This window comes from Streptomyces sp. NPDC001980 (assembly GCF_040296885.1).
Lineage (GTDB): Bacteria > Actinomycetota > Actinomycetes > Streptomycetales > Streptomycetaceae > Streptomyces.
This window is the reverse complement of sequence record NZ_JBEOYD010000003.1, coordinates 393,734-448,467: the sequence shown is the minus strand read 5'-3', so window position 1 is coordinate 448,467 and position 54,734 is coordinate 393,734. Positions and strand designations below refer to the sequence as shown.

58 protein-coding genes and 1 pseudogene (2 of these 59 running past the window's edge) are annotated in these 54,734 nt (G+C 70.9%); 28 read left to right on the top strand and 31 right to left on the bottom strand.

Going from position 1 to position 54,734, the window contains the following annotated elements:
* A protein-coding gene (locus ABT137_RS06795) for a S53 family peptidase (RefSeq protein ID WP_351703552.1) crosses the window boundary here: on the bottom strand, positions 1–608 show its 5' portion. The gene continues 766 nt to the left of window position 1, outside the view; the window shows 608 of its 1,374 coding nt (coding positions 1–608); it begins with the start codon at positions 606–608; the stop codon falls past the left edge of the window.
* Positions 609–903: 295 nt separating this feature from the next.
* Complete coding sequence (locus tag ABT137_RS06790) at positions 904–1,506, bottom strand: TetR/AcrR family transcriptional regulator (protein WP_351703549.1); 603 nt, start codon at positions 1,504–1,506, stop codon at positions 904–906.
* Positions 1,507–1,608: 102 nt separating this feature from the next.
* Here ABT137_RS06790 and ABT137_RS06785 point away from each other — a divergent pair, with 102 nt between their 5' ends.
* Complete coding sequence (locus ABT137_RS06785; RefSeq protein ID WP_502984480.1) at positions 1,609–2,523, top strand: oxidoreductase; 915 nt, start codon at positions 1,609–1,611, stop codon at positions 2,521–2,523.
* A 123-nt stretch (positions 2,524–2,646) separates the two neighbouring features.
* A complete protein-coding gene (locus ABT137_RS06780) occupies positions 2,647–3,414 on the top strand; it encodes an SDR family oxidoreductase (RefSeq protein WP_351703543.1) in 768 nt (255 codons plus the stop codon).
* A gap of 54 nt (positions 3,415–3,468) precedes the next feature.
* Here ABT137_RS06780 and ABT137_RS06775 read toward each other — a convergent pair whose 3' ends face one another.
* The 3 genes and pseudogenes from ABT137_RS06775 to ABT137_RS06765 form a co-directional block, all read right to left on the bottom strand.
* Complete coding sequence (locus ABT137_RS06775) at positions 3,469–3,873, bottom strand: Imm50 family immunity protein (protein WP_351703540.1); 405 nt, start codon at positions 3,871–3,873, stop codon at positions 3,469–3,471.
* Positions 3,863–4,360, bottom strand: coding sequence for an Imm50 family immunity protein (locus ABT137_RS06770; protein ID WP_351703537.1), 498 nt, complete (start codon positions 4,358–4,360; stop codon positions 3,863–3,865). The genes ABT137_RS06775 and ABT137_RS06770 overlap by 11 nt, the downstream gene beginning before the upstream one ends.
* A pseudogene (locus ABT137_RS06765) lies at positions 4,357–4,473 on the bottom strand (DUF397 domain-containing protein); the annotation flags it as partial. The pseudogene ABT137_RS06765 and the gene ABT137_RS06770, both read right to left, overlap by 4 nt.
* A gap of 329 nt (positions 4,474–4,802) precedes the next feature.
* On the opposite strand from ABT137_RS06765, the gene ABT137_RS06760 reads away from it, so the two are divergent.
* From ABT137_RS06760 to ABT137_RS06745, 4 genes are all read left to right on the top strand, one after another.
* Positions 4,803–5,429 (top strand): Uma2 family endonuclease, encoded by a 627-nt coding sequence (locus ABT137_RS06760; protein ID WP_351703534.1) that lies wholly within the window; start codon positions 4,803–4,805, stop codon positions 5,427–5,429.
* A gap of 44 nt (positions 5,430–5,473) precedes the next feature.
* Positions 5,474–6,247: a trypsin-like serine peptidase gene (locus ABT137_RS06755; protein WP_351703531.1), complete on the top strand. Its 774-nt coding sequence runs from the start codon at positions 5,474–5,476 to the stop codon at positions 6,245–6,247.
* Positions 6,248–6,333: 86 nt separating this feature from the next.
* Positions 6,334–7,353 (top strand): C40 family peptidase, encoded by a 1,020-nt coding sequence (locus ABT137_RS06750; RefSeq protein ID WP_351703528.1) that lies wholly within the window; start codon positions 6,334–6,336, stop codon positions 7,351–7,353.
* Positions 7,354–7,546: 193 nt separating this feature from the next.
* Positions 7,547–8,239: a phosphatase PAP2 family protein gene (locus ABT137_RS06745; RefSeq protein WP_351703525.1), complete on the top strand. Its 693-nt coding sequence runs from the start codon at positions 7,547–7,549 to the stop codon at positions 8,237–8,239.
* A gap of 202 nt (positions 8,240–8,441) precedes the next feature.
* On the opposite strand, the gene ABT137_RS06740 is transcribed toward ABT137_RS06745, so the two are convergent.
* On the bottom strand, positions 8,442–10,004 hold the full coding sequence (locus ABT137_RS06740) for an FAD-binding oxidoreductase (protein ID WP_351703522.1): 1,563 nt from the start codon (positions 10,002–10,004) through the stop codon (positions 8,442–8,444).
* A gap of 364 nt (positions 10,005–10,368) precedes the next feature.
* On the opposite strand from ABT137_RS06740, the gene pstS reads away from it, so the two are divergent.
* The 4 genes from pstS (at position 10,369) to pstB (ending at position 14,514) form a co-directional block, all read left to right on the top strand.
* Entirely contained in the window at positions 10,369–11,499 is a 1,131-nt protein-coding gene (pstS, locus tag ABT137_RS06735; protein ID WP_351703519.1) for a phosphate ABC transporter substrate-binding protein PstS, read from the top strand.
* Between the two features lie 144 nt (positions 11,500–11,643).
* Complete coding sequence (pstC, locus tag ABT137_RS06730; protein WP_351703516.1) at positions 11,644–12,654, top strand: phosphate ABC transporter permease subunit PstC; 1,011 nt, start codon at positions 11,644–11,646, stop codon at positions 12,652–12,654.
* Positions 12,651–13,697, top strand: a complete 1,047-nt coding sequence (pstA, locus tag ABT137_RS06725) for a phosphate ABC transporter permease PstA (protein WP_089101701.1) — start codon at positions 12,651–12,653, stop codon at positions 13,695–13,697. The genes pstC and pstA overlap by 4 nt, the downstream gene beginning before the upstream one ends.
* A 40-nt stretch (positions 13,698–13,737) precedes the next feature.
* Positions 13,738–14,514: a phosphate ABC transporter ATP-binding protein PstB gene (pstB, locus tag ABT137_RS06720; RefSeq protein WP_351703512.1), complete on the top strand. Its 777-nt coding sequence runs from the start codon at positions 13,738–13,740 to the stop codon at positions 14,512–14,514.
* Between the two features lie 418 nt (positions 14,515–14,932).
* Here the strand turns inward: pstB and ABT137_RS06715 are convergent, their stop codons facing one another.
* Together ABT137_RS06715 and ABT137_RS06710 are read right to left on the bottom strand one after the other, a co-directional pair.
* A complete protein-coding gene (locus ABT137_RS06715; protein WP_351703509.1) occupies positions 14,933–15,931 on the bottom strand; it encodes an inorganic phosphate transporter in 999 nt (332 codons plus the stop codon).
* 7 nt (positions 15,932–15,938) lie between these two features.
* Complete coding sequence (locus tag ABT137_RS06710; RefSeq protein ID WP_351703506.1) at positions 15,939–16,559, bottom strand: DUF47 domain-containing protein; 621 nt, start codon at positions 16,557–16,559, stop codon at positions 15,939–15,941.
* 197 nt (positions 16,560–16,756) lie between these two features.
* Between ABT137_RS06710 and ABT137_RS06705 the strand changes: the two genes are divergently transcribed.
* On the top strand, positions 16,757–17,095 hold the full coding sequence (locus ABT137_RS06705) for a metal-sensitive transcriptional regulator (protein WP_351703503.1): 339 nt from the start codon (positions 16,757–16,759) through the stop codon (positions 17,093–17,095).
* A gap of 37 nt (positions 17,096–17,132) precedes the next feature.
* Here the strand turns inward: ABT137_RS06705 and ABT137_RS06700 are convergent, their stop codons facing one another.
* The 9 genes from ABT137_RS06700 to ABT137_RS06660 form a co-directional block, all read right to left on the bottom strand.
* Complete coding sequence (locus ABT137_RS06700; protein WP_351703500.1) at positions 17,133–17,300, bottom strand: hypothetical protein; 168 nt, start codon at positions 17,298–17,300, stop codon at positions 17,133–17,135.
* A gap of 104 nt (positions 17,301–17,404) precedes the next feature.
* The gene (locus ABT137_RS06695; RefSeq protein ID WP_351703497.1) at positions 17,405–18,259 is read right to left on the bottom strand and encodes an SCO4651 family lipoprotein; all 855 of its coding nucleotides are present in this window, start codon (positions 18,257–18,259) and stop codon (positions 17,405–17,407) included.
* Positions 18,260–18,919: 660 nt separating this feature from the next.
* Positions 18,920–19,336 carry an NUDIX hydrolase gene (locus tag ABT137_RS06690; protein ID WP_351703494.1) on the bottom strand — a complete coding sequence of 139 codons (417 nt, stop codon included), beginning with the start codon at positions 19,334–19,336 and terminating at the stop codon, positions 18,920–18,922.
* Entirely contained in the window at positions 19,333–20,355 is a 1,023-nt protein-coding gene (locus ABT137_RS06685) for a CHAD domain-containing protein (RefSeq protein WP_351703491.1), read from the bottom strand. Before ABT137_RS06685 ends, ABT137_RS06690 begins: the two co-directional genes overlap by 4 nt.
* Complete coding sequence (locus ABT137_RS06680; protein WP_502984479.1) at positions 20,336–22,693, bottom strand: RNA degradosome polyphosphate kinase; 2,358 nt, start codon at positions 22,691–22,693, stop codon at positions 20,336–20,338. The genes ABT137_RS06685 and ABT137_RS06680 overlap by 20 nt, the downstream gene beginning before the upstream one ends.
* Positions 22,694–22,890: 197 nt before the next feature.
* Positions 22,891–23,688: an ABC-2 membrane transporter-related protein gene (locus ABT137_RS06675; protein WP_351703485.1), complete on the bottom strand. Its 798-nt coding sequence runs from the start codon at positions 23,686–23,688 to the stop codon at positions 22,891–22,893.
* On the bottom strand, positions 23,688–24,599 hold the full coding sequence (locus tag ABT137_RS06670) for an ABC-2 membrane transporter-related protein (protein ID WP_351703482.1): 912 nt from the start codon (positions 24,597–24,599) through the stop codon (positions 23,688–23,690). Before ABT137_RS06670 ends, ABT137_RS06675 begins: the two co-directional genes overlap by 1 nt.
* Positions 24,596–25,474, bottom strand: a complete 879-nt coding sequence (locus ABT137_RS06665) for an ABC transporter ATP-binding protein (protein ID WP_351703479.1) — start codon at positions 25,472–25,474, stop codon at positions 24,596–24,598. Before ABT137_RS06665 ends, ABT137_RS06670 begins: the two co-directional genes overlap by 4 nt.
* Positions 25,471–25,872: a GntR family transcriptional regulator gene (locus ABT137_RS06660; protein WP_351703635.1), complete on the bottom strand. Its 402-nt coding sequence runs from the start codon at positions 25,870–25,872 to the stop codon at positions 25,471–25,473. Before ABT137_RS06660 ends, ABT137_RS06665 begins: the two co-directional genes overlap by 4 nt.
* Positions 25,873–25,983: 111 nt before the next feature.
* On the opposite strand from ABT137_RS06660, the gene ABT137_RS06655 reads away from it, so the two are divergent.
* The 4 genes from ABT137_RS06655 to ABT137_RS06640 all read left to right on the top strand — a co-directional run bounded on the left by ABT137_RS06655 (position 25,984) and on the right by ABT137_RS06640 (position 29,840).
* Entirely contained in the window at positions 25,984–26,526 is a 543-nt protein-coding gene (locus tag ABT137_RS06655; protein ID WP_351703476.1) for an RNA polymerase sigma factor, read from the top strand.
* Complete coding sequence (locus tag ABT137_RS06650; protein WP_351703473.1) at positions 26,523–27,332, top strand: cupin domain-containing protein; 810 nt, start codon at positions 26,523–26,525, stop codon at positions 27,330–27,332. Before ABT137_RS06655 ends, ABT137_RS06650 begins: the two co-directional genes overlap by 4 nt.
* Positions 27,333–27,423: 91 nt before the next feature.
* A complete protein-coding gene (locus ABT137_RS06645; protein WP_351703470.1) occupies positions 27,424–28,296 on the top strand; it encodes an ABC transporter ATP-binding protein in 873 nt (290 codons plus the stop codon).
* Positions 28,293–29,840 carry an ABC transporter permease gene (locus ABT137_RS06640; RefSeq protein ID WP_351703467.1) on the top strand — a complete coding sequence of 516 codons (1,548 nt, stop codon included), beginning with the start codon at positions 28,293–28,295 and terminating at the stop codon, positions 29,838–29,840. Before ABT137_RS06645 ends, ABT137_RS06640 begins: the two co-directional genes overlap by 4 nt.
* Positions 29,841–29,898: 58 nt before the next feature.
* Here ABT137_RS06640 and mshD read toward each other — a convergent pair whose 3' ends face one another.
* A complete protein-coding gene (gene mshD, locus ABT137_RS06635) occupies positions 29,899–30,828 on the bottom strand; it encodes a mycothiol synthase (RefSeq protein WP_351703464.1) in 930 nt (309 codons plus the stop codon).
* A 169-nt stretch (positions 30,829–30,997) separates the two neighbouring features.
* Between mshD and ABT137_RS06630 the strand changes: the two genes are divergently transcribed.
* Complete coding sequence (locus ABT137_RS06630) at positions 30,998–32,794, top strand: bifunctional metallophosphatase/5'-nucleotidase (RefSeq protein ID WP_351703461.1); 1,797 nt, start codon at positions 30,998–31,000, stop codon at positions 32,792–32,794.
* 859 nt (positions 32,795–33,653) lie between these two features.
* On the top strand, positions 33,654–35,441 hold the full coding sequence (locus tag ABT137_RS06625; RefSeq protein WP_351703459.1) for an ABC transporter ATP-binding protein: 1,788 nt from the start codon (positions 33,654–33,656) through the stop codon (positions 35,439–35,441).
* Here ABT137_RS06625 and ABT137_RS06620 read toward each other — a convergent pair.
* The 9 genes from ABT137_RS06620 to ABT137_RS06580 form a co-directional block, all read right to left on the bottom strand.
* Positions 35,431–36,153 (bottom strand): response regulator transcription factor, encoded by a 723-nt coding sequence (locus ABT137_RS06620; RefSeq protein ID WP_351703456.1) that lies wholly within the window; start codon positions 36,151–36,153, stop codon positions 35,431–35,433. The genes ABT137_RS06625 and ABT137_RS06620 overlap by 11 nt on opposite strands.
* A 122-nt stretch (positions 36,154–36,275) precedes the next feature.
* The gene (locus ABT137_RS06615) at positions 36,276–36,881 is read right to left on the bottom strand and encodes a hypothetical protein (RefSeq protein WP_351703453.1); all 606 of its coding nucleotides are present in this window, start codon (positions 36,879–36,881) and stop codon (positions 36,276–36,278) included.
* A 75-nt stretch (positions 36,882–36,956) separates the two neighbouring features.
* A complete protein-coding gene (locus tag ABT137_RS06610) occupies positions 36,957–37,700 on the bottom strand; it encodes a PH domain-containing protein (RefSeq protein ID WP_351703450.1) in 744 nt (247 codons plus the stop codon).
* A 179-nt stretch (positions 37,701–37,879) separates the two neighbouring features.
* Positions 37,880–39,334, bottom strand: coding sequence for a HAMP domain-containing sensor histidine kinase (locus tag ABT137_RS06605; RefSeq protein ID WP_351703447.1), 1,455 nt, complete (start codon positions 39,332–39,334; stop codon positions 37,880–37,882).
* Complete coding sequence (locus ABT137_RS06600) at positions 39,331–40,065, bottom strand: response regulator transcription factor (protein ID WP_089101736.1); 735 nt, start codon at positions 40,063–40,065, stop codon at positions 39,331–39,333. Before ABT137_RS06600 ends, ABT137_RS06605 begins: the two co-directional genes overlap by 4 nt.
* Positions 40,066–40,170: 105 nt before the next feature.
* Positions 40,171–40,404, bottom strand: coding sequence for a hypothetical protein (locus ABT137_RS06595; protein WP_351703444.1), 234 nt, complete (start codon positions 40,402–40,404; stop codon positions 40,171–40,173).
* 31 nt (positions 40,405–40,435) lie between these two features.
* Positions 40,436–41,605 (bottom strand): S1C family serine protease, encoded by a 1,170-nt coding sequence (locus ABT137_RS06590; protein WP_351703441.1) that lies wholly within the window; start codon positions 41,603–41,605, stop codon positions 40,436–40,438.
* A 281-nt stretch (positions 41,606–41,886) separates the two neighbouring features.
* On the bottom strand, positions 41,887–42,909 hold the full coding sequence (locus ABT137_RS06585) for a LacI family DNA-binding transcriptional regulator (RefSeq protein ID WP_351703438.1): 1,023 nt from the start codon (positions 42,907–42,909) through the stop codon (positions 41,887–41,889).
* A 107-nt stretch (positions 42,910–43,016) separates the two neighbouring features.
* Complete coding sequence (locus tag ABT137_RS06580; protein WP_351703435.1) at positions 43,017–43,805, bottom strand: response regulator transcription factor; 789 nt, start codon at positions 43,803–43,805, stop codon at positions 43,017–43,019.
* A 179-nt stretch (positions 43,806–43,984) separates the two neighbouring features.
* On the opposite strand from ABT137_RS06580, the gene ABT137_RS06575 reads away from it, so the two are divergent.
* From ABT137_RS06575 to ABT137_RS06540, 8 genes are all read left to right on the top strand, one after another.
* On the top strand, positions 43,985–44,821 hold the full coding sequence (locus ABT137_RS06575; RefSeq protein ID WP_351703432.1) for an alpha/beta hydrolase family protein: 837 nt from the start codon (positions 43,985–43,987) through the stop codon (positions 44,819–44,821).
* A gap of 67 nt (positions 44,822–44,888) precedes the next feature.
* On the top strand, positions 44,889–45,143 hold the full coding sequence (locus ABT137_RS06570; protein WP_093501288.1) for a MoaD/ThiS family protein: 255 nt from the start codon (positions 44,889–44,891) through the stop codon (positions 45,141–45,143).
* Between the two features lie 9 nt (positions 45,144–45,152).
* Positions 45,153–46,280: a hypothetical protein gene (locus tag ABT137_RS06565; protein WP_351703429.1), complete on the top strand. Its 1,128-nt coding sequence runs from the start codon at positions 45,153–45,155 to the stop codon at positions 46,278–46,280.
* Between the two features lie 274 nt (positions 46,281–46,554).
* A complete protein-coding gene (locus ABT137_RS06560; protein WP_351703426.1) occupies positions 46,555–47,292 on the top strand; it encodes an LmeA family phospholipid-binding protein in 738 nt (245 codons plus the stop codon).
* A 201-nt stretch (positions 47,293–47,493) separates the two neighbouring features.
* Positions 47,494–47,574, top strand: coding sequence for an Ms5788A family Cys-rich leader peptide (locus ABT137_RS06555; RefSeq protein WP_350751515.1), 81 nt, complete (start codon positions 47,494–47,496; stop codon positions 47,572–47,574).
* 121 nt (positions 47,575–47,695) lie between these two features.
* A complete protein-coding gene (locus tag ABT137_RS06550; protein ID WP_351703423.1) occupies positions 47,696–48,535 on the top strand; it encodes a sulfurtransferase in 840 nt (279 codons plus the stop codon).
* 51 nt (positions 48,536–48,586) lie between these two features.
* Complete coding sequence (locus tag ABT137_RS06545) at positions 48,587–48,874, top strand: DUF1416 domain-containing protein (protein WP_093501297.1); 288 nt, start codon at positions 48,587–48,589, stop codon at positions 48,872–48,874.
* A 271-nt stretch (positions 48,875–49,145) separates the two neighbouring features.
* Positions 49,146–49,409: a DUF3099 domain-containing protein gene (locus tag ABT137_RS06540; RefSeq protein ID WP_351703420.1), complete on the top strand. Its 264-nt coding sequence runs from the start codon at positions 49,146–49,148 to the stop codon at positions 49,407–49,409.
* A gap of 26 nt (positions 49,410–49,435) precedes the next feature.
* Here the strand turns inward: ABT137_RS06540 and ABT137_RS06535 are convergent, their stop codons facing one another.
* Positions 49,436–49,798: a DsrE family protein gene (locus ABT137_RS06535; RefSeq protein ID WP_351703417.1), complete on the bottom strand. Its 363-nt coding sequence runs from the start codon at positions 49,796–49,798 to the stop codon at positions 49,436–49,438.
* 50 nt (positions 49,799–49,848) lie between these two features.
* Complete coding sequence (locus ABT137_RS06530) at positions 49,849–50,904, bottom strand: nuclear transport factor 2 family protein (protein ID WP_351703412.1); 1,056 nt, start codon at positions 50,902–50,904, stop codon at positions 49,849–49,851.
* Between the two features lie 162 nt (positions 50,905–51,066).
* On the opposite strand from ABT137_RS06530, the gene sigJ reads away from it, so the two are divergent.
* On the top strand, positions 51,067–52,107 hold the full coding sequence (gene sigJ / locus ABT137_RS06525) for an RNA polymerase sigma factor SigJ (RefSeq protein ID WP_351703409.1): 1,041 nt from the start codon (positions 51,067–51,069) through the stop codon (positions 52,105–52,107).
* On the opposite strand, the gene ABT137_RS06520 is transcribed toward sigJ, so the two are convergent.
* Entirely contained in the window at positions 52,097–52,885 is a 789-nt protein-coding gene (locus ABT137_RS06520) for a TIM barrel protein (protein ID WP_351703406.1), read from the bottom strand. The two genes, sigJ and ABT137_RS06520, sit on opposite strands and share 11 nt — an antisense overlap.
* 238 nt (positions 52,886–53,123) lie before the next feature.
* On the opposite strand from ABT137_RS06520, the gene ABT137_RS06515 reads away from it, so the two are divergent.
* Both ABT137_RS06515 and ABT137_RS06510 read left to right on the top strand, forming a co-directional pair.
* Complete coding sequence (locus ABT137_RS06515) at positions 53,124–54,146, top strand: LacI family DNA-binding transcriptional regulator (protein ID WP_351703404.1); 1,023 nt, start codon at positions 53,124–53,126, stop codon at positions 54,144–54,146.
* Between the two features lie 297 nt (positions 54,147–54,443).
* Positions 54,444–54,596 (top strand): hypothetical protein, encoded by a 153-nt coding sequence (locus ABT137_RS06510; protein WP_351703401.1) that lies wholly within the window; start codon positions 54,444–54,446, stop codon positions 54,594–54,596.
* A 44-nt stretch (positions 54,597–54,640) separates the two neighbouring features.
* On the opposite strand, the gene ABT137_RS06505 is transcribed toward ABT137_RS06510, so the two are convergent.
* On the bottom strand, positions 54,641–54,734 hold the end of the coding sequence (locus tag ABT137_RS06505; protein ID WP_351703398.1) for a DUF7848 domain-containing protein. Its footprint extends 140 nt past the window's final position; 94 of the gene's 234 nt are visible here — the last part of the coding sequence; the start codon falls outside the window, past its right edge; it ends in the stop codon at positions 54,641–54,643.

Here is a 54,734-nt window from a genome sequence, read left to right as displayed (position 1 = left end):
TCGCCGGCCCAGCCGCTGTCGGCGGAGGGGAGGGAGGTCGTGGAGCCCGTCTGGGAGACCTTCTTGAAGCAGCCGTTGTCGGTCGTGCAGTCCGACAGGCCGTAGTACGACCGGTAGGTCGCGAGGTCTTCCTCGGCGTTCGGGTCGTCGTACGCGTCGACGATGGCGACGGTCTCGCCCGAGCCGTTGGAGGCGGCGGCGTCCGTCAGGCCGTAGGCGGACTGGATGTCGCTCGGGCCGTATCCGGTGGGGGAGTCGGAGGCGGCGTGCGGCTTGACGGTCTTCGGGGTGATGCCCTTGAGGGCGGCCTGCTTCTCCATGAAGGCGGTGGTGCCGCCCGTGACCCGCAGGGCGTTGCAGGCGGCGTAGCCCTTCTTCGGGGTGGCGCCGCAGCCGGCCTTCTCGTACTGGACGTGGGCCTTGGCGACCTGGGCGGCGATGGCCTTGGCGCTGACCTTGTGGGTCGCGGTGGCGGTCGCGGTGGCAGCGCTGGCGTGGGCCGCGGTGCCGAAGCCGGCCACGAGGAGCGCGGCGGTGGCGGCTGCTGCCGAGCCGAACTGGCGCCATCTACCGCGTATGTGGGGGGAGGTGGGGGTGGGCGTACGCAACGTACAGCCTCCTGGGAGAGGTGGGACAGAGGCCTGCGGGTGGGGGACCACCGGCGTGGTTGCCGGTGGGGGCGGCGGCCCGCGACGAACCATCCCCTTGTTGAGTACGCGACAACAAGGTGGATTTCGGAATCCTGACTTCCGCGTTACTCAAGGGCGGGAAGGGCTTACTGATCATTGGGGCCCGGATGGCCGGAAGTTGGGGTTCGGTTGACCTGAAGCCCCGTGCGGGCGGGGCTCAATGCGCGTTGATCGGGGCGTACCGAGCCGCCGCTCCGTCAGAACTCGGCCTGGATCAGCGGGGCTTGAGGCCGTGCAGGATGAGGTGGACGTGCTGGTCCAGGCCGGCAAGGACCGCCTCCGGCGCGAGGGTGCCGTTGGTGGCCAGCGCGGCCAGGCCGTGGATGCAGGCCGCTGCCGTGAGGGTGACGGTCTCCGGGTCCCCCTGGACGATCTCGCCGCGCCGCTGGGCGTCGGCCACCAGCACGACGAAGGAGCCCAGGGAGAGCTCCGCGGCGGCGGCCAGTTCGGTGCCGATGTCCGGGTCGTGCTTGCGGGAGTACATCAGCTCCAGCAGCTCGGGGTTGCCGACGGCGAAGGTGACGTAGGCGCGGGCGAGCGCGGTCATGCGCGGTTCGAGGGCGGCGTCCGGGAGGTCCGCCGAGGCCAGGGTCTGGTTCAGCCGCTCGTACCCGCTGAGCGCGAGCGCGTCCAGCAGGGCCTGCTTGTCCTTGAAGTGCCGGCCGGGGGCGGCGTGGCTCACGCCGATGTCGCGGGCCAGTTCGCGCAGGGACAGCGCGGCGGTGCCCTTCTCGCGCAGGGTGCGCTCGGCGCCGGCGACCAGGGCGGCGCGCAGGTCTCCGTGGTGGTAGGGGCGGCTCTGCGGCATGGGGGCCATCGTATCCCGATGTAGCCGCTGTCAGCTTTGTGGTCGGCGTCAGCTTTGTTGACGTTGCCATCTTTGTTGTCATTGACGACATTGTTGTCGACGTCTACATTGATGGGCATGGCTGAGATGAAACGCAAGTGGAACGCTTCCGACCTCCCCGGGCTCTCCGGCCGTACGGCCGTGGTCACCGGTGCCAACAGCGGCCTCGGCTTCACCGCCGCGGACGCGCTGGCCCGGGCGGGTGCGCATGTGGTGCTGGCGGTACGGGACCCGGAGCGCGGACGGGCGGCCGCGGCGCGGGTGAACGGCAGCACCGAGGTCCGCCGCCTGGACCTGGCCGACCTGTCCTCGGTACGAGAGTTCGCCGCGGGCTGGGACCGGCCGCTGGACCTCCTGATCAACAACGCGGGCGTGATGATGCTCCCGGAGCTGCGCACCAAGGACGGCTTCGAGATGCAGTTCGGCACGAACCATCTGGGCCACTTCGCGCTCACGAACCTGCTGCTGCCGTACCTCACGGACCGTGTGGTCACCGTCTCCTCGGGCCTGCACCGGGGCGGCGACGGAGTGATCCACTTCGAGGACGTGAACCTGAAGGGCGCCTACAACCCGACCCGCGCCTACGCCCAGTCCAAGCTGGCGAACCTGTTGTTCGTGCTGGAACTCCAGCGCCGGCTCGCGGAGGCCGGCTCCCGCGTCCGCGCCCTCGCCGCCCACCCCGGCTACGCGGCCACCAACCTGCAGAGCCACACCGCCAACCCGCTGGCCCGCCTGGGCATGCGGGTCGGCAACCGCCTCTTCGCCCAGGACGACCGCGCGGGCACCCTCCCCACGCTGTACGCGGCCACCCAGGACCTGCCGGGCGCGAGCTATGTCGGCCCGGACGGCCTCGGCGAGATGCGCGGAGCGCCGACCCTGGTCGGCCGCAGCGCGGCGGCGAGCGATCCGGCGGCGGCCCGCAGGCTGTGGACGCTGTCGGAGGAGCTGACGGGGGTGCGGTGGCCGCTCGGCGTCGAGGCCGCGTGAACGCGGGTCCGGCCGGGTGACCGCCCAGCTGCCGGACGCCCGGCGGGCCCGTCGCGCCACCCGGATACGGTGAGCGGACACGACGGATACAACGGGTACGACGGTTCTCCGGGAGGTGGCCGGATGAGCGGCGGCGCCGTGGACTTCTCGCTCGGCGGGCGGACGGCCCTGGTGACCGGCTCCGTGCGGGGGCTGGGCCTGGAGATGGCGCGGGGGCTGGCGGGCGCCGGCGCGCGGGTGGTCCTCAACGGCCGGGACGCGGCGACGCTGGAGGAGGTGGCGGCGGCCCTGCGCGAGGACGGGGGTCTGGATGTCACGGCGGCCGCCTTCGACGTCACCGACCGCGAGGCGGCCGAGGAGGCGGTGACCGCCCTCGGCGCGATCGACATCCTTGTCAACAACGTGGGCCACCGGGACCGCAGGGGCGTCGAGGAGATGGCGCCGGACGAGCTGTCCGCGCTGCTCGACGTCCACCTGACGTCGGCGTACGCGCTGAGCCAGACGGTCGCCCGGGGGCTCGCCGCCCGGGGCACCCCGGGCCGCATCATCAACGTCTCGTCCGTCGTCGGCCAGCTCGGCCGGATCGGCGACGTCGCCTACGCCACGGCGAAGGCGGGCCTCGACGGCCTGACCCGGGCCCTTGCGGCCGACCTGGGCCCCAGCGGCACCACGGTCAACTCGGTGGCCCCGGGCACCTTCGCCACGGACGTCAACGCGGAGCTGGCCGAGGACCCGGAGTGGGGCAGATGGCTGCGCACCCGCACCGCACTCGGGCGCTGGGGCCGCCCGGCCGAGATCGCGGGCATCGTCGTCTTCCTGGCGAGCGACGCGGCGTCCTTCATCACGGGGCAGACGATCGCGGTGGACGGGGGGATGACGACGACGTTCTGAGCGCGGGGGTGGCGCAGGACGCTTCGGTGTCGCCGGACTGGGAGAAGGCGGGCCTCAGAGGCTGCCCGAGGCGAGATACGCGTGAGTCCTGGCCAACCGAGCCGTGGCCGCCCGGAACGTGATTCCCGAATCCTGGGATCCCAGAACCACGTCGAAGCAGTGCTCGTGCATGGTCAAGCCGACGTTCTTCGCTTCGGAAGCCCCCCAGCCCGTGACCCGGAGCTCCGTCACCCCTTCGAATGCGAGGTAGAAATCGAAGGCGTTGAATGCCTTCTCACGCCATTCTGCCGGGGTGTTCGACGGGAGAGCCCAGGTGTTGAAACCCAGGGTCACCGAGTTGTTCCGTTCGTCGATGTGCACGTAGAACGGATCGCACGAGTCGGCCGTGGGCGCGGTGCCTTCGTAAAGCTCCCCCAAGCATTCCTGGGATGTGAGGAGGCGTGACCAGTCAGCGCTCATAGAACGTCTTCTCCGTGGTTCCGGGAAGGGCGGTGTGCCGTCGGGCATCCACTTTGCTGCGGAATAGATGCCGCCCGTTGTCGGACCCGTCTTCACGGATCTCGAAGGCGGTCACGTGACCGACACACACGGAGTCGCTGCAGTCGAATTCCAGTGACATTCCCATGCTTCTCACGGAGACCTTCATGCGGCGTTCCGTACCCCAGGGAGTCGTCATGACATCGCCCCCGACCGGCGGGGCCCAGTTGCTGAGCGAGATGCCGTCCACCGCCAGGAACTGAAACTGACACTGCACCGTGTCCATGCCCGCGTCGATCCACTCCTGAGGGGCCGAGCCGGGAAACGAGGGCATGTCGAGGCGGAGTGTCATCGTGGGGCCACGCCAGTTCAGATTGACCGATCGAATCCGAACGCCCGTCAGGTCAGGAATGTGTCCATAGAGGGATCGGAGCGGCTCCGGGTTGACGAGAATGCTCTCAACGGTCATACCGCCCCACCGCGAAAATGGTCGAACTCGCCCGCCTGTACTCCGAGTACGAAGGCGTTCCACTTGCGGCGGTCGGTGGTGACGACGGTGGTCGCGGAGCGGATGTAGACGGGGGTCGGTCCCGTCGGCGGGGACGCCGAAAGCGGGCGCGGGCTGTATCTCGTACAGGCGTGCGCCGAGTCGTGGGGCGTCTCCGTGCTGTGCGAGCCGGGTGCCGCGAGGGGCGGGAAGCTGCTGTGGGGCGAGTGTCAGACCGGTGACTTAATGTAATCGTGTCGGATCGGAACGTGAGGGAGTGGTGGCTGTGGTCAAGGCGGATCCGAGGCGTGGGCAGGCTGCGTGCGCGGAAGTCGGCCAGTACGGTGGATTCGAAACCGAGCGGGACGTAGGTCCTCCCCATGAGCCCGCTCGCGCAGCCGAGGCGGAACGGAGGCGGCGAGCCATGTCCGTGTCATCGGGCGCTCAGAACGGTCTGCGTCCCCGGCCCGGGAATCTGCGCGAGGTCGCTGAGAAGATCGAGGAAGCGACGGGTCTGCGGGTGCAGATCGTGGGAGGAAAGCTCGTGATGTCCCCGACCCCGCGTGGGAAGCACGCGGGCGTGGTCTATCAGATCCGCCGCCGGATCGACGGAGTGCTGCCGGAAGGGTTGGGAGCCTTCGAGGTGTCTTCGATCGCTCTCCCCGACGACCCCGACGACTATGTGACCCCCGATCTGATCGTCCTGCCCGTGGAGTGGATGGAGGACGACGACTGGCTCGCCGCCCCCGAGGACGCCGCGCTTGCCGTCGAGGTCATCTCCGCCTCCGAGAAGTCCCGCGAGATCCGCGACAAGGCCGACTGGTACGCCGTCGCCCGGGTGCCCGTCCTCCTCGTCGTCGACCCGCGAAACGGAACCTGGGCGCTGCACACCCGCCCCGACAACGGCGCCTACCAGGACGTACTGCCCGGGAAGTACGGCGAGAGCGTGCCGTTGCCCGAGCCCTTGGGGATCGAAGTCGCCACCGACGGATTTCCGGTGTACGGCGAGGCCGGTCGGCCGCAAGGGCGGTTCCCAGAAAAATCTCAGTGAAGTCGGGAACCGTTTCTCACCTTTGTGGGAGACAGTGGGCGCTGATGAAGCGCACCTCACGCATCTCTGCCACCTCGCGACGCGTCGCGCTCTGCGTCGTCGTCGTGCTGGCCGCCATGTCGGCCTCCGTCGCGGCCGCCGACGAGGCGGCGGGGCCGTTCGGAGTGACGGCGGTGGTCGGGGCCACGGCGGAGAGCGCGAGAGTCGGGGCGCTGTTCGCCGGCGACAGGGCCGGGAGCCTGTCCGGCAACCACTTCTGCACCGCCTCCGTCGTGCACAGCCCGCAGCGGGACCTGATCGTCACCGCCGCGCACTGCATCGACGGGGAGGGGGATGCCACCGGGCTGGTGTTCGTGCCCGGGTACCGGGACGGGCAGGCGCCGTACGGGGCGTGGAAGGTCGGGAAGCGGTACCTGCCCGACGGGTGGGCCCACGGGCAGAGCGAGGACAGTGACGTCGCCTTCGCCGTCGTGGCGGAGGTGCACGGGAAGCGGGTCGAGGACGTGACCGGGAGCAATCGGTTCGCCGCCGGGGTGGCCACCGGCGCCACCGCCGTCACCGTCACCGGGTACCCCGACTCCCGTGAGGTGCCGGTCAGCTGCACCAACAAGCCCGTCCCCCACAGCGCCACCCAACAGCGCATCGACTGCCCCGAGTTCACGGGCGGTACCAGTGGGAGCCCCTGGGTGAACGGGGACCACGAGGTGGTCGGGGTCCTTGGCGGGCACGAGCAGGGCGGGGCGACCGCCGACGTCTCGTACAGCGTGGTGCTCGGCCGGGAGGCCGCCGAGCTGTACAAGGACGCCACGGCTGACTGAGAGGGCCGGCTGAGGGGGCGTCATGTGCGCCGTCTTCCTGTGAAATAGCGCCACTCTCGGCCGAAATGGCGTTGAACAGCCCTGACATGGGGGAGGGTTGGGGCGTGCGGAAAGTATGGGTGATCGGTGGCGCGGTGACGGCGCTCGGCGTGAGCTTCGTCATGCTGCTCGTCATCGGTGTGTACGTCGTCGCCGGGAACCTTCTCAACGGGGTCGGCGGCGCCGGCAAGACCCTGGCCAAGGGAGCCGTGCCGGCCGCGTACTCCACCCTCGTGCAGAAGTGGGGCAACCTCTGCTCCGCCATCAACCCCGCCCTGCTCGCCGCACAGCTCTACCAGGAGAGCGGGTTCAACCCGAACGCGCAGAGCGCGGCGGCCGCGCAGGGGATAGCTCAGTTCATCCCCGGCACCTGGGCCACCCACGGCATCGACGGCGACGGCGACGGCGACCGCGACGTCTGGGACCCCAACGACGCGATTCCGTCGGCCGCCTCCTACGACTGCCAGCTGGCGTCCTATGTGAAGGACGTGCCCGGCAACATCTCCGACAACATGCTCGCCGCCTACAACGCGGGGGCGTACGCGGTCATCAAGTACAAGGGTGTGCCGCCGTACAAGGAGACCCAGAACTACGTCAAGACCATCACCACCCTGGAGCAGAGCTTCGCCGCGCCGGTCAGCCGGCTCTCCCCGACCAAGCAGGCCGCCGGGGCCATCAACTACGCCCAGAAGAAGCTCGGCACCCCCTACCTCTGGGGCGGCAACGGCACCGCCGCGGACAACGGCCGCTTCGACTGCTCCGGGCTGACCAAGGCGGCGTACGCCAGTGTCGGGATCACGCTGCCCCGGGTCGCCAACGACCAGTACAACGCGGGGCCGCATCCCTCGCGCAACGAGCTGCTCCCGGGGGACCTCGTCTTCTTCTCCACCGACCTGTCGAACTCCCGCGCCATCCACCACGTGGGGATCTACGTCGGCGGCGGATACATGATCGACGCGCCCTACACCGGGGCCGTGATCCGTTTCGACCCCATCGACTCGGCCGACTACTTCGGGGCCACTCGCGTCACCGAGGATGGCGCGAAAGCACTCCCCACCACGGTGTGAACGGAGCGTATAACCCACCCCCTGAGCTGGGGGTTTCTGTCTCTCTTCGATAACGTCTGCGTGATCATTCGGTGGAACCTGGAACGTAGTGGTGTGGGCCGTGCGTTCCTGTTGACGAAGCCGACCACGGGGGTGGCAGCGAGCGACGCACACCAGGTGCGTCCCGGAACGACGACGAAGGGGCCGCAGCGCGATGGCTGTAATCGCCGAATCCGGGTCGAACCCTGACGTCGACCTGCTCTACGACATCAATGGCCTGGCCAAGGACGCGCCGCACTGGTTCGACCGGGCCATGGAGTTCGTCGGGGAGTACGGGCTGCTGATCGCGATGGTGCTGCTGGTGGGGTGGTGCTGGTGGTCCGTGCGGCGCCGGGCGGACGAGGACGTGCCGGCCACCATGGCCGCGCTGGTCTGGGCGCCGCTCGCCGCCGCGATCGCCGTCCTCGTGAACGTTCCCATCCGCGGCTTCGTCGAGCGGCCCCGGCCGTTCCTCACCCACCAGGGGATCGACGTCCTCGTCTCCGGCAAGTCCGACTACTCCTTCGTGAGCGACCACGCGACGATCACCATGGCGCTGGGGGTCGGGCTGTTCGTCGCCAACCGGAAGTTCGGGCTGGCGGGGATAGGGCTCGCGCTGGTGGAGGGGTTCTGCCGGGTGTACATGGGGGTGCACTACCCGACGGACGTGGTCGGGGGGTTCGCCCTGGGAACGGCGGTCGTGCTGCTGCTGTCCCCGCTGGCGACCGCCTTGCTGACACCGGTGATGAAGGCGGTGGAGGGGTCGCCGCGGGTGGGGTGGATCGTGCGGAGGCGGTCGGCGGGGGTGGGACTGGTGCCCGGGGCCCGGACGTCGGTCGAAGCTGAGGAACGTGACCTGGCGGCGTAGGCGGGGCTGAGGGCGGGGGGTGTCGCTCACCGGCGCTGGCCGGGTGCCTCCCCCAGCCTTCGGCCGGGGGGACCCCCAGCGCCCACCCGTGCCGCCCTGCGGCACGATTGCCCGCAGCCATGTAGCCCTGTAAGGGGCGCGGGGAACTGCGCGATCAGCCCCCACGCGCCCGCGGATACACGACCCGCCGAGCCACCCCTCTCTACAACCCCTGCGGAGAAGAGAAGAACCGGTTCGGGTCGTACTGCTTCTTCACCGTGCCCAGCTTCGTCACGGCGTCGCCGTAGTACGCCTTCTTCCAGTCCGTCAGCGTCGGGTCCGTGTAGTTCTGGTAGGCCGCGCCGGAGGCGTACGGCTTCATGGCCGTGTGCGCCGCGTTCAGCCAGGACTGGCCCGTGCTGCCGGAGGACCCGGCACCCCACGACACGATGTACTGCGCCAGCATCCGCGACCGGCGGTGCACGAACGCCGTCGCCGTCGGCGAGACCCTGTTCACCGCTCCGCCGAGCGCCGTGAACGCGATGCTGCCCGCCCCGCCCCGGACGGCGGCGATCTGCCGCAGGGCCGTCTGGATGCCGGCCGCGGACAGGGAGCGGTCGAAGAAGTCGGAGCGGGCGGTGTACGTCTCGCGGCCGAGCTTGCCCTGCGGGGAGCGGCCGGGGGTGGAGCCGGGCAGGTGGCACTGGGGCTCGGTGGAGAAGGAGGAGCAGCCGGCGTAGATCTCCATCGCCTCCTCGTAGCCGTGGCGGCGCAGTGAGACGGAGGAGGCGTTGGCGCCGGCCTTGTGGGCGAGGGCGTCCACCGCGTTCTGGAGTTCGCCGTACGTGCCCATCGAGAAGCAGGCGACCGAGACGCGGGGGCCGCTGCCCGAGTTCTCCAGATGGAGGGAGGACCAGATCTCGTCCGGCTGGGACGGGCCCCACTCCTGCCAGGCCTTGAACACCTGCGCGGCCTTCGACCACGGCCAGGTCAGGTACGCCGTCACCCCCTGCGGGGTCGGGTGGGTCCTGAACTGCAGCTCCGTGACGACGCCGAAGTTGCCGTTGCCGGCCCCGCGCAGCGCCCAGAAGAGGTCCTTGTTGGTGCTCGCGTTGGCCACGACCTGCGTGCCGTCCGCCGTGATCAGCGTCGCCTGGGTGAGGCTGTCGCAGGTCAGCCCGTATGCGCGGGACGCGACCCCGTGGCCGCCGCCGAGGACGAGGCCGGAGACGCCGACCGTAGGGCAGGAGCCCGCCGGTATGGTCACGCCCTTGGCCGCGAGGGCCCGGTACACGTCGATCAGCTTGGAGCCGGCGCCGACGACCGCCGTACCGCCGCTGACACGGATGCGGTTCAGCTTGGAGACGTCGAGGATGAGGCGGCCGTCGCCGGAGGAGTAGCCCGCGTAGGAGTGGCCGCCGTTGCGGATCGAGACCTTCAGCGCATGGGCCTGGGCGTACGACAGGGTGGTGCGGATGTCGTCGGCGTGGGCCACGTAGGCGACCGCCGCCGGCTTCAGGCCGTCGAAGCGGGTGTTGTAGAGCTGGTGGGCGGTGGTCCAGGAGGCCTCCCCGGGGCGGACCAGGGTGCCGTCCAGGGCGTGGGCGAGGGCCGTCCAGTTGGCCGCGGCCGCTGCGCTGGTGGTCTTCAGCGCCGTACGAGAGGATGTGGTCGCGAGTGGCGTACCGGTCGTGTGGGACGCGGTAGTGCCGCCGGAGCTGCACCCCGTCAGTGCGGTCGCCGCGAGGGCGGCCGCCCCGCCAGATATGAAGGTACGCCGTTCCATGCCCGTGCCTTTCGCGTCGGCTTTCGTGGGACGAGACGGCGTCGGTCGCACACGGGTTCCCGTGCGGTGTAACGAACGCTGTGACGTCGTAACGACTGCGATGGCGAACGGCGAAGAAATGTTCGCGTAACCCACCCGTTGGAACCGGCATGTGCCCTCACCGTAAGCATTCCGTGACCTAACCGGGTCGACGGCAGGGGTTCACCCTCCGTTTACCTATGGCCATCGGCCGCTTCACCTGTTCTGCCTAATTTCGGCCTTACCGGGTGCGGTGAGCGGTCGTAAATGCCCAGTCAGGAGGCCCTCACTCACCATCTACTTCGCACGCCGCCGAAGGTGGCGCCTCTGGAAGGAACTCCCGAAAGTGAAGCTTCAGCGCAAGAACCGGCTGCGCGCCCTGTCTCTCGGTGCTGTCGCTGTCTCCGGCGCCCTGGCCCTGACGGCGTGCGGCTCGGACGACAACGGTGGCAGCAGCGGTTCGAGCACGTCTTCGGCCTCCGCCAACGCCAGCTCCATCAAGTGTGACGACGCCAAGGGCCAGCTGCTCGCCGACGGCTCCTCCGCGCAGAAGAACGCGATCGACGCCTGGGTGAAGAACTTCTCCCAGGCCTGTGGCGTGCAGATCAACTACAAGGGCTCCGGCTCCGGCGCCGGTGTGACCGCCTTCACGCAGGGCCAGGTCGCCTTCGCCGGTTCCGACTCCGCCCTCAAGCCCGAAGAGGTCACCGCCTCCAAGAAGGTCTGCTCCGGCGGCCAGGGCATCGACCTCCCGATGGTCGGCGGTGCGATCGCGATCGGTTACAACGTCCCGGGTGTCGACAACCTGGTTCTGGACGCGCCGACCCTCGCCAAGATCTTCGACAGCAAGATCACCAACTGGAACGACGCGGCGATCAAGAAGCTGAACCCGTCCGCCAAGCTTCCCGACCTGAAGATCCAGGCGTTCCACCGCTCGGACGAGTCGGGTACGACGGACAACCTCACCAAGTACCTGATCGCCACCACCCCGAGCAACTGGAAGTACTCCGGCGGCAAGGCCTGGCAGGCCAAGGGCGGCCAGTCCGCTCCGCAGTCCGCGGGTGTCGCCCAGCAGGTCAAGCAGACCTCCGGCGCCATCGGCTACTTCGAGCTCTCCTACGTCTCGGACGGCATCAAGGCCGCCTCCATCGACACGGGCGCCAGCGCGCCGGTGGCCCCGTCCACCGAGTCCGCCACCGCCGACATCGCGGCCGCCAAGGTCGTCGGCACCGGCAGCGACCTGTCGCTCCAGCTCGACTACAAGACCAAGGCCGAGGGCGCGTACCCGATCAGCCTGGTCACCTACGAGATCGTCTGCGACAAGGGCAACAAGGCCGACACCCTGCCCGCCACCAAGGCGTTCCTGCGCTACATCGCGAGCGAGGACGGCCAGAAGCTCCTCTCCACGATCGACTACGCCCCCGTTCCCGACGAGATCATCACCAAGGTCCGCTCCACCGTCGAGGGCCTGAGCTAAAGATCCGTGTGTGCGGCCGAGTTCCGGAAGGAGCCCGGCCGCACCGTCCGGTGCACCGCCGCCCGGAGCCGTACGCCCTTACGTGTGGGGCGTACGGCTTCTCCGAGCCGCCCCCCAAGGCGACTCCGCAGACCGGAGAACCCGATGGACATATCGACGCAGACAACAGACGCATCTCCCCCTACCCCCCCACAGCCCTCCGCGGCCCAGCAGAAGCGCAACGCGCGCGGCGCCACCCGGGTGGGTGACCGAGTCTTCCTCGGTCTCTCCCGCGGTTCCGGTGTCCTGCTCCTGGTGATCATGGCCGCGATCGCGGTCTTCCTCACCTACCGGGCCGCCCTCGCGATCAACCGCGACCACGGCAACTTCCTCACCACCTTCGAGTGGAACACCAACCTCATCCCGCCGACCTTCGGCATCGCGGTCCTCGCCTTCGGCACGATCGTCTCCTCGATCATCGCCATGGCCATCGCGGTCCCGATCGCGGTCGCGATCGCGCTGTTCATCACGCACTACGCGCCGCGCCGCATGGCCGGCCCCGTCGCGTTCGTGATCGACCTGCTCGCCGCCGTGCCGTCCATCGTGTACGGCCTGTGGGGCGCGCTGATCCTCGTCCCGCACATGACCGGCCTGTTCAGCTGGCTGAACGACTACTTCGGCTGGACCGGGATCTTCTCCTGGGACGGCGGCGCCCCGCGTACGATCCTGACCGTCTCGATCCTGCTCGCGATCATGATCCTGCCGATCATCACCAACGTGAGCCGCGAGGTCTTCCGTCAGGTCCCGCAGATGCACGAAGAGGCCGCGCTGGCCCTCGGCGCCACCCGCTGGGAGGTCGTCCGCATGTCGGTGCTGCCCTTCGGGCGCTCCGGCGTGATCTCCGCCTCGATGCTCGGCCTCGGCCGCGCGCTCGGCGAGACGATGGCCGTCGCCACCGTGCTCTCCCCGGACTTCGACATCCACGCCAGCCTGCTCAACCCGGGCGGCGGCACCTTCGCCCAGAACATCGCCAGCAAGTTCGGCGAGGCGACCGAGGACGGCCGTGACGCGCTCATCGCCTCCGGTCTGGTCCTCTTCGTCATCACCCTGCTGGTCAACGGCGCGGCCCGCATCATCATCCAGCGCCGCGCAGAGTACTCGGGGGCCAACGCATGAGCACCGCAGCAGCCAGCACCCTGCGCGGTGCCAGCCTCCCCAAGTGGTCCCCCTACGCCATCGTCGGTGGGTCCATCGTCCTCGGCGTGCTCATCGGCCTCGTCGGCGGCCTGGACAGCAAGGTCCAGTGGGGCCTGATCGCCGGCCTCCTCTACGTCCTCGGCACCTATGTCATCGCCGCCCGCGTCGAGGGCCGCCGGCAGGCCAAGGACCGCGTCGCCACCTCCCTGGTCTGGGTTGCCTTCGTCATCGCCGTGGTCCCGCTGGTCTCCCTGATCTGGGTGACCGTCTCGCGCGGTGTGAAGGTCCTGGACCCCTACTTCCTCAGCCACTCCATGGGCGTCGTCGCCAACGCCGACACCGGCGGTGGTGCCTACGCGGCCATCATCGGCTCCCTGGAGCAGGTCGGCCTCGCCACCCTGATCGGCGCCCCGATCGGCATCCTCACCGCGGTCTACCTCGTCGAGTACGGACGCGGCCGGCTCGCCAAGGCCGTCACCTTCTTCGTGGACGTGATGACCGGTATCCCGTCGATCGTCGCGGGTCTGTTCATCCTCAGCATCATGCTGATCTTCAAGATGCAGCCCTTCGGCTTCGCCGGATCGCTGGCCCTGGCCATCCTGATGATGCCGGTGGTCGTGCGCTCCACCGAGGAGATGCTCAAGCTCGTCCCGAACGAGCTGCGCGAGGCGTCCCTGGCGCTCGGCGTGCCCAAGTGGCGCACCATCCTTAAGGTGGTCCTGCCGACCTCCATCGGCGGCATCACGACCGGTGTCATGCTGGCCATCGCCCGTATCGCGGGTGAGACCGCGCCGGTGCTGCTGCTGGTGTTCGGCAACCCGTTCATCAACAACAACCCCTTCGAGGGTGCGCAGTCGTCGCTGCCGCTGTTCATCTACCAGCAGTACGCGGACAGCGCCGGGGCCAACGCGGCCTACGACCGTGCCTGGGCGGCCTCGCTCACGCTGATCGCCTTCGTGATGATCCTGAACCTGGTGGCCCGCGGCATCGCCCGCTGGAAGGCCCCCAAGACCGGTCGCTGACCGGCCGACAGCGACCGACACTTTGGAAGTGAAGAAGTAAATGTCCAAGCGAATCGACGTAAGCGGGCTCACCGCCTACTACGGCTCCCACAAGGCCATCGAAGACATCTCGATGAACATCGAGCCGCGCACCGTCACGGCGTTCATCGGCCCCTCCGGCTGCGGCAAGTCGACGTTCCTGCGCACGCTCAACCGCATGCACGAGGTCACCCCCGGCGGCCGGGTCGAGGGCAAGGTCCTCCTCGACGACGAGAACCTGTACGGCGCCAACATCGACCCGGTGGCGGTGCGCCGCGAGGTCGGCATGGTGTTCCAGCGCCCGAACCCCTTCCCCACGATGTCGATCTTCGACAACGTGGCCGCGGGTCTGCGGCTGAACGGCAACTTCAGGAAGAGCGAGCTCGGTGACATCGTCGAGAAGTCGCTCAAGGGCGCGAACCTCTGGAACGAGGTCAAGGACCGCCTGAACAAGCCGGGTTCCGGCCTCTCCGGTGGTCAGCAGCAACGGCTCTGCATCGCCCGCGCGATCGCGGTCGAGCCGAACGTGCTGCTCATGGACGAGCCCTGCTCTGCGCTCGACCCGATCTCCACCCTCGCCATCGAGGACCTGATCGGTGAGCTGAAGGAGCGCTTCACGATCGTCATCGTGACGCACAACATGCAGCAGGCGGCGCGTGTCTCCGACCGCACGGCGTTCTTCAACCTGGCCGCCGTCGGCCAGCCCGGCAAGCTGATCGAGATCGACGACACGGAGCGGATCTTCTCCAACCCGTCGGTCCAGGCGACCGAGGACTACATCTCCGGCCGATTCGGCTGAGCCGGACCTGACCCCTCGCGGTGCTGCATGGCGGTGCCACCGCGAGGATGCAAAAGGGCCCGCCCCTGGCTCCCGGGGGCGGGCCCGCCTTTTGTATGTCCTCTTGCCCGCCCACCCACCCGACTCGGTTCGTTGAAAGAGGCGAGGTCGAGGGTAGGGCGTGGTGAGGTTCTCTGCGCGTCTGGGTGGGGGAGGAGAGCGCCGCAGAGGGCGGGAGGCACTGTTGTACGGCGGCTGCGGGCCGGTGGGGGCTGGTCGCGCAGTTCCTCCCCCAGCCTTCGGCCGGGGGTACCCCCAGCGCCCCTGGGGGTTGGGGTGGCGGTTTGTTGGATTGGTTCGGGGCGTTGACCGCGCCCCCGGGGGGTTGGGGTGGTTCGGCTCTGGCGGTGGCCGGGAGCCCCGGTGGGCGGGATCGGGGCTAGAGGAGCGTCAGGTCCACGATGCCGAAGGCTGCTGCCGCTACCAGGGCCGCTGCCGGCATCGTGATGAACCAGCCCAGGACGATGTTCTTGGCGATGCCCCAGCGGACCGCGTTCACGCGCTTCGTCGCGCCGACGCCCATGATGGCCGAGGTGATGACGTGGGTCGTGGAGATGGGCGCCTTGAAGAGGAACGCCGTGGTGAACATGATCGACGCACCGGTCGCCTCGGCCGCGAAGCCCTGCGGGGGGTCGAGTTCGATGATCTTGCGGCCGAGGGTGCGCATGATGCGCCAGCCGCCGGCGTAGGTGCCGAGCGAGAGCATCACGGCACAGATGATCTTGACCCAGACCGGGATCGGGTCGCCGTACGTCTCGTGGCCGGAAATCACCAGTGCCATGACGACGACGCCCATCGTCTTCTGGGCGTCCTGGAGGCCGTGGCCGAGCGCCATGCCGGCCGCGGAGACGGTCTGCGCTATCCGGAAGCCCCGCTTCGCCTTGTGCGGGTTGGAGCGGCGGAACAGCCACATGATGGCCGTCATGACCAGGTAGCCGAGGACCAGGCCGACGAGCGGGGACAGGAACATCGGGATGATGACCTTGTCCACGACGCCGTTCCAGAGGACGGTCGTGCCGCCGGCCAGTGCCGCGCCCACCAGGCCGCCGAACAGCGCGTGCGAGGAGGACGAGGGCAGGCCGAAGTACCAGGTGACGAGGTTCCAGACGATCGCGCCGACCAGCGCCGCGAAGAGGATGCCCAGGCCCGTGGAGCCCTTGGGCGTCTCGATCAGGCCCTCACTGACCGTCTTGGCGACCCCGGAGCCCAGGAAGGCGCCCGCGAGGTTCATCACGGCCGCCATCGCGAGGGCCGCGCGCGGCGTCAGCGCGCGGGTGGAGACCGAGGTCGCAATCGCGTTCGCCGAGTCGTGGAAACCGTTCGTATACGTGAAGAAGAGCGCGACCAGGATGGTCACGACGAGCGCGAAGGTGTCCATCGACGGCTCAGGACTCCTTGACGGCGATGGTCTCCACCGTGTTCGCCACGTGCTCGAACGCGTCCGCCGCCTCTTCCAGGACGTCCACGATCTGCTTGAGCTTCAGCACCTCGATCGCGTCGTACTTGCCGTTGAAGAGGTGGGCGAGAAGCTTGCGGTGGATCTGGTCCGCCTGGTTCTCCAGGCGGTTCACCTCGATCCAGTACTCGGTGAGGTTCTCCAGCGTGCGCAGGTGGGGCATCGCCTCGGCCGTCAGGTCGGCGGCCCGGGCCAGCACCTCGATCTGCTGCTCGACGCCCTTCGGCAGTTCCTCGATGTTGTAGAGGACGACCAGGTCGACGGCCTCCTCCATGAAGTCCATGATGTCGTCGAGGGACGATGCGAGGGAGTAGATGTCCTCGCGGTCGAAGGGCGTGATGAACGAGGAGTTCAGCTGGTGGAAGATCGCGTGCGTGGCGTCGTCACCTGCGTGTTCCGCTGCCCGCATACGCTCTGCGATCTCGGCCCGGGCAGACGCGTCCGCCCCGAGCAGTTCCATCAGGAGTTTCGAGCCCGTGACGATGTTGTCCGCGGACGCGGCGAACATGTCGTAGAAGCTCGTCTCCCTGGGGGTCAGACGAAAGCGCACTTGGGGTCCTCGGTATGCATGGGTTTCGGTCAGGCTGATGCTAAGCGCATCATCCGGCCACGGCTAATGGGCCGCCCTCCAGTTTCGCCCATCGGGCTTGGTGATCATGAAGGGGGCGTCCCGAGGGCCCTATACCCAGCAAAGTTCGTTACCATATACCCACCAGGGGTATATGAATCGACGATGCGGAGGACGCGATGACGACCACCGAGGCCGGCGCCACGACGCCCTCCGGAAGCGGAGCGCCGGCGACCACGCACGGTTACCACAAGCAGAAGGCCGAGCACCTCAAACGGCTGCGCCGGATCGAGGGTCAGATCCGGGGTCTGCAGCGCATGGTCGACGAGGACACCTACTGCATCGACATACTCACCCAGGTCTCCGCCTCCACCAAGGCCCTGCAGTCCTTCGCCCTCCAGCTCCTCGAGGAACACCTGCGGCACTGCGTCGCCGACGCGGCCGTCAAGGGCGGGTCGGAGATCGACGCGAAGGTCGAGGAGGCCACCCAGGCCATCGCCCGCCTGCTGCGGACCTGAGCCGACCCGAGCGGTCCCGACCGGCGCCTGGCCTGAATCAGTAGACCTCGCGCTCCTCGGCCACGCGCAGCACCTCGTCGATACTCTCCAGGCTGAGCCGGTCCTCGGCGGCCGACGCCGCGATGATCAGCTCTCCGCACAGCTCGATCTCGGCGAGGGCCACGTGGTCCTGAACTGCCGTACCGCCGACCGGAGCCACGTGCATCACCTCTTCTCTGCCGTCACCGACTCTCTAGAGTAGGCAGCGGTCTACACAACGCGCATGGCACGGACGGGCTAGTTCACAGGTTGCACAGAGCCGTTCCCTGACTAGTGCGTCGGCTGGTTTTCGGCGATCCGGCCCGCGTAGATGTCCTCGGAGCGTGGCAGCTTCACGTCCACCGGAGTGCCGAAACCGTACAGCAGGGTCGTCGAGGCGACCGCCACCGTGCCCTTGCCGCTGTCGTTGACGAAGCTGAACCGCTGCCGCAGTTTCCGGATCCGGCCCTGCTTGTCGAGGTACACGTCGAACGGGACCTCGGGGGTGGCGAACCCTTTCGCCGCGGCGGCCAGGGCGGCCCTGTCGTCGGCGGACGCCGAGCGGGCGGCGGCCGCGAGGTCGGCGGTGCCCCGGTAGTGCCGGACCTCGGTCCCGGCGAACTCGGTCTTTCCCACGTACGTCGCGGTGCGGGTGCCGCGCAGCAGCTCGGCCGCCGCGAACGGGTCGGTCGCGCCGCCGGTGACCAGGTTGCCGTCGGAGAGGGTCGCGGTCTCCACCCGGACCCACTTGTCGGCGGGCACCCCGGCGCCCCGGTTCTTCATGAACAGCGCGCCCGGGGCGAGGAGTTCGGTGATCGGGCGGTGCTCGGAGGTGCCGGCGGGGTCCTGCGGGAGGACGACCGTGAGCCTGCCGAGCTGCCGTTCGTAGTCGTAGACGCCCTTGCCGCGGATGGTGACCCGGGTGCCGCCGGTGGCCATCTCCATGGAGGTCGTCGCCTGGGAGGTGCGGGTGGCGCGCAGGGTGTCCGCCGCGCGCTTCAGGAGGGCGACCGGGTTGTCGCCGGGGGAGCCGCTGACGCCCTCGGCCGTGGCGCCGCCGCAGCCGGTGGCGCAGGCGCCGAGGCCGACCACGAGCCCTACGGTGACGGCCGTCTTCCCAGCGCGCCAGTGCTGCCGCCGTTCCATTGCCTGCCTACCCCCAGCCGGTACGTCCGTCACGGGTCCCGCGTCGTTCCGCTTAACGAGGGGTGGGTGGGGCCGTCACGCATACCAGTGCTTTACCGGGCGTGGGTAACGTTGTCGGCGTGGCGCAGGAGGACGGTTCCGAGCGGGCCTTGCACGGACAGGAACACCACACGAGCATGGTCGAACAGGGGCGGTTCTGTTTCGCCCGGTGCACGTGTGGGTGGCGAGGACCGGCGCGACGGGCGAGAAGCCTCGCGCGGACGGACGGGGAAGGTCACAGAACCCAGGCATGAGGCGCGGCAGCGCCCCGAGGGGCGCTGGGGGTACCCCGGCCGAAGGCTGGGGGAGGAACTGCGCGACCAGCCACCGTTCGGGAGTGAGCGTCTCGTACACGGCGTCGCGGTGCAGGGCGTGCACCAGGGCGACGTGGCTCTGGTGTTCCATCGGCCGAGCAGCAGCACCGCGCCGCTCTGGCCTTCCTGCGTACTCGTCACATAGCTGCCGAGCAACCGCAGTTCCGCGTAACGGCCGACGAGCGGAACCCGGTGGAGGGTCCGAGGGTGCCCGGACGGGTGTTCGGTCATGCCCGAAGCCGAACACCTGCCGCCGTTCGACTTCCCAGGGCCGGACCCCAGTCGGACCCTGGTTCCGTCGAGCCCCCTAGGGGGTGTTGTGCAGCGAGGCCAGGAGCTCGTCCACCAACTCCGCGTCCCGCGGCTGGGTCAGGCGCTGCCGGGCCTCCGCCGGGCGGAGCCACAGGATCCTGTCCACCTCGTGGTTCGGGGTGAAGTGACCCTCGCCCGCCTCGCCGGCCCAGTAACGGACGTCCTTGGGGCGGCCGTTGGCGTAGTAGTGGGCGGTGGAGAGCTCGCTGCCGAGCGCGGCCGTGTAGCCGGTCTCCTCCGCCACCTCGCGCAACGCGCCCGTCGCCGCGTCCTCGCCCCGCTTGAGCTTGCCCTTCGGGTGCGACCAGTCGTCGTACTTGGGGCGGTGGACGAGGCAGACCTCCAGGTCGCCGTCGACCGGCGAGCGGCGCCACAGGACGCAGCCCGCCGCCAGCACCGGGGTGTCGGTCACACGGCCTCCACCCGCTGCTTCTGCCACGCCTGCTGGAACGCGAACCTGGCCGCCTCCACCTCGTGCCGCTGGTCGGCGTGGAGGACACCGAGGGCGTAGGCCGTCGCGGGGGCGATGCGCGGGGTGCGGGCCGCCGAGGCGGCCGCGGCGGCGGCTTCCGAGGCGTCGCGGTGCCGGTTCAGGGCCTGGCCGGCCGCGAGCAGTCGTACGTCCACGGGCGCGTCCTCGCCGCACAGCACCTCGCGGGCGTAGCGGTGCAGGCGCAGCAGGAGGCGGACCTGGTGCCAGGGGCCGTCCTGGGGGTGCGGGGCCGGGTCCGGGGACAGGCCGTGGACCAGGGCCTCCGCGTTGTAGGGGTGGCCCGCGGTGACCAGGGGGAGCGCCGCGATGGCGTCGGTGAGGCGCTCCTCGGCCGCCGACGCCAGCGGGCGCAGGTCGGTGGCGGGCGCCGCGGCCGTCAGCGGGACCTCGCTGGCCAGCACCGCGACCTTGTCGGCGACCGCGTGGAAGCGGGAGGAGCCGAGCGCCTGGAGGGCCGTGGAGTGGGCCCGGGTGCGGGCGAGGGTGAGCTGGCGGTCGAGGAGGGCGCCGGCTTTGGCCGCGCCCACCGTGAGGTTGCCGCGGTCGGCCGCCGTGTCCGAAGTGGCCTGGCCCGGCAGGGTCGTTGAGCCGGAGAGGCGGTGCAGCGCCAGCAACAGACGCTCCAGCCGGGCCTCGTAGGCGTGCTCAAGGCCCAACGTGCCCGACAGCCAGGCGAGTTCGGGGCGGATCTCCTCGGACCAGTCGGTCTCCAGGAGCGGTCGGAAGGTGTGCAGGCTGCCGCTGATGCGCCGGGCCGAGCGGCGCAGGGCGCGGGCCGCGTCGACGGACTCCTCCGTCGCGCTCACCGTCCCGGTCTCCCGGTGCAGGCGCAGCGCGCGGAGGAACTCCGTGGCCTGGGCGCGCAGGTAGCCCGCGAGGGCGTCCCCGGTCGTCACCCGGGCCGTCGGGTCCGTCGGTTCAAGGTGTTGCTGTGCCACGCCGGCGCCTCCGGGCGTCTATGAGCATCTCCTGGGTGTTGCGCAGGGGCTGGCCGTCCGCGTCGGTCGCGTGCCGGGTCCATTCGCCGTCCGGGCCCAGGTGCCAGGAGGAGGTGGAGTCGGACATGCCGGATTCGAGGAACCGGTTGAGCGCGGCCCGGTGAGCCGGGTCGACGACCCGGACCAGGGCCTCTATCCGGCGGTCGAGGTTGCGGTGCATCATGTCGGCGCTGCCTATCCACACCTCGGGCTCGCCGCCGTTGCCGAAGGCGAAGACCCGGGAGTGCTCCAGGAAGCGGCCGAGGATCGAGCGGACCCGGACGGTCTCCGACAGGCCCGCGACGCCCGGGCGGATCGCGCAGATGCCGCGCACCCAGATGTCGACCGGCACGCCCGCCATGGACGCGCGGTAGAGGGCGTCGATGATCGCCTCGTCCACCATCGAGTTGACCTTGATGCGGATGAACGCGGGGCGGCCGGCCCGGTGGTGCTGTATTTCCTTCTCGATGCGCGCGATCAGTCCGTCGCGCAGCGACTTGGGGGCCACCAGCAGGCGGCGGTAGGTCTCCCGGCGGGAGTAGCCGGAGAGCCGGTTGAACAGGTCGGACAGGTCCGCGCCGACTTGCGGGTCGGCGGTGAGCAGGCCGAGGTCCTCGTACAGGCGCGCGGTCTTCGGGTGGTAGTTGCCGGTGCCCACGTGGCTGTAGCGGCGGAGCGTCTCGCCCTCCTGGCGGACCACCAGGGACAGCTTGCAGTGGGTCTTCAGGCCGACCAGGCCGTAGACCACGTGGCAGCCGGCCTCTTCCAGCTTGCGCGCCCACTTGATGTTGGCGTGCTCGTCGAAGCGGGCCTTGATCTCGACCAGGACGAGGACCTGCTTGCCGGCCTCGGCGGCGTCGATGAGCGCGTTGACGATCGGGGAGTCGCCGGAGGTCCGGTACAGGGTCTGCTTGATCGCGAGGACGTCCGGGTCCTCGGCGGCCTGCTCGACGAAGGCCTGCACGGAGGTGGAGAAGCTGTCGTACGGGTGGTGCAGCAGCACGTCCCGCTCGCGCAGGGCGGCGAAGATGTCGGGCGCGGACGCCGACTCGACCTCGGCGAGGTCGCGGTGGGTGCCCGCGATGAACTTGCGGTACTTCAGCTCCGGGCGGTCCAGGCTCGCGAAGCGGAACAGGCCGGTGAGGTCGAGCGGGCCGGGCAGCGGGTAGACCTCCGCCTCGGAGATCTTCAGCTCGCGCACCAGCAGGTCGAGGACCTCGCGGTCGATGGACTCCTCGACCTCCAGGCGCACCGGCGGCCCGAAGCGGCGCCGCATGAGCTCCTTCTCCAGGGCCTGGAGCAGGTTCTCCGCGTCGTCCTCCTCGACCTCCAGGTCCTCGTTCCTCGTCAGCCGGAAGGCGTGGTGCTCCACGACCTCCATGCCCGGGAACAGCTCCTCCAGGTGGGCGGCGATGACGTCCTCGATCGGGACGTAGCGGCCCGGGGAGCTCTCCAGGAAGCGGGACAGCGACGGCGGCACCTTCACGCGGGCGAAGTGCTTGTGACCGCTGACCGGGTTGCGGACGACCACGGCCAGGTTCAGGGAGAGCCCGGAGATGTACGGGAACGGGTGCGCCGGGTCGACCGCCAGCGGGGTCAGGACCGGGAAGATCTGGTGCCGGAACAGCGTGAAGAGCCGCGCCTGCTCCTTCTCGGTCAGCTCGGCCCAGCGGACCAGGTGGATGCCCTCCTCCGCGAGCGCGGGGGCGACGTCCTCGTGGTAGCAGGCGGAGTGCCGGGCCATCAGCTCGCGGGAGCGGGCCCAGATCATCTCCAGCACCTCGCGGGGCTGCAGCCCGGAGGCGGAGCGGGTGGCCACCCCGGTGGCGATCCGGCGCTTCAGGCCCGCCACCCGGACCATGAAGAACTCGTCCAGGTTGCTCGCGAAGATCGCCAGGAAGTTCGCCCGCTCCAGCAGCGGCGTGTTCGGGTCCTCGGCCAGTTCGAGAACCCGCTCGTTGAACGCGAGCCAGCTGCGCTCCCGGTCGAGGAAGCGCCCCTGGGGCAGCTGAACCCCGTCGACCTGCGACTCCTCGTACGTGTCGAGGTCGGCGTCGAGGTCGGGTTCCAGGTCGGAGACCACGGCGGCCACGGTGTGCGGGCGGTGTGCTGCTATGGAGCCCACGGAGGGCTGGACGTGCTGAACCTCGGCTGCCTGGGCGTTCTGCTGACTCATGACCCCATTGTTCCGCGCCCGGGCCGTGACAGGCGCGTCGGAACGTGCGGGTGGGAGCTGGACGACCCCGTTTCCCGCGAACCCCTCGGGGGGCGGCGAAGGCTCTGGCACGGCGGGCTTCATTGGCTGAGCGTCGCAAGTCCGTCTGAACCAATGGTTACGAAGACATGGCGTATGGGATAGCGGCGGGAGGCTCGCGGACGTCTGTGATCAGCCTGAGGAGGCCTTCGGGATCACGAAAGTGACGATCCTGTACGACCTTCCCACCGGTCCCGCACGCCCTTCCGCCGTCCGGGGGTACGCGCGGGACCGACGGTCCCTCAGCGGGTCCGGCGGCGCAAGAGCCAGAACGCGCCGACTGTGGCCGCGGCGGCCGGCACGAGCACCATCGCGGTGGCGCTCAGCTGCACGGCCCAGAAGCCGTGCAGCGGGCCGTGCAGCGGCTTCCACGCCTCGCGCAGGTACAGCCTGGTCACCAGGGTCACGGCGGCGGCCGCGCCGAGCGCCGGGAGGGTGCGGCCGAGCGCGATCCCGGCGAGGGCGCCGACGGCGAGGCCGAACAGGAGCAGGGCCGGCAGCAGCGGGCCGCGCGGGACGAAGACCCGGTCGTAGGTCCAGTTGCTGACCAGCCAGTCCTGGTCGGAGGTCCATGCCCGGCCGAAGACCAGCGCGAGCAGCCCGCCCCCGGCGACCAGCGGCAGGGCGGCCGCGGTCAGCTTGCCGGCCAGCCAGCGGACCGGGGACACGGACTGGGTCCAGGCGAGCTTGGCGGTGCCGGACTCCAGCTCCCGCCCGATCAGCGCCCCGCCCGCCCAGGCGGCGACGGCGACGCAGGAGTAGCTGAGGGCCTCGCCGAGGAAGTTGAAGACGTTGTTGGCGTCGGTGAACGCGGAGTAATCGCAGTTGGCGGCGTACTCCTCGCTGTCGAAGGGGAGGTGCGGGCAGGTCCGCTCGGCCGGCACCTCCGAGAGGTGCAGCCAGAGCAGCCAGCCCGTCACGAGCAGCACGAACACGGCCCAGACGAGCAGCGCGGGGCGGTGCAGCCGGCGCAGGGAGCGGTGGGCGGACGCGGCCGCGGGTGCGGGGGTGGGGCTGGGGGCGGCGGGCAGGGCGGTCATCAGGCGGTGGTCTTTCCGGTCAGGCGGCGCAGCGCCAGGAAGCAGCCCAGGGTCAGCAGGGCCGTCACGCCGAGGATCAGGGCGGTGCCGGTCAGCTGGAGCGGCCAGGAGTGCGAGGCGGGGTGGTAGTCGCCGTACTGGACGTCGTCGGCGAGCTTGCCCGACCGCCATGTCCAGGAGCTGTTGGGGAGGGCGAAGTAGGCCTTTCCGGTGCTGGTCCTGGTCGGCCACAGGCGGGGCAGGAGCAGCTGGGCGGCGGTCCAGACCGCGCCGGTGAGGAGCAGGCCGAGGCCCAGGGCGGGCAGGGTGCGCCGGGACAGCAGGCCCGTCAGCGCGCCGGCGGCCAGGCCGCACAGGGCCAGGGCGACGAGGGTGGGGCCGTTGGTGTGGAAGGTCGGGATGTCGTACCACTGCTTGGCGGTGTCGATACGGCCGTTGCCCGCGGCCCAGGCCAGGTGGTGCAGCCAGACCAGCAGCGCGGTCCCGGCGGCGACGGCCGCGGCCGGTACCGCGAGCCGGACGGTCAGCCAGCGCACGGGGGTGCTGGACTGGGTCCAGGCCAGCCGGGCGGTGCCGGACTCCAGCTCCTTGCCGAACGCGCCACCCGCCCAGGCGGCCGTCAGGAAGGGCACCGCGGCCACGGCCAGGGTGGCGTAGTTGTACCAGTCCTTGTAGCGCAGGATCGCGTTCTGGTCGTACCTGCACCGCTGCCAGTCCGTGCAGGCGTCGTACTGGCGCCAGGCGTCGGCCGCGGCGTCGGTCAGCGGGCCGTACAGCAGGAGGAGCAGGGCGGCGAGGGCGAGGGCCAGGCCCGTCCAGACGTACAGCGCGGGGCGGTGCAGGCGCAGCACCCAGCGGGTGAGGTGGGCCCGGGCGGCCGGCGCGGGTGCGGGGGCGGTCAGGGTGGTCATACGGTGGCCTCCACCGCGGTCAGGGCCGGGGCCTCGGGGTTGCGGAGGTGGGCGAGGACCAGCTCCTCCAGGGAAGGGGTGTCGGTGCGCCAGTCGGCGGGCAGCGGGCCCGCCGGGCGGACCAGGGCGCTGAGCTGCCGGCCGGTGGTCCGGGAGTCCACGACGGTGTGCGGGGCGAGGTCGGCGTCGGCGGGGGCGGCGACCCGGGCGTGTGCGCCCAGCAGGTCGTCGATCTCGCCGGCCAGCCGGACCCGGCCGCCGCCGATCAGCAGCAGGTGGTCGCAGGAGTCCTCCAGTTCGGCGACCACGTGCGAGGACATCGCGATGGTGGTGCCGTGCTGGGCGGCCTCCACCATCAGCACGCCCATCAGCTCGTGCCGGGCCAGCGGGTCGAGGTCGGCCATCGGCTCGTCGAGGAGGAGCAGCTCGGGCCGCTTGCCGAGGGCGAGGGCGAGCGCGACCCGGGTGCGCTGGCCGCCGGAGAGGGCGCGGACCCGGGACTTCGGGTCCAGGTCGCCGCCGGCCACGACGTGCTCGGCGGTGGCCGCGTCCCAGCGCTCCGGGTTGAGGTCGGCGCCCATCGCCAGCGTCTCGGCGATCGTGAGCTGCGGATACAGCGGCTTGTCCTGGGCGACGTAACCGACTCGGCCGCGCGCCTCGGCCGGGGTGGTGCCGAGGACGGTCAGCTCGCCCTCGGTGGCGCCGAGCAGACCGGCGGCGAGGGCGAGGAGCGTGGACTTGCCCGCCCCGTTGGGGCCGACGACGGCGCAGACCCGCCCGGCGGGGAGCCGGAAGGTGCAGTCGTGCAGCGCCCAGCCCCCGCGCCGGCCGAACCGTTTGCCGAGCGCGGACGCCGCTATCGCGGTGTCGGTCATGAACTCTCTCCTTGGAGGTGCTTCGCGAAGTGCTTTTCGAGTACGGCGGTGAAGAGTGCGGCCACGTCGTCGCGGTCCAGGCCGGCCGCACGGGCCCGTTCCGCCCAGTCCGCCAGCTCCCCGGGCAGGGGGGACTCGGCGGCCGGGGCGGTGCCGAGCGAGCGCTTCACGAAGGTGCCGAGGCCGCGCCGGGCCTCGACCAGGCCCTCGCGCTCCAGCTCCCGGTAGGCCTTGAGGACGGTGTTGGGGTTGATGGCGGTGGCCTCGACCACCTCACGGGCGGTGGGCAGCTTGTCTCCCGGCTGGAGGTGCCCCAGGCGCAGGGCCTGTTTGGTCTGCTGGACGATCTGGACGTAGGTGGCGACGCCGGAGCGCCGGTCGATGCGGTACTCGACCACCCGTACAACCACCCTTTCACTAATTGAGTAGTGAAAGGGTGGTGGAAGTACTGCCCGAAAGTCAACCCGGGATCGGTGAACCGATCGGCGGGGCTCGTGCGATGAGGAGACGTGAGCGGAACGAGAAGCGACGGTGAGCTGCTGCGGGCCATAGCCGCGGACTCGGACCGGCGCGCCTTCGAGGAGCTGTACCGGCGGTACGCGCCGTGGCTGACCGCGCGGCTGCGCGGCCGGTGCGCGGATCCGGCGGTCGTCGAGGACGTCGTGCAGGAGACGTTCCTGGCGGTGTGGCGGGGGACCGCCCGCTACCACGAGGAGGGTGACGCCGCCGGGTGGCTGTGGCGCATCGGGTCGCGGCGACTGGTCGACGCGCTGCGCGGCGACGGGGCCCGGGGCCGGCTGCGGCAGGCGCTGGCCCGGCTGCGGCACCGGGACGAGGCCTCGGCGGAGGAACGCGTGCTCGCGGGGGTGGAGCACGGGGACCTCGCCGGGGCCCTGGTCCGGCTCTCGCCCGAACTGCGGGCGGTGCTCCAGGCGACGGTGATCGACGGACTGACCACCCGGGAGGCCGCGGTCCTGCTCGGCATCCCGCCGGGGACGGTCAAGACCCGCGCGATGCGGGCGCGCAAGCAGCTGCGGGAGGAGCTGGCATGACCTGGCATGTGTCTGAAGAGGATCTACGGGCGTACGCGCACGGCGAGTTGGCGTCGCCGCTGCTGTGGTCGGCCGACACCCACGTCGGCTCCTGCGCCGAGTGCAGGGCGGTACTGGCGTCCGTGTCGGACCCGGTCGCGCTGGACGCCGGCTGGGAGCGCCTGGACGCCGAACTGGACGCGCCGAGCCCAGGGCTGGGCCAACGGCTCCTGGTCCGCCTCGGGGTCGCCGACCACACCGCACAGCTGCTCACCGCGACCCCGGTGCTGCGCCGCTCCTGGCTGGCCTCGGTGGCGTTCGTGCTGGCGGCGACGGTCCTGGTGGTCCACGCGGTGGACGCCCCGGCCCTGTTCCTGGCCCTCGCCCCGCTGCTCCCGCTCGCCGCGGTGGCCCTGTCGTACGGACCGGTCCTCGACCCGACGTACGAGATCGCCGCGGTCGCCCCGACGCACGGCTTCCGGCTGCTGATGATCCGCACGGTGGCCGCGCTGACCGCCTCGCTCGGCCTCAACTGCCTGGCCGCGCTGGCCCTGCCCGGCTACGGCCTGCTCGCCTTCGGCTGGCTGCTGCCCGCCCTCGCGCTCACCGCGGCCGGCCTCGCCCTCTCCGCCCGGCTGGGTCCGCTGCTCGGGCCCGGACTGGTCGGCGGGGCGTGGACCGCCCTGATGGCGGTGGCGGCGATGCACCCGACGCACACGTCGGCCGCCTTCACCACGGCCGGGCAGTCGGTGGCCGCCGCTCTCGCCGCACTGGCGACGCTCCTGCTCCACCAGGTGCGGGACCGCTTCGACGCCAGGCCCTACTGATGCCCGACTGCCCGACTGCCCCATCGGCCGACTGCCCGACTGCCCTGTCGACCGACTGCCCGACTGCCCGCCTGATCGCTGGAGTCCTACGTTGAACACCACTGTCTCCGCCGTCGGCCTCACCGTGCGCTACGGCGGCACCCCGGCGCTCGACGGCGTCACCCTGTCCCTGACGGACGGCGTCACCGGCCTGATCGGGCCCAACGGCGCTGGAAAGACCACCCTGTTGAAGGTTCTCGCCACCGCCGTACCGCCGGACGGCGGCGCCTTCACGGTGCACGGCGAGGACCCGGCCACCCCGGCCGGCCGGCTCGCGGTCCGCCGCACGCTCGGCTACCTCCCGCAGACCCCCGGTTTCCACCCGGACTTCACGGCCTTCGAGTTCGTCGACTACGTCGCCATCCTCAAGGAGCTCACCGACCGCGGCGGCCGCCACCGCGAGGTGCGGCGGGTCCTGGACCAGGTCGGCCTGGCCGACGTACGCGGCAGGCGGATCAAGCGGCTCTCCGGCGGGATGCGGCAGCGGGTCGCGCTGGCCGCCGCGCTCGTCGGCGACCCCCGGTTCCTGGTCCTGGACGAGCCGACGGTCGGACTCGACCCGGAACAGCGCATGCGGTTCCGGGAGCTGATCGCGGAGGCCGGTGAGGGCCGCACGGTCCTGCTGTCCACCCACCAGACCGAGGACGTGGCGATGCTCTGCAACCGGGTGATCGTGCTGGTCGGCGGCCGGGTCCGGTTCGACGGCACGCCGGCCGAGCTGACGGCCCGCGCGGCCGGACGCGTGTGGAGCAGCACGGAACGCGCCCCGGGCGCACGGGCGGGCTGGCGCACCGGCACCGGCACCTTCCGCAACGTCGGCGACCCGCCCACCGGCGCCGACCTGCTCGAACCGACCCTGGAGGACGGCTACCTGCTGGTCCTCGACACGGAGAACGCGGCGGGCCCGGAGGTGGCGGCGGCATGACGACCGTACTCGTGAAGGACCCGGAGCCGGCGCCCGCCGGGCGCGAGCACCGCGAGCGCGACACCGCGTCCGCGTCCGTCTTCGCCCTGGCCGTGTTCGAGGCCCGCCAGCTCCTCCTCCAGATCCCGCTGCTGGTCTTCGGCCTGCTGTATCTCGCCTACGTCGGGTACGGCCTGTTCGGCCGGGACGAGGGCATGGACGCGTATCCCGTCCTGCACGACGTGGACCGCTCCACCCAGGGCGGCCCGGAGCTGTTCGCCGTGGCCCTGCTGGTGTGCGTGCACCGGGCGGCGCTGCTCAACCGGCGGCGCGGCCTGGAGGAGCAGTTCGGGGTGCTGGCGATGTCGCCCGCGCGCCGTACGCTCGCCCACGCCCTGTCCGCCGTGCCCTTCGCGGTCGGCATGGCCCTGGTGGTCGACGTCCAGTTCGCCTGGGCGGCGCTGCGGCCGGGCGCGGTCGGCCACGGCTCGGTCTTCGAACTGGCGGTGGCCCCGCTGACCGTCCTGCTCGCCGGTGCGATCGGCGTGCTGCTGGCCCGGGTCCTGCCCCACCCGGCGGCCCCGCTGCTCTTCCTGCTCGCGATCGGGTTGGTCACCAGCCTGCTGACCGGCGGTTCCGGCACGCACGGCGTGGACTGGCTGTGGCCCGCGGTGCTGCAGAACGGCGGCACCCCGGTCCCCGGCGAACTGCTGGGCCGCCCGGCAAGCTGGCACGCGCTCTACCTGCTGGGGCTCACGGTGCTGGTGGTGTGCGCGGCGATGCTGGTGGCCGGCGGCCGGGCGCGGCTCCTGAAGGCGGCGACCGCCGTGGCCCTGGCGGCGACGGTGGCCGGCGTGGCCGGTCAGGCACCGGGGGACTCCGCCGGTCTGCAGGCCGCTCGGAAGGCGGAGGCGGACCACCCGGCGAAGTTCCAGACGTGCGTCGAGCGGGCCGGCTCCCGGTACTGCGCGTACCCGGACTGGAAGGGCTGGACGGTCGACTGGGCCGGAGTCGTCCATCGCGTCCGGTCCGAGGCGGGCGGCGAGCAGGCCACCACCCGCCTCACCGTCCGTCAGCGCATCCAGGAGGTCACCGACCTCACCACGGACGCCACCCTCCCGACGAGCTCCACCCCCGGCACGGTCACCGTCGGCACCCAGTGGGGCGGCAACCGGGTGCCCGAGTTCGCGGTCGGGGTCGCCCGGGTCCTGGTCGCGGGCAACGAGCAGGCCTCCGTCGAGATGTGCGACGCCCGCGCGGTCACCACGATGTGGCTCGCCCTGGCCACCGACCCCACCCCCGAGGACACCTTCCGCCACCTCCGCATCGACGACAGCCTCTCGGGCTCGGCCGCGGTCCTCACCCCGGACGGCGGCAGCATGTCCGTCTCGGCCCAGCAGACCGAGGTCGTACGGGAACTGTTCCGCGAGCCGCACGACACGGTGGCGGCCCGGGTGAAGTCCCACTGGCAGCAGCTGGTCTCACCGCACACGACGACGGCCGAGGCGGCCCGCCTGCTCGGCGTGCAGGCACCGAAGGGCCCGGACGACTGCCAGGCGGGCTGAGCCCCGTGGTGCACGGCGGCCGGTGAGGGACGACCCTCAGGTGTCCGTCACGTCCCCGTCACGTCTCCGTCCGGTACATCAGGTCCGTCTCGTGCGTCACGAAGCCCAGTCGCTCGTAGACCGCGACCGCCGCCGTGTTGTCCGCGTCGACGTACAGCATCGCCGTCGGCAGCCCCCGCTCGGCCAGATACCGCAGCCCGATGGTGGTGAGGGACTTGCCGAGGCCGCCGCCCTGGGCGGTGGGGGAGACGCCGAGGACGTAGACCTCGCCGAGGCGTTCCGCGTCGTGGACCTTCGTCCAGTGGAAGCCGAGGAGTTCGCCGCCGCGCTCCGCGAGGAAGAAGCCGGCCGGGTCGAACCAGGGCTGGGCCTTGCGGTCGTCCAGGTCGCGCTGGGTGAGCGAGCCCTGTTCCGGGTGGTGGGCGAAGGCGGCGGCGTTGACGGCGAGCCAGGCCGCGTCGTCCCGGCCGGGGACGAAGGTGCGGACGGTGACGCCCTCGGGCAGCTTCGGGTCCGGCAGGTCCAGGCCGGTCAACGGGCGGCGCATCTGGCGCAGTTCCCGGAACAGCGTGAGACCGAGGACCTGCGCGAGGTGGCGGGCCGCCGAGTGGCCGCCGTGCGCCCACACCCGCAGCCGCTTGCCGGACGCGGCCAGCAGGGCGGCGCCCAGCGCGCGGCCGTGGCCGTGGCCCCGGTGGGCCGGATGGACGACCAGCTCCGCGGCCGGCGCCTCCACCGGATCGGTGTCCTCCAGCTGGGCGTAGCCGACGAGTTCGTCGCCCACGAAGAGGAGCAGATGGGAGACGCCCTCCCGGGCGCCGCCGCTCAGCTGGAGGCGGCCCTGCTCGGACACCGGCTGCTGGCCGTCGGCCTGAGCGGCCTGCGCCAGCATTTCCCGTACGGCCTCGGCCTGATCCGGGGTGAGCGCGGAGTAGGTGTCGATGGAGCGGGAGTACATGGGCGGCCGTGCGGTGTCGTCGCTGGTCATGCGTACGAGGGTACGGGGCCGGGTCGGCAAAGTGCGGGCACTGGGGGAAGGTAAAGGGCAGGGCAACCGGCAACCAAGATGTAACCATGAACCCCCTGTTGCGCTACGCGCGTTGACCCTAGGCTGCGCCGGACCGGGCCACTTCTCAGCAGACCCACAGGGGGGTTCCATGCCAGCGAAGTCCAGACCGTCCAGACGGCGTTCGTACGCGCTGCTCGCGTCGGCCGCAGGGCTCGCCACCGTCGCGGCCCTGGCGAGCGCGCTGCCCGCCGACGCGCACTCCGGCAAGGGGCACGGGCACCACGGCCCCAGCCGCTACCAGGACGTCCAGCTGCTCTCCTTCAACGACCTGCACGGCAACCTGGAGCCGCCGTCCGGCTCCTCGGGCCGGGTCACCGAGACCCAGGCCGACGGGACGACCAAGACGATCGACGCCGGTGGTGTCGAGTACCTCGCGACCCACCTGCGGCAGGCCCGCAAGGGGCACCCGTACTCCGTCACCGCCGCCGGCGGCGACATGGTGGGCGCCTCCCCGCTCATCTCCGGCCTCTTCCACGACGAGCCGACCATCGAGGCGCTCAACAAGCTCGACCTGGACGTCACGACGGTCGGCAACCACGAGTTCGACGAGGGCGCCAAGGAACTGGCCCGCCTCCAGAACGGCGGCTGCCACCCCACCGACGGCTGCTACACGGACAAGAAGTTCAAGGGCGCCGACTTCCCGTACCTGGCGGCCAACGTCCTCGACGAGAAGACGGACAAGCCGATCCTCAAGCCGTACTGGGTCTGGCAGAAGAAGGACGTCAAGATCGGCTTCATCGGCGTCACCCTGGAGGGCACGCCCGGCATCGTCTCCGCCGACGGCGTCAAGGGCCTGGCCTTCAAGGACGAGGTCGAGACCATCAACAAGTACGCCAAGGTGCTCCAGCGCCAGGGCGTCCAGTCGATCGTGGCGCTGGTCCACGAGGGCGGCTTCCCGTCCTCCTCCACCTACAACTACGACTGCGACTCCGCGGGCGCCGGCAGCGGCATCTCCGGCCCGATCGTCGACATCGCGAAGAACGTGACCCCGGCCGTGGACGCGCTGGTCACCGGCCACACCCACACCGCGTACGTCTGCACGATCGACGACCCGGCCGGCAACCCCCGCATGGTCACCTCCGCCGCCTCCTTCGGCCGCCTCTACACCGACACCACGCTGACCTACGACCGCCGCACCGGCGACATCGCGCGTACGGCCGTGCAGTCGGCGAACCACGTGGTCACCCGGGACGTCGCCAAGGCGCCCGACATGACCGAGCTGATCGGCAAGTGGAACACCCTCGCCGCCCCGATCGGCAACCGCGCCATCGGCTACATCTCCGCCGACGTCAACAGCACCGGCACCGAGTCCCCGATGGGCGACCTGATCGCCGACGCCCAGTTCGCCTACGGCAAGGAGCTGGACCCGGAGACCGACCTCGCGCTGATGAACCCGGGCGGGGTGCGGGGCGGTCTGACGTACGCGGCCAAGGGGAGTGAGGGCGACGGCGTCGTGACGTACGCCGAGGGCTTCACGGTCCAGCCGTTCGCCAACACCGTGAACCTCCAGAACTTCACCGGGGCCCAGCTCGTCCAGGTGCTCAAGGAGCAGGTGAGCGGTGCCAACGCGGCCGCTCCGAAGATCCTCCAGCCGTCCGCCAACCTCAGCTACACCCTGGACCTGACGAAGACGGGCGCGGACCGTGTCGTCACCGATTCCGTGAAGCTGAACGGCACGGCCGTCGACCTGGCCGCCACCTACCGCGTCGCCACCAACTCCTTCCTCGCGGGCGGCGGCGACGGCTTCACCACCCTCGGCCAGGGCACCGACGACCTGGTCGGCACCGACGACCTCTCCGCCCTCGCGGAGTACCTGACGGCCAACTCCTCGGCCGCGAGCCCCCTCGCGCCGCCGGCCGCGAACCGGATCACGGTCGTGCAGTAGTCACCCGCCTCCGCCCCACCCTGGGCCCGGTACGCACACCCGTGCGTACCGGGCCCTTTCTGCTGGATGTGCTGGATCTGCTGGATAAAACCTATGTGAGGCAGTGAACGGTTCCCGGTTGCTCCTGAAAATTCATCTCAGCCGCAATTCATCGAGGTCTAACTGAAAATGGCTTTCTCTGGCTCTCGGATCACGTAATGTTTTCCATGTCGAAAGCGAACGGCGCGGACGACAGAACGAAGGAGAAGATCATGAGCTTCCACAAGATCGTCCCGGTGAAGAAGGCCGAGAAGCCCGCTCCGAAGCCGGCTCCGAAGAAGAAGGACTGCAAGAAGTCCCAGCCCAAGCGCCCCGTGGGCAACCGCTAACTCGCCAGCCCAGAGGAGGGAATTTCCATGAGCTTCCACAAGATCGTCCCCGTCAAGAAGAACCACAAGCCCGCTCCGGCCCCGAAGAAGCCCGCGCCGAAGAAGCCGGCTCCGAAGCGCCGTCCGGTCGGCGACGAGCGCTGACAAAGAATTTACAGACGTAATTCAAATCAATTCACAGGTGGCTGCAGCAAGGCAGTAGAGAAACTGTTGCAGAACCAAGACAGAAGCCACGGCAGAAGCCGCGACCGAGAGGAACAGCATCATGAGCTTCCACAAGATCGTCCCCGTCAAGAAGCACCGCAAGCCGGCTCCGGCCCCGAAGAAGCCCGCGCCGAAGAAGCCGGAGCCGAAGCGCCCCGTCGGCGACCAGCACTGACGAACGCCGTGAGGCGGGGTCACCGGTTACGCGTGGTCGCACCGGTGGCCCCGCCTCGGCCATGTCCGCCCCCCCCGAGACCCTCCGAGACCCCTGAAGGGAGTTGCCGACCATGAGAGAAGCCCGTACGGCCTTCCGCCGCTTCTGGCCGCTGACCCGCGGCGACCGCAAGTGGCTGTGGATGATCATCGCGTGTGTCGTGGTGTCCGCGCTCGCCGAGACCGCCGCGATCCTGCTCTTCGCCGACCTCACCGACAACGCCCTGCAGGCCGGTTCGCTCGCCGCCTTCTGGGGCCCGGCCGGCGCCTGGCTGCTGGTCGCCGCGGTGGGCGCGTTCGTCGGCTACCTCGGCAACTCGCTGGCCACCTGGACCGCCGAGAGATTCGTGCTGCGGCTGCGTGCCAAGGTCTTCCGACACGTCCAGGACCTGCCCCCGCACTTCTTCCAGCGGCACCGCCAAGGTGACCTGGTGGAACGCCTCACCGGTGACGTCGAGGCCATCGAGCAGATGGTCGTGTCCGGTGTGGTCGGCACCGTCGCCGCCGCCTTCTCCGCCGTCTTCTACGCGGCCGCCGCCTTCTGGCTGCGCTGGGACCTGGCGCTGGCCACCTTCGTCCTCGCGCCGCTGTTCCTGTTCGCCGCCCGCCGCTTCTCCGGCCGGATCAGGACGGCCTCCCAGGACGAGCGGGTCGCCGACGGCGCGATCACCTCCGTGGTCGAGGAGTCCCTCGGCAACGTCGTCCTCACCCAGGCGTACAACCGCCGCCGGGACGAGGAGAAGCGCCTCGACGTCGAGGCCCGCGCCTGGATGCGGGCGAGCGTGCGCGGGGCCCGCCTCAGCGAGATGTACGCGCAGTTCGTCGAGGTCGTCGAGACGGTGTGCGTGCTGGCCGTGATCGGCCTGGGCGTCTGGGAGATCTCCGCCGACCGCATGACCCTCGGCCAGCTCCTCGCCTTCGCGGCCTTCCTCGGCTACCTCTACCCGCCGATCCGCAACCTCGGCCAGCTCGGCCTGACCCTCACCGCGGCCACCGCGGGCGCGGAGCGCATCGGCGAGATCCTGGACGCCGAGCCCGCCGTCACCGACCCCGCCCGGCCCGTCGGCCCCTGGCCGGTGCGCGGCTGGGTCAGCTTCCACAACGTCTCCTTCCGCTACCCGGAGTCCCGCCGTGCCTCCCTCCGCGACGTCGACTTCGCGGCGGGCCCCGGCGAACTGGTCCTGGTCACCGGCAAGAGCGGCGCCGGCAAGTCCACCCTCTCCAAGCTCCTCACCCGCTTCTACGACCCCTCGGCCGGCGTGATCTGCCTGGACGGCGTCCCGCTCACCGACGTACCCCTGGAGTTCCTCCGCGAGAACGTCGCCCTGCTCCCGCAGCAGACGCTGATCCTCAACGGCACGGTGCGCGAGAACATCGAGTGCGGCCGGCCCGGCGCGACGGACGAGGAGATCGAGCGGGCGGCCCGCGACGCCGCCGCCCACGACTTCATCGCCGCGCTCCCCGAGGGCTACGCCACCCACATCGCCCCCGGCACGGCCGCCCTCTCCGGCGGCCAGCTCCAGCGGATCGCCATCGCCCGCGCGATGCTCCGCGCCGCCCCGGTCCTCGTCCTCGACGAGCCGACGGCCGGCCTGGACGCGATCGCCGCCCGCCAGGTGGTGGCCCCGCTGCGCAGGCTCATGGCGGGCCGCACGACCATCATGATCACGCACGACCTCACCCTCGCCCCCGACGCCGACCGCATCCTGGTCGTCGACCGCGGCCGCCTGGTGGAGGCGGGCACCCACGCCGAACTCCTCGCCCGCGACGGCGCCTACGCCGCCCTGGCCCACCCGCTCCCGGAGGCCATCGCGGCCGAACCGGCGCCGGTACCGGACGAGACGATGATCCTCAGGTGGTAGCACCGTTCCTGAGCGTGTAGCCCAGCCCGCGCACGGTGTGGATGAGCCGCGGTTCGCCGCGGCTCTCCAGTTTCCGCCGCAGGTACATGATGTAGACGTCCAGCGTGTTGGACGCGGGCGCGAACTCGAAGCCCCACACGTCCCGCAGGATCCGCTCCCGGCTGAGCACCCGCCCCGGATGACGCAGCAGGAACTCCAGCAGCGCGTACTCGGTCTTCGTCAGGTCCAGGGCCCGGTCCCCGCGGTGCACGGTCCGGCTCCGCAGATCCATCGAGACGTCGCCGAACCCGAGGAACCGTTCCTCGCCCGGTCCAGTTCCCGCGGCTCCCGCCCCCTGCCGCGGACTGCGCCGCAGCAACGCCCGCACCCGGGCGAGCAGTTCCTCGGCGGCGAACGGCTTGGCCAGGTACCCGTCGGCGCCGTTGTCGAGGGCGACGATCCGATCCCCCACGGCATTGCGCCCGGTGATCATGAGAATCGGCACGGTGGACCCGGACGCGCGGATCCGCCGGGTGGCCGCCAGCCCGTCGAGGCCCGGCATCTCCACGTCCATCAGCACCAGGTCCGGCTCGCTCTCCGGAGTCCCGACCAGATCGAGGGCCACTCTGCCGTCCCCGGCGAGGACCGTCTCGTACCCCTCGAACCTGAGCAGCCGCCCGATCCCGTCCCGCACGGCCGCGTCGTCGTCGGCCAGCAAAATCTTCCTCGCCATCTGACTCGCCATCTGACAAAAGTGTGACGAGGGGCTGTGACGGGGCTGGGGGTGGGATGTGGATGGGCTACGGCTAGGGAGACGGCTGCGGCGCTCGACCCGGATGTCGCCGGCGCCCGGCGTCACGGCCGGCTGACAACGAGAACGGCGGCTACGATCACCAGCGCCATGGCCCAGACCGCCTTCTGGATGCGTGCCTTGCGCTGCGCCGTCCGCCGCACGATCCGCTCCTCGACGTCATGCCGCTGCTCCCAGCGGAGCCCGCGGTGCGGTGCGGCGTCCAGGCGGAGGACGGAGATCTCGGTGACCGGGTCGTCCAGCTGCCAGTCGGTGACCTGCGGGAGCGAGTAGCGGCGGCCCTCGAAGTCGTACAGGTAGGTCATCCAGGTCGGGTACATCGCCCCGGCCTTCTCGCCCTGGACGCGCTCGACCCGGATGTCGTACACCTCCTGCCAGGTCCAGGTGCGTGAGCGCACGGCCCACTGTGCGGTGACGCCGTCGGCCGTGACCCGGGTGTACGCCCGGTAGTGATCCAACGGGACTTTGACCAGGATCCCCACGAAGACCAGCCCGAGCCCCAGCAGGCCCCATCTGCGCAGCCGGCTGTCATCCGTGCCGAGTATCTCCAGGAGCCCCACCGCGAGCACCGCGGTTGCCGTCCCGAAGAACACCCCCGGCAGCCGCCGCCGTCTCCGGTACAGCCGCTCCACGCCTGTCGCCTCCCCCATCGAGGCCCCCCTCCTCGGACGTGCGCACCGATCAGGTGCACGACAGAGGAGAGAATAAGACAGCTTTCCATGACGTCAGTTGGGCCCCTGCGCCACTCCGGTCCGCGGCGGCCGGGCGGTCCACAACCACTGGAGTACGGCGGCCAGGGCGACGCCCGAGGCCACGGGCACGCACACCATCAGCACGAACGGATGGTCCGGACGCCCCACGGCGACCCGCCAGATATCAACCACGAACGAAAGGCAGAAGACCGCTATCGCGCCGTACGTCCCCCACGTCCACGCCCTGCGCCGCATGGCCCCGCGCAGGATCCGCTCCTCGACGTCCGGGCGGCGCTCCCAGGTGAGGCTGCGCAGCGGGGCGGCGGCCAGGCACAGCTCCGCGACCTCGGCGTAGGGATCGTCCACCTGCCAGTCGTTGAGGTGCGGGAGCAGGAAGCGACGGCCCTGGAAGTCGTACAGGTAGGTGAGCCACTGCGGGGCCGCCCGCCCGGAACCGCGCGGCGCCTGCTCGACCCGGATGTCGTACACCTCGGACCAGGCCCAGGTCCGCGCGCGCACCGGCCCCTGCGCGGTGATGCCGGCGGCCGTGACCCTCGTGTGCGCCCGGAAGTACTCCAGCGCGATCCGCGCGATCGCCACGGCCAACAGCAGCACCACGACCGGCGGCCCCCACCGGAACCCGCTCGCGTCGCCGTCGGAGTCGACCCGGCTGGTCTGGACGAACGCGTTCATCATCAGCAGCCCCAGAAGCAGGAGTTGCGTCCGGGGTTGCTTCCGCCGCTTCCGGTACTCCCGCTCGACTCCACCCTCGTCCACGTTCGTGCCCCTCCCCAGACGCACCGAACGGGTGCGCGACTGGGGAGAGGATAAGACGGCCCTCTGTGGCCTCGGGAAGCGGTTCGGGCTGAGGAGAAGGGCGCCGCCGGCGACGTTGAATGGCGGGTCAGTGCCAGGTCCAGCGACTGCGATCAGTGCTTTCCGTGGTCGTGAACCTCTTACACCGCCTCCGGCGGAGCCGTAGGCGCCCCCGGCAGTCGTACCGTCGCCAGCGTGCCGCCGCCGTTCGCGCGGGCCAGGGTGACGTCGCCGCCCGCCTGTTGAACCGTGCGCGCCACGATCGACAGACCCAGCCCCGAGCCGGGCAGGGCCCGCGCGCTCGGTGAGCGCCAGAAGCGGTCGAAGACGTGGGGGAGTTCGTCCTCCGGGATGCCGGGGCCGTGGTCGCGGACCGTCAGGACGCCGCGCTCCAATGTGACCTCGATCTTGCCGCCCTCCGGGCTGAACTTCACGGCGTTGTCGAGGATGTTGACGATCGCCCGCTCCAGGGCGGAGGGCTCCGCCCGGACGAACCACGGCTGGACGTCCGCCGTGATCGTCAGCTCCGGGCCGCGCAGGCGGGCGCGGCGCAGGGCCGCCTCGACCGTGTCCTGCAGGGCCACCATCTGCACGCGCTCACCACGCTGCCCCTCCGAGCGGGACAGCTCCTGGAGGTCGCCGATCAGCGACGCCAACTCCGTCATCTGCGCCTTCACCGAGGCGAGCAGCGCCTTGCGGTCCGCCGGGGGGATCGGGCGGCCCGTCTCCTCGCTGCGGGTGAGGAGTTCGATGTTCGTGCGGAGGGAGGTGAGGGGGGTGCGGAGTTCGTGGCCGGCGTCCGCGATGAGCTGCTGCTGGAGCTCCCGGGAGCTGGCCAGAGAGCTGGTCATGCTGTTGAAGGAGCGGGACAGCCGGGCGATCTCGTCGTCCGACTCCTCCTCCACCGGGATGCGGACGCTCAGATCCTCGGTACGGGCGACGTGCTCGACGGCCTCCGTGAGCTCGTCGACGGGGCGGAGACCGGCACGGGCGACGGCGAGGCCTGCGGCTCCGGCGCCGATGACTCCGATGCCGGAGACCAAGAGGAGAACCAGAGCCAGCTCGTTAAGGGTGGATTGGGTGCCCTTCAGTGGGACAGCCACCATCAGGGCTGTACCAGAGCTTGTGCCGGTGTTTGTATCCGTGACCACGAACGGAGCCGGAAGGGTCAGTACACGCACAGCGTTGCCGTGGGTGTCGACGCCGTTACGGAGAAGGCCCTTTCCGCTGCTGGCTTTCGTGATGACGTCCTTGTCGGCTTGGGTGACTTTGATGGTGCCCGCGGAGTTCTGCGTGACGCAGGCGGTGCCGTCAGCCTTGATCGCCTGTGAGTAGCTGTTCCGGAACCCGGTGAGCGTGCCCTGCGTGGTCTGCTGGCAGTTCTTGAGGGCGTCCGCGATGTCGCCGAGCTGTGGACCCCGCATGCCCGAAACCTTTTGGAGGTCGTTGTCGACCTCGTTGTACAGCTTCTCCTGCACAATGAACCAGCAAGTCACCGAAACCGCCGCCACCGCGAACGCCACCGCCGCCGCGACCAGCATCGACAGGCGGGCTCGGATCGGGAGGGTGCGGAAGCGGGCGGTGAGCCTGTTCACTCCGCGCCGCCTTGGCGCAGGACGTACCCGACGCCGCGCACGGTGTGGACGAGGCGCGGCTCGCCGCCGGCCTCGGTCTTGCGGCGGAGGTACATGACGTAGACGTCGAGGGAGTTCGAGGAGGGCTCGAAGTCGAAGCCCCAGACGGCCTTCAGGATCTGCTCGCGGGTGAGGACCTGGCGCGGGTGCGCCATGAACATCTCCAGGAGGGTGAACTCCGTGCGGGTCAGCTCGACCTGGCGGCCGGACCGGGTGACCTCGCGGGTGGCGAGGTCCATGCGCAGGTCGCCGAAGGTGAGTGCCTCGTCCTCCTGGACGCCGTCGGCCAGCGTGGCCGCGTAGGAGCTGCGGCGCAGGAGAGCGCGGATGCGGGCGAAGAGTTCGTCGAGCTCGAAGGGCTTGACCAGGTAGTCGTCGGCCCCGGCGTCGAGGCCGGTGACGCGGTCGCCGACCGTGTCGCGGGCCGTCAGCATCAGGATCGGGGTGGTGTCGCCGGCCCCGCGGATGCGGCGGGCGGCCGTCATGCCGTCCATGCGCGGCATCTGGATGTCGAGGACGATCAGGTCCGGCTTGTATGCGGTCGCCTTCTCCAGCGCGTCCGCGCCGTCGACCGCGACCTCGGTCTCGTACCCCTCGAAGGCGAGGCTGCGCTGAAGGGCTTCGCGTACGGCAGGCTCGTCGTCGACGATCAGGATGCGCTGGGGTTCACGGTCGCCATCGGCGGGGCTCATCGCTCGCGGTTCCTCGGGGTGTGGTGGTCCTGGGCGGGTGGGGCGCCTCTCAGCCTCGCATGTTTCCGGGCTGTCGGGTATGCACGCCGGTGGGGCGGTACGCCCCTAGCCGCGCACCAGGGTCATGCGGCTCAGCGGCACCTTGCGCTGGTGCGGCCGGGCCGCGGAGGTGCGCAGGCCCATCAGCTGCGGGGCGGGTACGACCTCCGGGGCGCGCGGGGCCGGGGTCGGGGCCACCGGCGCCTCCGTCGGTGCGTGGAGCTCGTACGCCACGGCAAGGGCCAGGCTGAAACCGGCCGGGCTGTCGGCGGCCATCGTGTGCGAAACCTGCTTGATCATGACGTACTCCCTTGCTCTGGTGCCGGGTGGTTCAGCTGGTGGAGCCCGACCGCAGCTTGGCCAGGTCGGACTTGACGGTGTTGATCGGGATGGCGAAGCCGAGGCCGACGCTGCCCGCGTCCGAGGAGGACGACGAGGAGTCGGAACTGGCCGAGTACATCGCGGAGTTGATGCCGACGATGTCGCCGCTGGCGTCGATCAGCGCGCCGCCGGAGTTGCCGGGGTTGAGGGACGCGTCGGTCTGGATCGCCTTGTAGGTCGTGGTGGACGAACCGGTGTCGCCGTTGAACTGCTGGCCGCCGAAGGAGAACGGCCACTGGCCGCTGCCGCCGCTGCCCTGCTGTTGCTGCTGCTGGCCCTCGTCGGTGGAGACGGTGACGTCCCGGTTGAGCGCGGAGACGATGCCGCTGGTGACGGTGCCGGTCAGGCCCTCGGGCGAGCCGATCGCCACGACCGTGTCGCCGACCTGGACCCCGTCGGAGTTGCCGAGGGTGGCGGGAGTGAGGCCGGAGGCGCCTTCGAGCTTGAGGAGGGCGAGGTCCTTGGAGCTGTCCGTGCCGACGACCTTCGCGGTGTACGACTTGCCGTCGCTGGTGGAGACCTTGACCGACTGGGCGCCGGAGATGACGTGGTTGTTGGTGATGATCTCGCCGTCGCTGGTGATGACGACGCCGGAGCCGGTGGAGGTGCCGTTGCTGAGGGTCGCGTTGACCTCGACGACGCTCGGGCTGACGGCGGCGGCGATCGTGGCGACGTCGCCCTTCTTGCTGGAGGGCACCACGCTCGTGGTGGTGCTGCTGGAGACGACGTTGTTCTTGCCGGTCAGCTCCTGGAAGGCGTACGCGGTGCCGCCGCCGACCGCAGCCGCGACGATCGCGACCGCGGCGAGGAGAGCTATCGGGCCCCGGGTGCGCTTCTTCTTGGCGTGGGCCGAGTGCTCCGGGTGCTCCGCCGGGTGCTCGGCGTCGGCGCCGACGGTGGGGAGTACGGCCGTACCGCCGCCGTAGCCGCCCTGGCCGCCGTCGGCCGCCGGCTCCACGGTCACCGGCTGCTGCGCCGGCTGGTGGGTGGGCGGGGGCGGCCACTCCGGGTTCACGGGGGAGGAGGCGTGCTGCTGCTGGGGGTACGCGCCCTGGTAGGCGTCACCCTGGGGACCCTGGGGGTTCTCGTACTCGCCGCTGCGGCGGAAGCTCTCGGTCATGACAAGTAGCTTGTCCCGCGACCATGAGAGCCTCCTGAGTGCCCGCTGAGAACGCCGCGAGAAGCTCGTTTGCCCGATATAAGGAACCTTCTCGCAGGTCGCGGGCGGTTCTTAGACGGGGTTAATGAAGGCTTTGCTGTGAGTCCGGTGGATCCTGTGGCTGCGGGCCGGTGGGGGCTGGTCGCGCCCACGCGGCGGAGCCGCATATAGATACAGCCCCGCGCCCCTTCAGGGGCGCGGGGAACTGCGCGAGCAACCACGAAGCACCCGCAGTCGAAGAACTACATGCACCCGCAAGACCCACGCACCACCAGCCGCGAGGGAAACGTCTTCAGACGCTCCCTCCGCGACCCCGCCACCCGCAGCCCGTCGTCGAGGACCAGGTCCACCGCCGCCCGGGCCATCGCCGGGCGGTCCGAGGCGATCGTCGTCAGCGGGGGATCCGCCAGCGCCGCCTCCTTGATGTCGTCGAAGCCGGCCACCGCCAGCTCCCCGGGCACGTCGATGCGCAGCTCGCGGGCCGCCCGCAGCACGCCGAGGGCCTGGTCGTCGGTGGAGCAGAAGATCGCCGGGGGACGGTCGGGGCCGGCGAGAACCTCAAGGGCGACCTTGTACGCGTCGTACCGGTTGTACGGCGCCTCGAACAGCCGGCTCTCCGTCGGCAGGCCCGCCTCGGCCATCGCCCGCTTCCAGCCCTCGACGTGGTCGGAGACCGGGTCGCCGACGGCCGGCGTCTCCGCCGTACCGCCCAGACAGGCCACGTACTCGTAGCCGTGCTCCAGCAGATGGCGGACGGCGAGCTGCGCGCCGCCGAGGTCGTCGGTCACCACCGCCACGTCGTCGATCGCCTCCGGCCGCTCGTGCAGCAGCACCACCCGGGCGTCCCAGGCCTCGATCTCGGCGGCGGCCAGGTCGTTGAGTGCGTGGGAGACGAGGATGAGGCCCGAGACCCGCATCCCGAGGAACGCGCGCAGGTAGTGGACCTCGCGCTCGCCGACGTAGTCGGTGTTCCCGACCAGCACCATCTTTCCGCGCTCGGACGCGGCCTGCTCGACCGCGTGCGCCATCTCGCCGAAGAACGGCTGGCGGGCGTCCGGGATGATGAGGCCTATGAGGTCGGTGCGCCGGGACGCCATCGCCTGGGCGACCCGGTCCGGGCGGTACCCCAGTTCCTTGATCGCCGCGAGGACACGCTCGCGCGTGGCCGGGGCGACCGGCCGGGGTCCGTTGTTGATGACATAACTGACAACGGCGGTGGAAGTCCCCGCCAGCCGCGCCACATCATCCCGAGTCACCTTGGCCACGCGCGGAGTCTACGCGGATGGACCCGCTCTGGGCAGGGCGAATCGAAGCTTCGCTTGCGTAAGCAATGCCCCGTCCGGGCGACGGCCATGCCTCGCCCGGACGACGACTACGCCTCCGCCGGCACCTCGACCGCGTCCAGGGCCGCCGATGCGTCCGCATCCTCCGGCTTTGGCCGGTCGGCGTGCGCCTTGGCCGCGTCACCGGCCCGCTCACCCCGCTCGCCCTTCTCCGGCGTAACGAATCGATAACCGACGTTCCGGACGGTTCCGATCAAGGACTCGTGCTCCACGCCGAGCTTGGCGCGCAGCCGTCGTACGTGCACGTCGACGGTCCGGGTGCCGCCGAAGTAGTCGTAGCCCCAGACCTCCTGGAGCAGCTGTGCACGAGTGAACACCCGGCCGGGGTGCTGGGCGAGGTATTTCAGCAGCTCGAACTCCTTGAAGGTGAGGTCGAGGACCCGTCCCTTCAGCTTCGCGCTGTACGTCGCCTCGTCGACCGACAGGTCGCCGTTGCGGATCTCCATGGGGGAGTCGTCGGCGACGATCTGCTGCCGGCCCATGGCCAGCCGCAGCCGGGCCTCGACCTCGGCGGGGCCCGCGGTGTCGAGGAGGACGTCGTCGATGCCCCAGTCGGCGGTGACGGCGGCGAGCCCGCCCTCCGTCACGACGAGGATGAGCGGACAGCCAGGGCCCGTGGAGCGGAGCAGCTGGCAGAGGCTGCGGACCTGCGGGAGGTCGCGGCGACCGTCGATCAGGATGACGTCGGCACCCGGGGTGTCGACGAGGGCGGGCCCTTCCGCCGGTGCGACCCGCACGTTGTGCAGGAGCAGGCCGAGGGCCGGCAGCACCTCCGTCGAAGGCTGGAGGGCGTTGGTCAGGAGCAGCAGAGAACTCATATGTCTGGTTCCTCCTCGGTCCCTGCGAGGACTGTGTGCAACGACACTGCGCTGCGCTCCCGATGTTCCGTACACCCGCGGTCACCTGGAGTTTCCCGCTTCGTATACAGCCCTTCCGAAAGCACAAAAGGACCCGGTGGCGGCGCTGCCCGAGTCCTCTGCCCAGCAGAATAGCCCACATGAGCATCGGTCCGGCAGGTCATGTGGCACGTTCCGTCGTTCGTCCGACATATGAGACGAGCAGAAACGCCTCTATGCGGACGTTTCTGCGCACGGACGACGGGGTTTCCATCGATTCCGTATACGATCCCGCCTCCGTTGTATACGACGGCTCCCGGTCACCTTCCCGTGACCTGGTGTTCGTCATGGCCCACGGTTTCACGGGAGACGTGGACCGGCCACATGTACGACGGGTGGTGGCCGCCCTGACGGATTACGCGCCGGTGGTCAGCTTCTCCTTCCGCGGCCACGGCCGGTCCGCCGGCCGCACCACCGTCGGCGACCGCGAGGTCCTCGACCTGGCGGCGGCGGTGGCGTGGGCCCGGGACCTCGGCCACGCGCGCGTCGTCACCGTCGGCTTCTCGATGGGCGGCTCGGTGGTCCTGCGGCACGCGGCGCTGCACGCCGGTGTGGACGCGGTCGTCTCCGTGTCGTCCCCCGCCCGCTGGTACTACCGCGGCACCGCCCCCATGCGCCGCGTCCACTGGCTGGTCACCAGACCCGAGGGCCGGCTGGTCGGCCGCTACGGCTTCCACACCCGGATCCACTACCGCGACTGGGACCCGGTGCCGCTCGCCCCGGTGGAGGCGGTGCCGAAGATCGCCCCGACCCCGCTGCTGATCGTGCACGGCGACAGCGACGGCTACTTCCCGGTCGACCACCCCCGGATGCTGGCCGACGCCGCAGGTGGCGCCGCCGAGCTCTGGCTGGAGCCCGGCATGGGCCACGCCGAACACGCGGCGGACGACCGGCTGCTGGCCAGGATCGGCGACTGGGCGGCCATGCGGGCGGGCTAGCCTGACCCTGTACACAGACAGGTACACAGCCGACTGATTGTTCTTATCGAGTCTCTTGAGGAACCGGATGCCCAAGGTCACGGTGCGCTACTGGGCCGCCGCGAAGGCGGCGGCCGGCATCGCCGAGGAGCCGTACGACGCGGACACCCTCGCCGAGGCGCTGGCCGCGGTGCGCACGCGACACCCCGGGGAACTGGCGCGCGTCCTGCGGCGATGCTCCTTCCTCATCGACGGTGACCCCGTGGGCACGCGCGGACATGAGACGGTACGGCTGGCCGAGGGCGGCACGGTCGAGGTGCTCCCGCCGTTCGCAGGAGGGTGAGCGAGAGCGATGACCAACCAGCCGTACGAGCCGTACGAGGGCTACGACCCGTACCAGCAACCGCCGCAGCAGCCGCAGCCCCCTGCGCAGCCGCAGTGGGGGTACGACGAGCAGCAGTACGCCACGCAGCAGTGGCAGGGCCAGACGTGGGAGACGCAGACGCACGCCCCGGTGCAGGCCGCGGCCGCTCCGCCGATGGCGGCGGCCGCGGAGACGGCGTACCTGCCGCCGCAGTCCTACGAACGGCCGTACGTCGCCGAGCAGCAGCAGCAGCAGCAGCCGCAGCAGCCGCAGGCCTACAGTGCGCCTCCGGCCCCGGCTCCCGCCCCTGCCCCTGCCCCTGCCGAATCTGACACGGGGTACGGTCCCGCGACCCTCGCCGGCAACGCGCGCGTCACGGACGCCCAGCGGGCCCGCCTGGAGGGCCGCTCGCCGATCATCGAGCCCGGGATGCAGCCGGCGCTGCTCACGGCGCTGCTGGGCCTGCTGCTCGCGGTGACGGCGCCGATCTCGTCGTACGCCCTCGTCATCCCCCTGGTGATCCTCCAGGCCGTGACGGCGGCGGGCTGGTTCCGGCTGAACGGCATGTGGCCGGCCCGGCAGGGCATCGCGCTCGCCTTCCTGGGCGGGGTCACGGCGGACGTGGCGGTCCTGGTGGCGGGCCGCGACCAGGCCCCGGCGGCGATCCTCGGCCCCCTGGGCATCTGGGTCCTCCTCACCCTCGTCCTCCAGCTCCGCTCGCACGCGGACCCCGACACCCGTATGTACGGCCTGATGGCCACGGTCGCCTCCTCCGCACTGGCGATCATCGCGACGGGCTACCTCGGCGCGGACCCGGATGCGGTGTCGGTCGGCGCGGCCGCGGTCGCGGTGGCGGTCCTGGCCCGGGCGCTGCCCCTGCCGACCCCGGCCTCGGTGGTGGTGTCCCTGCTGGCCGCGGCCGGCGCGGGCATCGCGGTGGGCGGCATGACGGGGCTGGGCGCGAAGGGTGCGCTGATCGGAGCGTCGGCCGCGGTCTGCGCCCTCGTCGGCCACCGCGCGGCGAGCTACGACTACCCGTCGAGGTTCGTCCACTTCACAGCAGGCGTGGCCCTCCCCCTGACGGCGGCGGCCCCGGTGGTGTGGATCCTCCACTGACCTTGCCCACCCAGGCGGGGCAGCGCCCCGTCAGGGGCGCTGGGGGTACCCCCGGCCGAAGGCTGGGGGAGGAACTGCGCGACCAGCCCCCACCGTCCCGCGCCGGACACGGACCGGTTCACCCCCTGTTGCGGGGGTCTGGGGGCGGCAGCCCCCGGCACCACCAGCGCCCCCACTGTCACAGCTGCTCGACAATCTCCCGTCGGCCCGCTCCCGCAGGGTTAGCGTGGCGGGACCGACGTGAGAGCAGCCGACCCCGGGGGAAACCGACCACATGCGTGCACTGCGAATCTTTCTGATCGTCGTCGTAGTCCTCGGCGTCCTCTTCGTGATCGTCGACCGCGTCGCCGTGCACTTCGCCCAGGGCGAGGCCGCCGACAAGCTGAAGACGACGGAGGGCCTCGCGAGCACCCCCGACGTCTCCATCAAGGGCTTCCCGTTCCTCACCCAGGTCGCGAGCGGCACCCTCGACGACGTGCACGTCGGCATCAAGGAGTACGACGCCACCACCGGCACCACCGGCAAGACCATCCGCATCGAGGACCTGAACGCCGACATGAAGGACGTCACCTTCACCGGCGACTACAGCTCCGCCACCGCGCAGACCGCCACCGGCACCGCGCACATCTCCTACGCGGATCTGCTGAAGGACGCCCAGACGGAGCCCACCGACCTCGGCCTCGGCTTCACCGGCCAGGTCGTCGGCCTCGCCTACGGCGGCAACGGCAAGATCAAGGTCACCGTCGACGTCACCATCCCCGGCGTCAGCGCCCACCAGAAGGCGACCGTCCTGAGCACGGTCACCGTCAAGGACAACACCGTCCAGGTGCACGCCGACAACCTCCCCAAACTCGCCGGTGTCGGCCTCGCCGAGGACCGCTTCCGGCAGGCCTCCGACTTCCAGCAGGCGATCAACCAGCTCCCCGGCGGCATCAAGCTGGACACGGTGGAGGCCGGGAAGGACGGTGTGGAGATCGCGGTGAAGGGTTCGAACGTCCTGCTGGCCGGGTAGTAAGCGGCACGGCGGGGACCGGCGCCGTTCCACCACGCGAGACGGCTGCGTCCGTACAGTAGATGTGATGACCGATACCGGCGCCCGGCCGCCCCGGAACCACGCCTCGGGACCATCCCGCGTCCCGCAATTCGGACGATCGCGTCTCACCATACGACATGCCGGTGACATGCCCGGTTATCCGTCCCTACGATCGAGCCCATGAAGCGTCAGGCGGATCTCACGAAGCGGCGGGCAGTCGACCTGTGCCGCGTCGCCGCCATGCTCTGTCGCCCCTTCTGACGGCGGAGGCCGCGCCGCCTCCGCATCCCCCCTGCCCTCCCTGCCGAGGGCATCCGTGCGCTCTGACGCGCACCCCCCGCACTCGCACGCCCCGCCGCATCTGCCCCGGAGGAGAAAGAGCATGAGCCGCAGCGACGTCCTGGTCGACGCCGACTGGGTCCAGGACAACCTGGACAACGCCGAGATCGCGATCGTGGAGGTGGACGAGGACACGTCCGCCTACGAGAAGAACCACATCCGAGGCGCGATCCGCATCGACTGGACCAAGGACCTGCAGGACCCGGTCCGCCGCGACTTCATCGACCAGGAGGGCTTCGAGAAGCTCCTGTCGGCGAAGGGCATCGCCAACGACACGCTGGTGATCCTCTACGGCGGCAACAACAACTGGTTCGCGTCCTACGCCTACTGGTACTTCAAGCTCTACGGCCACGAGAACGTCAAGCTTCTCGACGGCGGCCGCAAGAAGTGGGAGCTGGACGCCCGCGAGCTGGTCGAGGAGGTCCCGGAGCGCACCGAGACCACCTACAAGGCCAAGCCGCAGAACACCGCCATCCGTGCCTTCCGCGACGACGTCGTGGCGGCCATCGGCTCGCAGAACCTCGTCGACGTGCGGTCGCCCGACGAGTTCAGCGGCAAGCTGCTCGCCCCGGCCCACCTGCCGCAGGAGCAGTCGCAGCGTCCGGGCCACGTCCCGTCCGCGCGCAACATCCCGTGGTCGAAGAACGCCAACGACGACGGCACCTTCAAGTCGGACGACGAGCTCAAGGAGCTCTACGCCGAGGAGCAGGTCGACCTCGCCAAGGACACCATCGCGTACTGCCGCATCGGCGAGCGCTCGGCCCTGACCTGGTTCGTCCTGCACGAGCTGCTCGGTGTCGAGAACGTCAAGAACTACGACGGCTCCTGGACCGAGTACGGCAGCCTCGTCGGCGTCCCGATCGAGCTCGGCGCCAACAAGTAAGACCCCCGGCAAGACCTCAGACCGACCTTTCAAGACCTCTGGAGTATCAGTATGTGTGGAGCGAAGGCCGGCGGCCCGGACCCCTCGACGATCAAGCCCGGTGAGACCACGATCCAGGGTCAGGTGACGAAGGACGGCGAGCCCGTGGTCGGCTACGTCCGCCTGCTCGACTCGACCGGCGAGTTCACCGCGGAGGTCCCCACCTCCGCCACCGGACAGTTCCGCTTCTACGCGGCGGAGGGCACCTGGACCGTCCGAGCCCTCGTCCCCGGCGCCACCGCCGACCGCACGGTCGTCGCCCAGCAGGGCGGCCTCGCCGAGGTCGCGATCGCGGTCTGAGCACACCCGTAAGGGCCGCGCCTTCCGGATCACACTCCGGAAGCCGTGGCCCTTCGCCGTTGTCGGGCCCGCGCTCATCGCCCGCGGCCGACCTACCCTGGATGCATGCTGGCCCGTCGCCGTCGCGTCGGCCCTTCTTGACGCGTCCCTCGCACTGCTTCGCAGGCTTCGGGGCCGCTGCGCCGGACTCCGTCCGTCGGCTCTGCGGTGGGCGTTGGGCCGGGGGTTCCGCCATGGCGCCGGACTCGCTGTGCCGACCTACCCTGGATGCATGCTGGCCCGTCGCCGTCGCGTCTACTTCGTCATGATGGGGATCTGCATCGGTCTCTTCGTCCTGGCGTGGGGTGTCGTACGCATCTGGTCCGTCCCCGCCGCCGTGGGGATGTGTGTGGTGGCCATGGTCATCCCCCCGGTCGCCGCGATGGTCGCGAACCGGCGCGGCCCCGACGACCGCTGGTGGGACGACCCCTCCGGCGATCCGCAGTCGGACGAGTGGTGGGACGAACTGGACGGCAAGAAGCGGCCGAGGTCCTAGCCCGTCCGGCGCGGCCTGGCAGCGGCCTAGTACACGAGCGCCTGCGTCCCGTCCGCCATCGCCTCCTGCACGAAGACCTGCGCGCCCGCGATCCGTACGCCCTCGATGACGTCCTTCTCCGTGATGTCCCGGCGGGCCGCGCACTGGGTGCAGAGCGTGAGCGTGCCGCCCGCGAGGATCGAGTCGACCAGGTCGGGGAGCGGGGCCGCGTGCGGGAGCTCGAACTCGGCGGCCCGGCCCGGCAGGGCGAACCACGCGGACTCGCCGGTCAGCCACATCGACACCTCGACGCCGCTCGCCACGGCCACCGCAGCCACCGTGAACGCCTGCGAACACCGCTCAGGGGCGTCCGCCCCCGCCGTCACCTTGATCACCAGCTTCTTCGCCATACCGGAAGCGTAACCATCGGCCAGGACGCCCGCGCCGGGCAGCGCGGCCGTCAGTATCCGACGGCCTCCCGGAGCAGCAGCACGGTGCCGCGCCCCGGGTGGGGTTCCGCGTTGAGGACGAGCAGCCGGTTGACGGCGCTGGGCGACCCGTACACCTCCCGGGCGCGGGCGTCCTCCAGCGGGAGGGCGTGTTCCTCGACGCGGCGCAGCGCCGTGTTCAGGTCCGGCACCACCTTCTGCGCGCCGACGATCCACACCGCGTGGGCGGCCCCGCCCGCGTTGGCGGGGAGCTGGCTGCCGCTGCCCGAGGCGAGGACGAGCGAGCCGGTCTCGGTGACCGCGGCGACGCTGTTGACGACGTACTCGGGACTGGCCACCAGCCTGCGGATCTCGTCGGCGCCGGTGGCCCGGTCGATGGCCAGGACGCGCGGCCTGACGGCGTCGTACCGGCCGCCGGTGTTGATGTCCTCGTCGATGCCGGACAGCCGGAGCGTCTCGCTGGCCCCGGTGAACACGGAGGCGCCCTCGGGGAGCAGGTCTCGGACGCGGGCGCGCGCGGCCGCGGTGTCGTCCAGGATCTCGGCGGCGAAGCCGTTGGCACGCAGCGCGGCGGCCGCCCGCTCCAGTCGTTGGGCCGGTGCCGGGTCGGTGAAGGAGGAGGCAGGGGCCGCTTGGGGCGCCGTGCCCGCCAGCGGGGAGGTGTCGAGGTACCTGACCTCGTACACCCGCTCGGCGAACCGCCAGCCCTCCGCGGTGCGCCGGTAACGGTCGTGGTAGACGGCGTAGTTGAGCCCCTGGCGGCCGTCGAGGGTGCGGGCGATCTCCTGGATGTAGGCGCGGCCGGTCGCGGTGTCGCCGTCGAGCAGGATCGTGCCGGGGTGCGTGTTCTGCACGAAGAAGTCCCACTGGCTCTGCAGCCGCTCACCCCCGGCGACGATCTCCTCGCGGCCGATCAGCTCGGCGGGGATGTTGGGCATGCGCAGGGCGCCGTCCGGGGTGAACAGCGAGGCCAGGCGGGGCCGGTCGCGCATCATCGCCGCATCGGTGAACTCGCCGCGCAGTGCCTCGATCTCGACCCGGTCCGCGATGGCCTGGAAGTCGTTCATGAAAGTCCCCTCGCCGTCGACGTGTTGTCGTCGTCCTCACCGGTACGACAACGCAGCCCCGCGGAATGTGAGGCGGCCCGTCGGCCTCACATTCCGGCGCGCTGTTCTGTCGTAACGGGTAGGGGCACAGGCACACGGGCGAGCGAGGGAGACGGGCCGGCCATGACCACGGGAGCCGAGCAGGGCGAACACGGCGAGCAGGGTGAGCAGGGCGAGCAGGGCGAGCGGAGCGATCCGGGCCTCGGCGCGGTCATGAGCGAGCGCCGCCAGCTGATCAACCTCGCCTACCGGCTCCTCGGCTCCGTCGCCGACGCCGAGGACGTCGTCCAGGAGACCTACGCCCGCTGGTACGCCATGTCCGCACCCGAGCGGCGGGCCATCGAATCGCCCGGCGCCTGGCTGACGACCGTGGCCAGCCGCATCTGCCTCAACCTGCTCGGCTCGGCGCGGGCCCGGCGGGAGACGTACGTGGGCGACTGGATCCCCGAACCGCTGCCCGAGCCCACGGAATGGATCACCGCGCGCTCCGGCGGGACCGACCCGGCCGACCGGATCACCCTCGACGAGTCGGTGACCATGGCCTTCCTCGTCGTCCTCGACGCGATGACCCCGGCCGAGCGCGTCGCGTTCGTCCTGCACGACGTCTTCCGCTACCCGTTCGGCGAGGTCGCCGAGATCGTCGGCCGCACCCCGGCGGCCTGCCGCCGGCTGGCCTCCTCCGCCCGCCGCCGCATCCGCACCGCGCAGGCCCCCGCGGGCCCGAGCGCCGGGCAGGCCGGCATCGTCAGGCGGTTCCGGACGGCCTGGGAGGCCAAGGACATCGACGCCCTGATCGGCCTGCTCGACCCCGACGCCACCGCGACCGCCGACGGCGGCGGGCTGGCCGTCACCCACCTGGACCCGATCGTGGGCGGTGAGCGGATCGCCCGTGCCTACGCGGAGATCGCGCGCGTGGCGGGCCACCGCACGACGTTCCTGGAGTGCACGGTCAACGGCCTGCCCGGCCTGGTCGCCGAACAGGACGGCGCGGTCGCGACCGTCTTCGCCTTCGAGATCGCGGGTGACCGGATCAGGCGCATCTGGGCGGTACGGAACCCGGAGAAGCTCCGTCCCTGGCGGATGGGACCGATCGGACCGATCGGACCGATCGAGCCGATCGAGCCGATCGGACCGCAGGAGGGGCAGGCCCGGGTCACAGAGTGAACGCGGTGCGGAACCGGCGGAGCGCGCTCTCGCCGTCCTCGCTCGCCCAGGCCTCCATCGCGACCGTGCCGTCGTAGCCGAGGTCGGCCAGGGCGCGGGCGACCGCCGGGTAGTTGATCTCGCCGGTGCCGGGTTCGCGGCGGCCGGGCACGTCGGCCACCTGGATCTCGCCGATCAGGCCCGCGCCGTGCGCCCTGCGGACCAGCTCGATCAGGTTCCCCTCGCCGATCTGGGCGTGGTAGAGGTCCAGGTTCATCCGCAGGCCCGGCCGGTCCACGGCGGCGACCAGGGCCAGGGTGTCGGCGGCCTTCGCGAACGGCACGCCGGGGTGGTCGACGGCCGTGTTGAGGTTCTCCAGCGTGAAGACGACCCCGGCCCGCTCGCCCAGCTCGGCGATCCGCGTGAGGGTGTCCCGCGCGGCGGCCCACATCTCCTGCGTCGGCTCGCCCTTGACCGGGTCCACGGGCAGCCCGTCCCCGTCCAGGCCGGTGCCGTGCAGGTTGAGGCGCGGGCAGCCGAGCCGGTCGGCCGCGTCGATCGACTCCCGTGCGGTGCGGAGCAGTTCGGCCACGCCGTCCGGGTCCGTGAGGCTGCCCCGCACGTACCCGGTCATCGAGCCGAACTCGGCCGGGGTACGAGCCAGCGCGTCGAGGTCGTGCCGGGTCCAGTCCCAGATCTCGACCTGGAACCCCGCCTCGTGCAGTCGCCGCGCCCGCTCGTCGACGGGCAGGTCCCGGAAGACCATCTCGGCACAGACCGCCAGCGTGAACATGGTCATTCGCCCCTTCAGGGTTCTCGGGTCGCGGGCCGCGCACCTAGAACGTTCCAGGCAGCCAGTCCTGCCGGTCGTCTAGAACGTTCTAGAAGGCTGCCGTCAGTACGCCAGCCCGTGGCAGCTATGTCAAGACATGGGATCTGCCGCGGGCCTAGAACGTTGCAGTAGCCCTGAACTGAGGCTTCGCCCCTCGTCTACGATCGCCTTCGGGCTGTCAGCGCAGAGGACCAGGGAGGCTGCCGTGCCACCGACCCCCGCGGTTCCCGACGGCCGCCGGCCGACCCTCGCCGACGTCGCCGCCCGCGCCGGTGTCTCCACGGCGCTGGTGTCGATCGTGATGCGCGGCGTGAAGGGCGCGAGCACCGCCACCCGCGAACGCGTCCTGAGGGCCGCCCAGGAGATCGGCTACCGCCCCGACTCCCGGGCCCGCCTGCTCCGCAGCAACCGCACCCATCTCATCGGCGTGCAGTTCGAGATCCAGGAACCCTTCCACACCGACCTGGTGGAGCGCCTCTACTCCGCGGCCGAGGCCGCCGGCTACCAACTCGCCCTCAGCGCGGTCGCCGCCAGCCGCAGCGAGCGCCAGGCCGTCGAGTCGCTGCTGGGCGACCGCTGCGAGGCGCTGATCCTCGTCGGCCCCCAGGCGCCTGCCCCCCGCCTCGCCGAACTCGCCGCCCTGCTGCCCGTCGCCTCCGTGGCCCGTCGCCTGCGCCCGGCCGTCCCCGGCGTCCAGGTCGTGCGCACCGCCGACGCCGAGGGCGCCCGCCAGGCCGTCGACCACCTCGTGGCGCTCGGCCACCGCGACATCCTCCACATCGACGGCGGCCGGGCGCCGGGCGCGGCCGAACGCCGTCGCGGCTACCGCACCGCGATGACCGACCACGGCCTGGCCGACCGCATCCGCATCCTGCCCGGTGGCCTCACCGAGCAGGACGGCGCGGCGGCCGCCCGCGCCATCGTCGACGCCGCCCCGTGGCCCACCGCGGTCCTCGCCTTCAACGACGCCTGCGCCACCGGCCTGCTCGGCGCGCTCTTCCGCGCGGGCGTCCAGGTCCCCGGCGAGATCTCCGTGGTCGGCTTCGACGACAGCCGCATGGCCCGCCTGCCCCACATCGACCTCACGACGGTGGCCCAGGACATCCCGCGGATCGCCGAACTCACGGTCGCGGCGGTGACGGGCCGCCTGGAGGGCAACGTGCCTCCGAGCCGCGAGGACGTGGTCGCACCGCGTCTGGTCGTCCGGGGCACCACGGCACCTCGCTAGCGTGGCGTCGATGTGTACCCGACGGGTGGGAGTCCGACAGGTTCTCGGCGACAGTGGACGTACCCGGTCGAGGGGAAGCCGGGGCGGGGGAGGGAAGACCGGTGACGGAACCCGATCCGGGAGATCGGCACCGCCGGTGCCCGTGGACTCGTCAAGTCCCGGCAGCTGAGCATCCGGACGGAACAAGGACGCCAACTCCTCCTCACGCGGCTGAGTGCGGCGTCCGCCGAATGGCGCCTCACGGAGACCGACCCGGAAAGCGGCGACCCCTCGCCGGAGATCCTCGGCCGGGTCGAGGTGAGCACCATCGACTCGTGGATCGGGTTGCAGCAGTACGTCGTCGAAATGACGCCCCGCCTGGACGCCTCCGAACGGCGGACCGTCGTCGCCTCGGTCGTCTGTCTGCACCTGATCCGCCGGCCTCCGGGCGAGGGCTCCGCGGTGGCGTGAGCGCGCCGGAGTCGACAGCCAACGGCAGGGGCCCGCCGAACGGCTCAAACCGGGGTCAGCACCGCGTAGTCCGCGAAGACGCGCCGATAGCGCAGGTGCCGCGTCTCCTGCGTATGCCTGCGCTGCCACTCCTCCACC

Coding starts and splice junctions, on each gene's coding strand:
- pstA (WP_089101701.1), top strand. CDS start 12,651: ATGAGCACCGCAGCAGCCAGCACCCTGCGCGGTGCCAGCCTCCCCAAG.
- sigJ (WP_351703409.1), top strand. CDS start 51,067: ATGACCACGGGAGCCGAGCAGGGCGAACACGGCGAGCAGGGTGAGCAG.
- ABT137_RS06625 (WP_351703459.1), top strand. CDS start 33,654: ATGAGAGAAGCCCGTACGGCCTTCCGCCGCTTCTGGCCGCTGACCCGC.
- ABT137_RS06780 (WP_351703543.1), top strand. CDS start 2,647: ATGAGCGGCGGCGCCGTGGACTTCTCGCTCGGCGGGCGGACGGCCCTG.
- ABT137_RS06740 (WP_351703522.1), bottom strand. CDS start 10,004: ATGGAACGGCGTACCTTCATATCTGGCGGGGCGGCCGCCCTCGCGGCG.
- ABT137_RS06565 (WP_351703429.1), top strand. CDS start 45,153: ATGACCAACCAGCCGTACGAGCCGTACGAGGGCTACGACCCGTACCAG.
- ABT137_RS06785 (WP_502984480.1), top strand. CDS start 1,609: ATGGGCATGGCTGAGATGAAACGCAAGTGGAACGCTTCCGACCTCCCC.
- ABT137_RS06675 (WP_351703485.1), bottom strand. CDS start 23,688: ATGACCGCCCTGCCCGCCGCCCCCAGCCCCACCCCCGCACCCGCGGCC.
- pstC (WP_351703516.1), top strand. CDS start 11,644: ATGGACATATCGACGCAGACAACAGACGCATCTCCCCCTACCCCCCCA.
- ABT137_RS06665 (WP_351703479.1), bottom strand. CDS start 25,474: ATGACCGACACCGCGATAGCGGCGTCCGCGCTCGGCAAACGGTTCGGC.
- ABT137_RS06555 (WP_350751515.1), top strand. CDS start 47,494: ATGAAGCGTCAGGCGGATCTCACGAAGCGGCGGGCAGTCGACCTGTGC.
- ABT137_RS06750 (WP_351703528.1), top strand. CDS start 6,334: ATGGGGGAGGGTTGGGGCGTGCGGAAAGTATGGGTGATCGGTGGCGCG.
- ABT137_RS06650 (WP_351703473.1), top strand. CDS start 26,523: ATGACCTGGCATGTGTCTGAAGAGGATCTACGGGCGTACGCGCACGGC.
- ABT137_RS06550 (WP_351703423.1), top strand. CDS start 47,696: ATGAGCCGCAGCGACGTCCTGGTCGACGCCGACTGGGTCCAGGACAAC.
- ABT137_RS06545 (WP_093501297.1), top strand. CDS start 48,587: ATGTGTGGAGCGAAGGCCGGCGGCCCGGACCCCTCGACGATCAAGCCC.
- ABT137_RS06520 (WP_351703406.1), bottom strand. CDS start 52,885: ATGACCATGTTCACGCTGGCGGTCTGTGCCGAGATGGTCTTCCGGGAC.
- ABT137_RS06755 (WP_351703531.1), top strand. CDS start 5,474: ATGAAGCGCACCTCACGCATCTCTGCCACCTCGCGACGCGTCGCGCTC.
- ABT137_RS06600 (WP_089101736.1), bottom strand. CDS start 40,065: ATGAGCCCCGCCGATGGCGACCGTGAACCCCAGCGCATCCTGATCGTC.
- ABT137_RS06640 (WP_351703467.1), top strand. CDS start 28,293: ATGACGACCGTACTCGTGAAGGACCCGGAGCCGGCGCCCGCCGGGCGC.
- ABT137_RS06615 (WP_351703453.1), bottom strand. CDS start 36,881: ATGGGGGAGGCGACAGGCGTGGAGCGGCTGTACCGGAGACGGCGGCGG.
- ABT137_RS06695 (WP_351703497.1), bottom strand. CDS start 18,259: ATGGAACGGCGGCAGCACTGGCGCGCTGGGAAGACGGCCGTCACCGTA.
- ABT137_RS06560 (WP_351703426.1), top strand. CDS start 46,555: ATGCGTGCACTGCGAATCTTTCTGATCGTCGTCGTAGTCCTCGGCGTC.
- mshD (WP_351703464.1), bottom strand. CDS start 30,828: ATGACCAGCGACGACACCGCACGGCCGCCCATGTACTCCCGCTCCATC.
- ABT137_RS06575 (WP_351703432.1), top strand. CDS start 43,985: ATGAGCATCGGTCCGGCAGGTCATGTGGCACGTTCCGTCGTTCGTCCG.
- ABT137_RS06745 (WP_351703525.1), top strand. CDS start 7,547: ATGGCTGTAATCGCCGAATCCGGGTCGAACCCTGACGTCGACCTGCTC.
- ABT137_RS06700 (WP_351703500.1), bottom strand. CDS start 17,300: ATGCACGTGGCTCCGGTCGGCGGTACGGCAGTTCAGGACCACGTGGCC.
- ABT137_RS06760 (WP_351703534.1), top strand. CDS start 4,803: ATGTCCGTGTCATCGGGCGCTCAGAACGGTCTGCGTCCCCGGCCCGGG.
- ABT137_RS06580 (WP_351703435.1), bottom strand. CDS start 43,805: ATGAGTTCTCTGCTGCTCCTGACCAACGCCCTCCAGCCTTCGACGGAG.
- ABT137_RS06540 (WP_351703420.1), top strand. CDS start 49,146: ATGCTGGCCCGTCGCCGTCGCGTCTACTTCGTCATGATGGGGATCTGC.
- ABT137_RS06620 (WP_351703456.1), bottom strand. CDS start 36,153: ATGGCGAGGAAGATTTTGCTGGCCGACGACGACGCGGCCGTGCGGGAC.
- ABT137_RS06535 (WP_351703417.1), bottom strand. CDS start 49,798: ATGGCGAAGAAGCTGGTGATCAAGGTGACGGCGGGGGCGGACGCCCCT.
- ABT137_RS06630 (WP_351703461.1), top strand. CDS start 30,998: ATGCCAGCGAAGTCCAGACCGTCCAGACGGCGTTCGTACGCGCTGCTC.
- ABT137_RS06790 (WP_351703549.1), bottom strand. CDS start 1,506: ATGGCCCCCATGCCGCAGAGCCGCCCCTACCACCACGGAGACCTGCGC.
- pstB (WP_351703512.1), top strand. CDS start 13,738: ATGTCCAAGCGAATCGACGTAAGCGGGCTCACCGCCTACTACGGCTCC.
- ABT137_RS06715 (WP_351703509.1), bottom strand. CDS start 15,931: ATGGACACCTTCGCGCTCGTCGTGACCATCCTGGTCGCGCTCTTCTTC.
- ABT137_RS06590 (WP_351703441.1), bottom strand. CDS start 41,605: ATGACCGAGAGCTTCCGCCGCAGCGGCGAGTACGAGAACCCCCAGGGT.
- ABT137_RS06595 (WP_351703444.1), bottom strand. CDS start 40,404: ATGATCAAGCAGGTTTCGCACACGATGGCCGCCGACAGCCCGGCCGGT.
- ABT137_RS06680 (WP_502984479.1), bottom strand. CDS start 22,693: ATGAAGCCCGCCGTGCCAGAGCCTTCGCCGCCCCCCGAGGGGTTCGCG.
- ABT137_RS06670 (WP_351703482.1), bottom strand. CDS start 24,599: ATGACCACCCTGACCGCCCCCGCACCCGCGCCGGCCGCCCGGGCCCAC.
- ABT137_RS06530 (WP_351703412.1), bottom strand. CDS start 50,904: ATGAACGACTTCCAGGCCATCGCGGACCGGGTCGAGATCGAGGCACTG.
- ABT137_RS06770 (WP_351703537.1), bottom strand. CDS start 4,360: ATGACCGTTGAGAGCATTCTCGTCAACCCGGAGCCGCTCCGATCCCTC.
- ABT137_RS06705 (WP_351703503.1), top strand. CDS start 16,757: ATGACGACCACCGAGGCCGGCGCCACGACGCCCTCCGGAAGCGGAGCG.
- ABT137_RS06570 (WP_093501288.1), top strand. CDS start 44,889: ATGCCCAAGGTCACGGTGCGCTACTGGGCCGCCGCGAAGGCGGCGGCC.
- ABT137_RS06775 (WP_351703540.1), bottom strand. CDS start 3,873: ATGAGCGCTGACTGGTCACGCCTCCTCACATCCCAGGAATGCTTGGGG.